Genomic DNA, 57,671 nt, shown 5'->3' with positions numbered 1-57,671 from the left:
CCACCCCCAGCTCATGGAGTAAATCCAATCACCAGTGATGGCCCCCCTTCTCCCGAAGTTACGGGGGCATTTTGCCGAGTTCCTTAACCATAGTTCACCCGAACGCCTCGGTATTCTCTACCTGACCACCTGAGTCGGTTTAGGGTACGGGCCGCCATGAAACTCGCTAGAGGCTTTTCTCGACAGCATAGGATCATCCACTTCGCCACAATCGGCTCGGCATCAGGTCTCAGACTTAATGTGTGACGGATTTGCCTATCACACGCCCTACACCCTTACCCCGGGACAACCACCGCCCGGGCTGGACTACCTTCCTGCGTCACCCCATCGCTTACCTAGTACAAGTCTGGTTCGTCGGCTCCACCACTACCCTCAACTCCGAAGAGATCGGGCCGGCTTCACGGACTTAGCATCGCCTGATTCAGTATTGGGCGTTTCAAAGCGGGTACCGGAATATCAACCGGTTGTCCATCGACTACGCCTGTCGGCCTCGCCTTAGGTCCCGACTTACCCTGGGCAGATCAGCTTGACCCAGGAACCCTTAGTCAATCGGCGCACACGTTTCTCACGTGTGTATCGCTACTCATGCCTGCATTCTCACTCGTGAACCGTCCACAACTCGCTTCCGCGGCTGCTTCACCCGGCACACGACGCTCCCCTACCCATCCCAGCAGGCGTTGGCCCTCAATGCTGGAATGACACGACTTCGGCGGTACGCTTGAGCCCCGCTACATTGTCGGCGCGGAATCACTTGACCAGTGAGCTATTACGCACTCTTTCAAGGGTGGCTGCTTCTAAGCCAACCTCCTGGTTGTCTCTGCGACTCCACATCCTTTCCCACTTAGCGTACGCTTAGGGGCCTTAGTCGATGCTCTGGGCTGTTTCCCTCTCGACCATGGAGCTTATCCCCCACAGTCTCACTGCCGTGCTCTCACTTACCGGCATTCGGAGTTTGGCTAAGGTCAGTAACCCGGTAGGGCCCATCGCCTATCCAGTGCTCTACCTCCGGCAAGAAACACACGACGCTGCACCTAAATGCATTTCGGGGAGAACCAGCTATCACGGAGTTTGATTGGCCTTTCACCCCTAACCACAGGTCATCCCCCAGGTTTTCAACCCTGGTGGGTTCGGTCCTCCACGAAGTCTTACCTCCGCTTCAACCTGCCCATGGCTAGATCACTCCGCTTCGGGTCTTGAGCGTGCTACTAAAACGCCCTATTCGGACTCGCTTTCGCTACGGCTTCCCCACACGGGTTAACCTCGCAACACACCGCAAACTCGCAGGCTCATTCTTCAAAAGGCACGCAGTCACGACTGTTGCTCCGAAGAACAACAGCGACGCTCCCACGGCTTGTAGGCACACGGTTTCAGGTACTATTTCACTCCGCTCCCGCGGTACTTTTCACCATTCCCTCACGGTACTATCCGCTATCGGTCACCAGGGAATATTTAGGCTTAGCGGGTGGTCCCGCCAGATTCACACGGGATTTCTCGGGCCCCGTGCTACTTGGGTGTCTCTCAAACGAGCCGTCAATGTTTCAGCTACGGGGGTCTTACCCTCTACGCCGGACCTTTCGCATGTCCTTCGCCTACATCAACGGTTTCTGACTCGTCTCACGGCCGGCAGACCGCAAAAGAGAGATCCCACAACCCCGCATGCGCAACCCCTGCCGGGTATCACACGCATACGGTTTGGCCTCATCCGGTTTCGCTCGCCACTACTCCCGGAATCACGGTTGTTTTCTCTTCCTGAGGGTACTGAGATGTTTCACTTCCCCTCGTTCCCTCCACACTGCCTATGTGTTCAGCAGCGGGTGACAGCCCATGACGACTGCCGGGTTTCCCCATTCGGACACCCCCGGATCAAAGCTCGGTTGACAGCTCCCCGGGGCCTATCGTGGCCTCCCACGTCCTTCATCGGTTCCTGGTGCCAAGGCATCCACCGTGCGCCCTTAAAAACTTGGCCACAGATGCTCGCGTCCACTGTGCAGTTCTCAAACAACGACCAGCCACCCGTCACACACCGCCGAAACGATGCTTTACCGGGGCCGGCAACTGAAGGCGACCAAACGGCCGTACCCTCAGATACCCAACAACGTGCCCGACACGACCCCTCACGATTCACGTTCCACGCCGAAGCAGTACTAGTGATCCCGAAGAACCGTGCCGAATAGTCAACGTTCCACCCATGAGCTAACCACCGTCGAACATTTGCCGACGTAGTGGCTCTGGATTCCTTGCGGAATCTAGATGCTCCTTAGAAAGGAGGTGATCCAGCCGCACCTTCCGGTACGGCTACCTTGTTACGACTTCGTCCCAATCGCCAGTCCCACCTTCGACAGCTCCCTCCCACAAGGGGTTGGGCCACCGGCTTCGGGTGTTACCGACTTTCGTGACGTGACGGGCGGTGTGTACAAGGCCCGGGAACGTATTCACCGCAGCAATGCTGATCTGCGATTACTAGCAACTCCGACTTCATGGGGTCGAGTTGCAGACCCCAATCCGAACTGAGACCGGCTTTTTGAGATTCGCTCCGCCTCGCGGCATCGCAGCTCATTGTACCGGCCATTGTAGCACGTGTGCAGCCCAAGACATAAGGGGCATGATGACTTGACGTCGTCCCCACCTTCCTCCGAGTTGACCCCGGCAGTCTCCTGTGAGTCCCCATCACCCCGAAGGGCATGCTGGCAACACAGAACAAGGGTTGCGCTCGTTGCGGGACTTAACCCAACATCTCACGACACGAGCTGACGACAGCCATGCACCACCTGTATACCGACCACAAGGGGGGCACCATCTCTGATGCTTTCCGGTATATGTCAAGCCTTGGTAAGGTTCTTCGCGTTGCGTCGAATTAAGCCACATGCTCCGCTGCTTGTGCGGGCCCCCGTCAATTCCTTTGAGTTTTAGCCTTGCGGCCGTACTCCCCAGGCGGGGAACTTAATGCGTTAGCTGCGGCACCGACGACGTGGAATGTCGCCAACACCTAGTTCCCAACGTTTACGGCGTGGACTACCAGGGTATCTAATCCTGTTCGCTCCCCACGCTTTCGCTCCTCAGCGTCAGTAATGGCCCAGAGATCCGCCTTCGCCACCGGTGTTCCTCCTGATATCTGCGCATTTCACCGCTACACCAGGAATTCCGATCTCCCCTACCACACTCTAGCCTGCCCGTATCGACTGCAGACCCGGGGTTAAGCCCCGGGCTTTCACAACCGACGCAACAAGCCGCCTACGAGCTCTTTACGCCCAATAATTCCGGACAACGCTTGCGCCCTACGTATTACCGCGGCTGCTGGCACGTAGTTAGCCGGCGCTTCTTCTGCAGGTACCGTCACTCTCGCTTCTTCCCTGCTGAAAGAGGTTTACAACCCGAAGGCCGTCATCCCTCACGCGGCGTCGCTGCATCAGGCTTTCGCCCATTGTGCAATATTCCCCACTGCTGCCTCCCGTAGGAGTCTGGGCCGTGTCTCAGTCCCAGTGTGGCCGGTCGCCCTCTCAGGCCGGCTACCCGTCGTCGCCTTGGTAGGCCATCACCCCACCAACAAGCTGATAGGCCGCGGGCTCATCCTTCACCGCCGGAGCTTTCAACCCCGTCCCATGCGGGACAGAGTGTTATCCGGTATTAGACCCCGTTTCCAGGGCTTGTCCCAGAGTGAAGGGCAGATTGCCCACGTGTTACTCACCCGTTCGCCACTAATCCACCCCGAAGGGCTTCATCGTTCGACTTGCATGTGTTAAGCACGCCGCCAGCGTTCGTCCTGAGCCAGGATCAAACTCTCCGTGAATGTTTTCCCGTAATCGGGACGACACACACGAGAGCGGGACAACCGGTCGGAATAGGACCGGTCGTCCACAGCGTCCTCGCTGTGTAAAATTGCCCACCGGAACCACAAGGTCCGGCAGGACTTTCAAAGGAACCACCAACCTGCCGAAACAGGCCGGGGTATCAACATATCTGGCGTTGACTTTTGGCACGCTGTTGAGTTCTCAAGGAACGGACGCTTCCTTCGTACTCACCCTCACGGGCTTTCCTCCGGGCTTTTCCCTTCGGTCTTGCGTTTCCGACTCTATCAGACTCTTTCGTGTCCGATTCCCGGTCGAAACGGGTTCCGCTTTCCAGGTTCCCGCTTTCGCGTTTCCCTTTCCGGCGCTTCCAACGTTACCAGACTCATTTTCGCTGCCGTTTCCGGTTCGAATTTGATTCCGGTGGCCTTTGGAGTGGCCTTGCCTTTCGGCGGACCGACTTTATCAGAAGTTCTGAGTCGGAATTTCCGTCCCGTACGGGGTGGCCTCGGCGCACACGTGTGCGCGGCGCTTCCCGGTCAGGCGGAGAGCCAAACGTACTGGAGCGGGGCGCCCCGATGCAAATCGAGGGCCCCGCTCCGGAGTTCGCGCCTGTCGGGGTCAGACCTCGACGACGACGGGAAGGATCATCGGGCGCCGGCGGTAGGTGTCGGAGACCCACTTGCCCACCGAACGGCGGACCAGCTGCTGGAGCTGGTGGGGCTCCACCACGCCGTCCTGCGCGGACCTGTTGAGCGCCTCCTCGATCTTCGGTACGACGGCGGTGAACGCCGCATCGTCGATACCGGAGCCGCGGGCCTGGATGTAGGGACCACCCGTGATCTTGCCCGTGGAGCTGTCGACCACGATGAAGACCGAGATGATGCCCTCGTCACCGAGGATGCGACGGTCCTTGAGCGAGGTCTCGGTGACGTCTCCGACCGAGAGGCCGTCGACGTACACATAACCGGCCTGGACCTTGCCGACGATCTTGGCCTTGCCGTCGATGAGGTCGACGACGACGCCGTCCTCGGCGATGACGATGTGGTCCTTGGGTACACCCGTGAGAGCGCCCAGCTCGGCGTTGGCCCGGAGGTGGCGCCATTCGCCGTGGACCGGCATCAGATTCTTCGGCTTGCAGATGTTGTAGAAGTACAGCAGCTCGCCGGCCGAGGCATGGCCCGAGACGTGGACCTTGGCGTTGCCCTTGTGGACGACGTTGGCGCCCCAGCGGGTCAGACCGTTGATCACGCGGTAGACCGCGTTCTCGTTGCCCGGGATCAGGGACGACGCGAGGATCACCGTGTCGCCCTGGACGATCCGGATCTGGTGGTCACGGTTGGCCATACGGGACAGCGCGGCCATCGGCTCGCCCTGGGAACCCGTGCAGACCAGCACGACCTCGTCGTCCGGCAGGTCGTCGAGCGTCTTGACGTCGACGACCAGGCCCGCGGGAACCTTCAGATAGCCCAGGTCACGGGCGATGCCCATGTTGCGGACCATGGAGCGGCCGACGAAGGCGACGCGGCGGCCGTACTCGTGTGCCGCGTCGAGGATCTGCTGGATGCGGTGCACGTGGCTGGCGAAGCTCGCCACGATGATCCGCTTCTGGGCGTTCGCGAAGACCGTGCGCAGGACGTTGGAGATGTCCCGCTCGGGCGGTACGAAGCCGGGAACCTCGGCGTTCGTGGAGTCGGAGAGGAGAAGGTCGATGCCTTCTTCGCTCAGCCGGGCGAACGCGTGCAGGTCGGTGAGACGGCCGTCCAGCGGGAGCTGGTCCATCTTGAAGTCACCGGTAGCGACGGCCATGCCCGCGGGTGTGCGGATGGCGACCGCGAGAGCATCCGGGATGGAGTGGTTGACCGCGATGAATTCGCAGTCGAAGACGCCGATGCGCTCGCGCTGGCCCTCGGCGACTTCGAGGGTGTACGGACGGATGCGGTGCTCCTGGAGCTTCGCCTCGATGAGCGCGAGGGTCAGCTTGGAACCGATCAGCGGGATGTCCGGCTTCAGCCGCAGCAGGTACGGGACACCACCGATGTGGTCCTCGTGCCCGTGCGTCAGGACGATGCCCTCGATGTCGTCGAGACGGTCCCGGATCGTGGTGAAGTCCGGCAGGATCAGGTCGATGCCCGGCTGCTCCTCCTCGGGGAAGAGCACACCGCAGTCGACGATGAGCAGGCGGCCGCCGTACTCGAAAACCGTCATGTTGCGGCCGATTTCACCGAGGCCACCGAGCGGGGTGACACGGAGGCCGCCCTTCGGGAGCTTCGGCGGGGTGCCGAGTTCGGGGTGCGGATGACTCAAAAGACTCTCCTTACCACGCGCGCCACGTACCGCTGAGGCACGTGGCGCGCATGTCATTCGTGCACTTGCTGTTGTCTGTGTTCTCGCTGTTGCGAGTGTTCTTCGCGTATTCAGTTGTGAAGTCTGTGGTTACAGCTGTACCCCACCGGCGGCGAGATCGATCTTGAGCTGAGCCGTTTCCTGTGCGGTGAGTTCCACCAGAGGAAGGCGCAGCGGGCCCGCGGGCAGACCCTGGAGGGCCAGCGCCGCCTTGGTGGTGATCACACCCTGGGTACGGAACATTCCGGTGAAGACCGGCAGGAGCTTCTGGTGGATCTCCGTGGCCTTCTGGACGTCGCCGCCGAGGTACGCCTCGATGAGGGCGCGCAGGTCGGGGGTGACGACATGGCCGACGACGGAGACGAAGCCGATGGCGCCGACCGAGAGCAGCGGCAGGTTGAGCATGTCGTCGCCGGAGTACCAGGCGAGACCGGACTGGGCGATGGCCCAGCTGGCGCGGCCCAGGTCGCCCTTGGCGTCCTTGTTGGCGACGATGCGCGGGTGCTCGGCGAGCCGGACCAGCGTCTCCGTGTCGATCGGCACACCGCTGCGGCCGGGAATGTCGTAGAGCATGACCGGTAGGCCGGTGGCGTCCGCGACGGCCGAGAAGTGGCGGAAGAGGCCCTCCTGCGGCGGCTTGTTGTAGTACGGCGTCACCGCGAGGAGGCCGTGGGCGCCGGCGCGCTCGGCAGCGCGGGCCAGCTCGATGCTGTGGCGGGTGTCGTTGGTGCCGATGCCGGCGACGACATGGGCCCGGTCCCCTACCGCTTCCAGGACAGCCCGTACGACCTGGTCTTTCTCCGCGTCGCTGGTGGTCGGGGACTCGCCGGTGGTGCCGTTGACGATCAGGCCGTCATTGCCTGAGTCCACCAGATGGGAGGCGAGCCGCTGGGCACCATCGAGGTCGAGCGCACCGTCCGCCGTGAAGGGCGTGACCATGGCGGTGAGGACCCGCCCGAAGGGGATCTGCGGAGTGGAGATCGGAGCCATGGGTAACACGCTACTCGTTGCTCAACGCGACGTGCCCCCTCGGGGGGACAAGGGAGAGGAGCCCGGCACTGCCTGCTCGGGGGTTCAAGCAGTGCCGGGTCCGTTTGATCAGCCTAGATGAACTTCACGAAACGTCGCAATACGGACACCGCTTACGGGGCTACGCGTCCATTCTTGTTGAAGGCTGCATGGGTGAGCGGCATGAGGCGCGCCCAGTGCTGCTCCATCTGTTCGCCGACCATTTCGATCTCGCGCTGCGGGAAGGACGGCACCTTCGCCAGTTCGTGCTGGGTACGCAGTCCGAGGAAGTGCATCAGCGAGCGGGCGTTGCACGTGGCGTACATCGACGAGAACAGGCCGACCGGGAGCACCGCGCGGGCGACCTCGCGGGCGACTCCGGCGGCGAGCATTTCCTGGTACGCCTCGTATGCCTGGCGGTACGAGTCCTCCATCACACGGCCCGTGAGCTCCTGCTGGGCCTGGGTGCCCTCGACGAACTCGTACTTGCCGGGGCGGCCCTGCTGGACGAGCTTGCGGGCCTCTCCGGGTACGTAGAAGACCGGCTCCAGCTCCCTGTAGCGGCCCGATTCCTCGTTGTACGACCAGCCGACGCGGTGTCGCATGAACTCGCGGAACACGAAGATCGGGGCGCTGATGAAGAACGTCATCGAGTTGTGCTCGAACGGGGATCCGTGACGGTCCCGCATCAGGAAGTTGATGAGCCCCTTGGAACGCTCCGGGTCCTTGGTGACCTCCTCCAGGGACTGCTCTCCGGCCGTGGAGACACGGGCGGCGAACAGGACGTCGGAGTCGGCTGCGGAGTGCTTCACCAGTTCGACGGTCACATCGCTGCGAAAGCTCGGCTTTGCGGGTTCGGGGGTCTCGGTCACCGGCGGGGTCCTTCCAATTGCGTCGCTCGGGCGGCGCCCACTCTACGGGCCGCCACCGACAGCGAGACGCGGAAGGCCCGTCCGGGGATTTCTTCGGTCAATTCGGCGATTCGTGGCACCGAACGGGCCCGCCATGCGTCTGACTCCATGCAGCACCCGTAACGAAGTTCTAGGAGATCTTCCTCATGTTCCGCCGGCGTGAAGCCGTCCCGTTCTCCTTCGTGGCCGAGGCCGACCGATTCCGCAGTAACGTCACGCCGCCACCGCGGGAGCGCGCCACCGTCTCCCAGCTGGCCGCACGTTCCCTGGTGGGGCTGACGGTGGTCGCCGGCCTCGTCGGATCGCTGATCCTCGGTCTTCCCGCCCTCGCCCCGGACCGGTCCCCTGCTCACAGCCAGCAGACCGAGGCCGCGCACGCCCGCTGACTCGTACGGACCCCTGGGGTGGTAGCGACGGTGACGTGCTCGGTAGCCTCACCGGGCACAGCAATCGAGCGTGCTTGTGAGTGAGGATCAGTCGTGCCCCTGCCCTTTCTGACGGCCGACCGCGCGTTTGACGCGAGCGCTGAGGACATCGCGCTGCCGTTCGACGACCACGACCGCTGGCAGCGCCCCTACCGCCCCGGGCCGTGGCGGGTCGCAGCGGCGGCCACCTTGTTGCTGCTCGCCTCGTTCGTGCTGCTCGCCGGCATGATCATCGCGTTTGCCGGGACGCTGTCCGGCGCGGGCGCGTGTCTTGCGCTCGCCCTCGTGGTGATCGTCTGCGCTCTTCGGATGTTGCGGATCGGTGCCTGGGTCAGCCGGCACGGGGTGCGGCGGGTGGGGTTCTTCGTGACGAAGACCCTGCCGTGGCACCGGGTCGCCGCAGTCCGTACGGTGCAGCAGCCGGTGAAGTGGCTCGGGTTCCCGCGCACGGTGCAGGGCCAGGCCCTGATCGTCGTACGTCAGGGCGGCGAGGCCGTACCGCCGCTGCTCACCGACAGCAACGCGGACTTTCTGGGGCGCCGCGAGGCGTTCGACCGGGCCGCCGACACGGTGGAGGCCTGGGGGGACGAGTACCGGCGCCACTGAGGGCTGTCCTGCGTCCGGCGGCCGTGCTGGGCTCGGCCGCCGGACGGGATCGAACGATGCCGTCAGTCGCCGGAAGGGCCCGATGTGACGGACGGGTTCGCAGTGACGGAGCGGCTTGATCCGCTCCTGTGCAGGGCGATGGCGCGCTGCATGGCCTTGCGGGCGCGCGGGGTGTCCCGGGCGTCCTGGTAGGCGACGGCGAGCCGGAACCAGCAGCGCCAGTCGTCAGGAGAGTCCTCGGTCTCCTCGCGGCGCCGCGCGAAGACGGCGTCGGCGGAGTCGCGGTCGATACGGCCGGACGGTGTACGGACCAGCTCGTCGACCGGCAGCCCGCCCTCGGCGTCCAGCTCGGCGGCGAGGGCGTTGGCCCTGTGGACGAACTGGGTGTTCTTCCAGAGGAACCAGATGCCGATCACCGGCAGGATCAGCACCGCGATCCCGAAGGTGACCGTGAGCAGCGTGCCGTGCTCGATGAGCAGCAGGCCTCGGCTGCCGACCAGGACGAAGTAGAAGACCAGAACGGCGGCGGTGACAAGGTAAGTGATCTTTGCGCGCATGGCGGTGGGCTCAGTCAGTTCAGGTCGAGGAAGTGTTCCAGGCCGAAGGTGAGGCCCGGCGTGGTCACTACGCGGCGAGTACCGAGCAGGATGCCCGGCATGAAGCTGCTGTGGTGCAGGGAGTCGTGGCGGATGGTGAGGGTCTCGCCCTCGCCGCCAAGCAGTACTTCCTGGTGGGCGAGGAGGCCACGGAGCCTGATCGCGTGGACCGGGACCCCGTCGACGTTCGCGCCGCGGGCACCGTCGAGCGCCGTGGCCGTGGCGTCCGGCTGCGGGGCGCAGCCGGCCTTCGTGCGGGCCTCGGCGATCAGCTGGGCGGTGCGGGTGGCGGTGCCGGAGGGGGCGTCGACCTTATTGGGGTGGTGCAGTTCGACGACCTCGACGGACTCGAAGTAGCGGGCGGCCTGCGCCGCGAACTTCATGGTGAGGACGGCGCCGATGGAGAAGTTCGGGGCGATGAGCACACCGGTCTCCGGGGAGCCGGAGAGCCAGGAGTTCAGCTGCGCGAGCCGTTCGTCGGTCCAGCCGGTGGTGCCGACGACCGCATTGATTCCGTGCCGGATGCAGAAGTCGAGGTTCCCCATCACCGACGCGGGTGTGGTGAGCTCGACCGCGACCTGGGCGCCGGTCTCCGCGAGCGTCTCCAGCTTGTCGCCACGGCCGAGTGCGGCCACCAGTTCCATGTCGTCGGCGGCCTCGACGGCTCGTACCGCCTCGGCTCCGATACGGCCCTTGGCGCCGAGAACGGCCACGCGCAGCTTGCTCATTGCTCTGCTTCCTTACGGGTGGATTAGGAAACCGCTTCGTCGAGGCGGCCGGCCTGCTTGTCCTTGAGCGGGCCGATGACGGAGAGCGACGGGCGCTGTCCGAGGACCTCGCCGGCCACGGCCCGGACGTCATCGGGGGTGACCTGCGCCATCCGGGCCAGCATGTCGTCGACCGACATCTGCTCACCCCAGCACAGCTCGCTCTTGCCGATGCGGTTCATCAGGGCGCCGGTGTCCTCCAGGCCGAGGACGGTGGAGCCGGAGAGCTGGCCGATGGCGCGGCCGATCTCCTCGTCGCTCAGTCCGTCGGACGCTACCCGGTCGAGCTCGTCGCGGCAGATCTTCAGGACGTCGTGCACCTGGCTGGGCCGGCAGCCCGCGTACACACCGAAGAGTCCGCAGTCGGCGAAGCCCGAGGTGTATGAGTAGACGCTGTAGGCCAGGCCGCGCTTCTCCCGTACCTCCTGGAAGAGGCGGGAGCTCATGCCGCCGCCGAGGGCGGTGTTGAGCACACCGAGTGCCCAGCGGCGGTCGTCGGTGCGGGCGAGGCCCGGTACGCCGAGGACGACGTGGGCCTGCTCGGTCTTGCGGTTCAGCACCTCGACCCGGCCCGAGGTACGCAGGGTGCGGGAGCCTTCGCGCGGTGCGACCGGGACGGCGTCGGTGCGGGCCAGGGCGCCCGCGCGCTCGAAGGCCTTGCGGACCTGACGTACGACCGTGGCGTGGTCGACGTTGCCGGCGGCGGCGACGACCAGGTGGGTGGGGTCGTAGTGCTTCTTGTAGAAGCGGGCGATCTGGCCGCGGTTCAGCGCGTTGATCGTGTCGACGGTGCCGAGGACCGGACGGCCGAGGGGGGTGTCGCCGAGCATCGTGTGCGCGAACAGGTCGTGCACGCAGTCGCCCGGGTCGTCCTCCGTCATCGCGATCTCTTCGAGGATGACGCCGCGCTCGGCGTCGACGTCCTCGGCGGCGATCAGCGAGCCGGTCAGCATGTCGCAGACGACGTCGATGGCCAGCGGCAGGTCGGTGTCGAGGACCCGCGCGTAGTAGCAGGTGTACTCCTTCGCCGTGAAGGCGTTCATCTCGCCGCCGACCGCGTCGATCGCGGACGAGATGTCGAGGGCGCTGCGCTTGGCCGTGCCCTTGAAGAGGAGGTGCTCGAGGTAGTGCGTCGCGCCGTTCAGGCTGGGCGTCTCGTCGCGTGATCCGACGTTGGCCCAGATCCCGAAGGTGGCGGAGCGTACGGAGGGCAGCGTCTCGGTGACGATCCTGAGGCCGCCGGGGAGGACGGTGCGGCGGACGGTGCCGATGCCGTTCGTGCCCTTGAGAAGCGTTTGGGTACGGGCGACGGCCCGCGCCTCCGAGGAGGTGCGGGCCGTCGCCACGGAACTACGGGACGTCACTTGGCGGCGTCGTCCTTCTTCTCGTCCTCTTCGCCCTCGATCACGGGGATGAGGGAGAGCTTGCCGCGGGAGTCGATCTCGGCGATCTCGACCTGGACCTTGGAGCCGACCGCGAGCACGTCCTCGACGTTCTCCACGCGCTTGCCACCGGCGAGCTTGCGGATCTGCGAGATGTGCAGCAGGCCGTCCTTGCCCGGCATGAGGGAGACGAAGGCACCGAAGGTGGTGGTCTTGACGACCGTACCCAGGTAGCGCTCGCCGACCTCCGGCATGGTCGGGTTGGCGATCGCGTTGATCGTGGCGCGGGCGGCCTCGGCCTGCGAGCCCTGCTGGGCACCGATGTAGATGGTGCCGTCGTCCTCGATCGTGATGTCGGCGCCGGTGTCCTCCTGGATCTGGTTGATCATCTTGCCCTTGGGGCCGATGACCTCACCGATCTTGTCCACCGGGATCTTGACGGTGATGATCCGCGGGGCGTTCGGGGACATCTCGTCCGGGACGTCGATGGCCTCGTTCATCACATCGAGGATGTGGAGGCGGGCGTCGCGGGCCTGCTTCAGCGCGGCGGCCAGGACCGAGGCGGGGATGCCGTCGAGCTTGGTGTCGAGCTGGAGCGCGGTGACGAACTGCTTCGTACCGGCGACCTTGAAGTCCATGTCACCGAACGCGTCCTCGGCACCGAGGATGTCGGTCAGGGCGACGTAGTGGGTCTTGCCGTCGATCTCCTGGGAGATCAGGCCCATGGCGATACCGGCGACGGCGGCCTTGAGCGGCACACCGGCGTTCAGGAGCGACATGGTGGAGGCGCAGACCGAACCCATGGACGTCGAGCCGTTGGAGCCCAGCGCCTCGGAGACCTGGCGGATCGCGTAGGGGAACTCCTCGCGCGACGGCAGCACCGGCACGATGGCGCGCTCGGCGAGCGCACCGTGGCCGATCTCGCGGCGCTTGGGCGAGCCCACGCGGCCGGTCTCACCGACGGAGTACGGCGGGAAGTTGTAGTTGTGCATGTAGCGCTTGCGGGTCACCGGGGAGAGGGTGTCCAGCTGCTGCTCCATGCGGAGCATGTTGAGGGTGGTGACGCCCAGGATCTGGGTCTCGCCACGCTCGAACAGCGCCGAGCCGTGCACGCGCGGGATGGCCTCGACCTCGGCGGCGAGCGTACGGATGTCCGTGACGCCACGGCCGTCGATGCGGACCTTGTCCTTGATGACGCGCTCGCGGACCAGCTTCTTGGTCAGCGCGCGGTAGGCACCGGAGATCTCCTTCTCGCGGCCCTCGAACTTCGGGAGCAGCTTCTCGCCGGCGATCTCCTTGATGCGGTCCAGCTCGGCCTCGCGCTCCTGCTTGCCGGCGATGGTGAGCGCCTTGGCGAGCTCGGTGCTGACGGCGGCGGTCAGCGCCTCCAGGACGTCGTCCTGGTAGTCGAGGTAGACCGGGAACTCGCCGGTGGGCTTGGCAGCCTTGGCGGCGAGGTCCGACTGCGCCTTGCAGAGGGCCTTGATGAACGGCTTCGCGGCCTCGAGACCGGCGGCGACGACCTCTTCGGTCGGAGCCTCGGCGCCGTCCTTGACGAGCTGGATGGTCTTCTCGGTGGCCTCGGCCTCGACCATCATGATCGCGACGTCGCCGTCCTCCAGGACGCGACCGGCGACCACCATGTCGAAGACGGCGTCCTCGAGCTCGGTGTGCGTCGGGAAGGCGACCCACTGGCCCTTGATCAGGGCGACGCGGGTGCCACCGATCGGACCGGAGAAGGGCAGGCCGGCCAGCTGCGTGGAGCAGGAGGCGGCGTTGATCGCGATCACGTCGTAGAGGTGATCGGGGTTGAGCGCCATGACCGTCTCGACGATCTGGATCTCGTTGCGCAGGCCCTTCTTGAAGGAGGGGCGCAGCGGCCGGTCGATCAGACGGCAGGTGAGGATGGCGTCCTCGGAGGGGCGGCCCTCGCGGCGGAAGAAGGAGCCGGGGATCTTGCCCGCGGCGTACTGCCGCTCCTCGACGTCCACCGTCAGGGGGAAGAAGTCGAGCTGGTCCTTCGGCTTCTTGGAAGCCGTGGTGGCCGACAGCACCATGGTGTCGTCGTCCAGGTACGCAACGGCGGAGCCGGCGGCCTGCTTGGCCAGGCGGCCCGTCTCGAAGCGGATGGTGCGGGTGCCGAAGGTTCCGTTGTCGATAACGGCCTCGGCGTAGTGGGTCTCGTTCTCCACTAGCGTTTTCTCCGATACATATCGTCTTCTCGCCCCCACGCCCGTGTGGCGGGGGACGGTGCGGAGAAGCCCTCCATCGGCGGGCCGGTCTTCGATCGAAGCACCCGGGTTGCTGTGTCCGGGGGCCACTACCGAGGACCGGCGGCGGGGAGTCCGCTTCTCACTCGTCTGCGGGACGTTCCGGGACCAGATTACTGAGGTTCGGCTCAGCTTGGCATTCCGGTCGACCGGGCGAGCCGGTCACGTCCCGTGCATGCTGTTGCGCGTACACCTGTACGTACAACAAAGGGAGCGGCTCCCTCAGTCGTGGGAACCGCTCCCTTCACGGCGTCTTACTTGGCGCCGCCGGCCGCACCGCGGCGGATGCCGAGGCGGTCGACCAGGGCACGGAAGCGCTGGATGTCCTTCTTGGCCAGGTACTGCAGGAGGCGGCGACGCTGGCCGACCAGGATCAGCAGACCACGACGGGAGTGGTGGTCGTGCTTGTGGGTCTTGAGGTGCTCCGTCAGGTCCGAGATCCGACGGGAGAGCATGGCCACCTGGACCTCGGGGGAACCGGTGTCACCCTCCTTGGTGGCGAACTCGGCCATGATCTGCTTCTTCGTAGCGGCGTCGAGCGGCACGCGGTACTCCTCTTTGGTGGTTCGATGCGTCCACGAGCGCCCCTGGTCTTGGTCTCAGGGGTTCTTCCGTTACTCGTGGGCGAAGGTCCGATGAGCGCAGCCCTCAGGATGATCCGGGGGCGCGTACACAAACGGCCGTCACACAGCGTACCAGGCGTTGCGGGGCGGGTTGCGCAGTGGGTGCTGCCCCTCTGCGGGTACGGCTCAGCCGGTCAGGGACCTGGCCCTGGTGAAGACGTCCAGCACTGCCAGGCAGAGCGGGACCAGGGAAAGGAGGACGGCACTCTCCGCGAGGTCGAGGAGGCGGCCCCAGAACGGGGAGAGGCCCTTGCGGGGGATGATCAGGGCGATCGCCGTCAGCAGCGCGGCGCCCGCGGCCACGGCCGCGGAGAGCCAGACCGTACGGATGTCCAGGGGGCCGCTGTCACCGTACCGGGCCAGCTCGCCCACCAGGTCCGTCGGCGGGTGCAGGGAGAGACCGAGGACCAGCAGGGCGATCGCGCCGATGCCCGACACCAGGACGCAGGCGACCTGCGAGGTGTAGCGGAAGAGACGGGCGCGCAGCAGCATCGCGAGGCCGGCGGCGAGGGCGAGGAGCCGGCCCCAGACGTTGCCGGAGAAACCGAGGACGGCTGCGGAGCCGACGACGACGGCGGCGCAGCCCGCGACCAGGCCGAGCAGCATCTCGTGACCGCGGCGGGCCTGGGCGGCGATGCGGTCGGCGTCGACGGGGGCGCCTTCGGCCTCGGGGGCGGTGTCCGGGTCCGCGAAGCCGTCGTCGTAGCCGCCGGGGGCGGTGCGCGGTGATGCGTAACCGATGGGCAGCCGGGCGAAGCGGGCGGAGAGGCCCGGCAGGAACGCGACGAGGCCGAGGGCGGCCGGGGCGCAGACCGCGGCGGTCCCGGTGGCGGAGGCCTCGGTGAGGATCGCGGCGAAGGTGGCGAGGGTGCCGACGGTGGCGACGAAGGTCGCCGCGACGAACGGGGCGTCGCCGCTGGGGGTCAGGGCGGCCAGGACGACGGACGCGACCAGGACGGCCACGCAGCCGAGCAGGAACTGCAGCCGACCGGGGCCGTGACCGGCGTCGGGGCCGATGACGCCGGATCCTGCGATGAGTACGAGGGGCAGTGCGCCGAGACCGAGGGCGACGGCGGTGGCCCGGTCCGCGTAGACCCGGGCGCGTACTCCCGCGAACGCCGTGAGCAGCAGCCCGGCGGAGCCCGCGATGATGCCGGGCAGGCTGTGCATGTCGTGCCGGACGGGGTCGGCGAACCAGAGGACGAAGCCCATCAGTACGAGGAGCAGCACCCCGCCCAGCAGTCCGGCGCCACGCAGCAGTTCGTCGCTCCACAGGTGGCGGTCGCGCGTGACGGCCGAGGCGACGGCGTCCGACACGTCGTCGAAGACGGCGGGCGGCAACGACTGGGCGAACGGGCGCAGGGAGAGCAGTTCACCGTCGAGCACCCGCTGGGCGGCGAGCGTGCGGGCACCGTCGAGGACCGTGCCGTCGCGGCGTACGAGGTGGTAGCCGGTGGGGGTGCCGACCGCCTGGGTCTGGCCCGTGAGACGGAGGATCTCCGGATAGATGTCCGCGGCCGCGATGTCCTCCGGCAGGGCGACGTCGATACGGCTGTCGGGCGCCACGACGGTGACGCGGCAGAAGCCCGTCGCTGCAGGCGTACTCACGTGTCTGGTCCCCCTGATTCGCGGTTGCGCACGGTGCGCGCGTCACCCTACCGGGAGGAACAACGGTCATCTGCAAGTAGGATCACCGTCGCGCGGAGTGACGTCCGCGCACAAAGGCAGCCACGGGGGGGCTCCGGTAGGGGTGCGACCGGCCTTCCGCCCGTCCGCACCGAGGGATTGATGTTCCGGTGAGCCAGATCGTCGTGAAACGACCTCCGCGTTCCCTGCCGCCCCAAGTGCCCGCGGACGAGCTGACGTTGGAGGCTCCTCCCGAACTGCCGCGCGGTCAGCAGGAGGGCATGCTGATGCAGATCCTCCCCGTGCTCGGCATGGGGTCGTCGGTGGTCTTCTTCTTCTCTCCGCAGGCCCCTCCGTTCATGCGCATCATGGGCGTTCTGATGCTGGTCTCGACCGTCGGCATGGTGGTCGCACAGCTGGTCCGCCACCGCCGCGGTACGCAGGGGCAAATGGCGGATGTGCGGCGGGACTACCTCAAATACCTGTCGCAGACGCGGCGCACCGTGCGCCGCACGGCGCGCGCCCAGCGGGACGTGCAGCTGTATCTGCAGCCCGCTCCCGAGCAGTTGTGGTCGCTGGTCGCCGAAGGCAGCCGGCTCTGGGAACGGCGGGTCGGGGACGAGGACTTCGGGCAGGTCCGGATCGGGCTCGGGGTGCAGCAGCTGTCGACTCCGCTGGTCGCTCCGGACACCGCTCCGGTGGATGAGCTGGAGCCGATGTGCGCGGGGGCGATGCAGCGGTTCCTCTCGGTGCACGGGTCGTTGGACGGGCTGCCGATGGCCGTGTCGATGCGGGCGTTCTACCACGTGACGGTCTCCGGCCGTCCGGAGTCGGCGCAGTCGGCTGCGCGGGCGCTGGTCGCGCAGCTGGTCACGCTGCACTCGCCCGACGATCTGGTGGTCGCCGTGGTGGCCGCGCCGGGTGCGGTGGCGCGCTGGGAGTGGACGAAGTGGCTTCCGCATGCGCAGGTGCCGGGGCAGGTCGACGGGGCTGGTACGAAGCGGCTGTTCGGCGACGACCTCGGTGAACTGGAGCAGCTGCTGACGAGCCGGCTGGAGGGGCGGCCGCGGTTCGGGCGGGAGAGCCGGCCGTTGCTGGACCAGCCGCACATCGTGGTGGTCCTGGACGGCGGGATGGTGCCACCGGACTCGCTGTTCGCGGCGGCCGAGGGGCTGCAGGGGGTGACGATCGTCGAGGTCGTGCCCGGTGAGCTGGACGAGCCGCGCGGCGGTCTGTCCGTGGTGGTGCGGCCGGGGGTGCTGCGGCTGGAGTCGGGGGCCGGGCTGGCGTACGAGGGCGTGCCGGACGGAATGTCGCTGCCCGCGGCCGAGGCGCTGGCCCGGCAGCTCGCGCCGCTGCGCATGGGCGGGGGCGACGACGACGAACCGCTGCTCGCCAACCTGGACTTCACGGATCTGCTGAACCTCGGCGATGCCGGTGCGGTCGATGTGGCGCGCACCTGGCGGCCGCGGTCGGTCTCCGAGCGGCTGCGGGTGCCGATCGGGGTCGGCGAGGACGGTCAGCCGGTGATGCTGGACCTGAAGGAGGCCGCGCAGGAGGGCATGGGCCCGCACGGGCTGTGCGTCGGTGCGACGGGTTCCGGCAAGTCGGAGCTGCTGCGGACGCTGGTGCTGGGTCTCGCGGTCACGCATTCGTCGGAGACGCTCAACTTCGTCCTGGCCGACTTCAAGGGCGGTGCGACGTTCGCCGGGATGTCGCACATGCCGCATGTGGCGGCGGTCATCACCAACCTGGCGGACGATCTGACGCTGGTGGACCGCATGGGCGACGCGATCCGCGGTGAGCTGCAGCGCCGCCAGGAACTGCTGCGGTCGGCCGGCAACTACGCCAACATCCATGACTACGAGAAGGCGCGGGCCGCGGGAGCGGCCCTGGAGCCGCTGGCCTCGCTGGTCCTGGTCATCGACGAGTTCTCCGAACTGCTGACCGCGAAGCCCGACTTCATCGACATGTTCATCCAGATCGGCCGCATCGGACGGTCGCTGGGGGTGCATCTGCTGCTCGCGTCGCAGCGCCTGGAGGAGGGCAAGCTGCGCGGCCTCGACACCTACCTCTCGTACCGGATCGGTCTCCGGACCTTCTCGGCCGCCGAGTCGCGTACGGCTCTGGGGGTGCCCGACGCGTATCACCTGCCGTCGGTGCCGGGTTCCGGCTATCTCAAGTTCGGTACGGACGAGATGACCCGGTTCAAGGCGGCGTACGTCTCGGGGACCTACCGCACGGGCGGTCCCGATCTGTCGGTGGGGGCGCTGCCTGTCGAGCGGCGGCCCGCGGTGTTCAGCGCGCTGCCGGTGCCGGTGGTGTACGCGGCGCCGGACCCGGCGCACGTGGTCGCCGCGCGGGCGAGCGCGGAGGACGACGCACTCGCCGACACGGTGCTCGATGTGATCGTGCGGCGTCTCGAGGGGCAGGGGGTACCCGCCCATCAGGTGTGGCTGCCGCCGCTGGACCGGGCTCCGGCACTGGACCAGTTGCTGCCGGGGCTCGCGCCGACCGCGGACCGCGGGTTCACCGCGACGGAGTACACACGTCCGGGCGGGCTGACCGTTCCGCTCGGCCTCATCGACAAGCCGTTCGAGCAGCGGCGTGAGGTGCTGTACCGGGACTTCTCCGGCGCGGCGGGCCACATGATGGTGGTCGGTGGTCCGCAGTCCGGGAAGTCGACGCTGATGCGGACGCTCATCTCGTCGTTCGCGCTCACCCACACGCCGCACGAAGTGCAGTTCTACGGGCTCGACTTCGGTGGTGGCGGGCTGGTCGCGCTGGCGGATCTTCCGCATGTCGGCGGGATCGCGTCGCGGCTGGACCCGGAGCGGGTGCGGCGTACGGTCGCCGAGGTGGCGGGTGTGCTGAACCGCCGCGAGGAGTTCTTCCGCGCCCACTCCATCGACTCCGTCGCCACCTACCGGCGCAGGCGCGCCCTGGGTGAACTGCCCGGCGAGCCGTGGGGCGACGTGTTCCTGGTCGTGGACGGCTGGGGCGGCTTCCGTGCCGAGTACGAGATGCTGGAGCAAGTCGTCACGGACATCGCCTCGCGCGGTCTGGGGTACGGCGTCCACGTGGTGATCACGGCCGCCCGGTACATGGAGGTGCGGGCCGCGCTCAAGGACCAGATCCTCGGGCGGCTCGAACTGCGGCTCGGTGACGTCATGGACTCGGAGTTCGACCGCAAGGTCGCGGTGAACGTGCCGCAGGGGGTGCCGGGCCGTGGTCAGGTGCCGGAGAAGCTGCACTTCATGGGGGCGCTGCCGCGTATCGACTCGTCCGCCGGCGCCGTCGGCCTCTCCGACGGTACGGCGGCCTTCGTCGAGGCGGTGAGGTCCCACTGGACGGGGCCTTCGGCCCCGGCCGTACGGCTGCTGCCGCGGAAACTGCCTGCCGAGCAGTTGCCGAAGGGATTCGAGTTCCCGCAGCGCGGCATCGCGATCGGCATCGACGAGACGGATCTGGAGCCCGTGTTCGTCGACTTCGAAACGGATCCGTTCTTCCTGGTCTTCGGCGAGAGCGAATCCGGGAAGACGAACCTGCTGCGCCTGATCGCCAACCAGATCGCGGAGCGCTACTCCCCCGACGAGGCGAAGCTCGTCGTCGGCGACTACCGACGGGCTCTGCTGGGTGCGCTGCCGGAGAGTCATCTGCTGGAGTACGCGCCGATGGCGAGCTCGATGCAGATGCACATGGAGGCACTGGCCGGCGTGTTCTCGCGCCGGCAGCCGCCGACCGACGTCACACCGCAGCAGCTGCGCGACCGCAGCTGGTGGACCGGGCCGCAGATCTTCATCATCGTCGACGACTACGACCTGGTGGCGACGAACGCGGGCAACCCGCTCGCCCCGCTCGCGGAGTACCTGCCGTTCGCCCGGGACACGGGGGTGCGTTTCATCATCGCGCGCAACTCGGCCGGGGCCTCGCGGGCGATGTACGAGCCGTTCATGCAGCGCATCAAGGAACTGGGCGCGCAGGGCGTGGTGCTGTCCGGCGACCCGTCCGAGGGCGATCTGATCGGGTCGGTGCGGGGCCATGCGATGCCTCCCGGGCGCGGGTACTTCGCCTCGCGGCGGCGGGGGAACCCGCTGCTGCAGATCGGGCGGCTGCCGGAGCATCGCTGAGGGCCGGGTGTCAACTCCCGCCCTGGGGACGAGGACGCGGGGATACCCTGCACGCGGGTGACGCACACGTTCCGCCGCAGGAGAGGTAGGCATCTGATGGGCACGCAGCAGGAGAAGGACGAGCTGTACGCACTCGACATCTCGGGGGTCGAGTGGCTGAGTGCGCCCGGTACGGAGGAGGCCGAGGAGCGGGTCGAGATCGCGCATCTGCAGGGCGGGGCCGTGGCGATGCGGTCCTCGCTGGATCCGGAGACGGTGCTGCGGTACACCGAGGCGGAGTGGCGGGCGTTCGTACTCGGTGCGCGGGACGGCGAGTTCGACCTCACCTGAGGGCTGCGCGGACGGCGGAAGGGGCACGCTCGGGCGAGCGTGCCCCTTCCGTGCGTGCGGTGCCGCTGCCTTGCGGCGGGCGGCCTGCGGTCCTGCGTTCAGTAGGACTCGGTGAACAGACGCGAGGCCTTGATGTCCGTGGCGCGGTAGTCGTCCTTGCCGGACTCGATGATCTTCGCGACGTGCTCCAGGCGGTCCCTCATGTGCTCGGCCTTGCCCTTGTACTTGTGCTGGAGGCTCATGTATTCGCCATGGGCCTCGCCGTCCCAGGTGTCGGTGACGACCTTCAGCGCGCTGTCCATCTCCTGGAGGTCCTTGATGATGTTCTGCGAGACCACGCGGATCCGGTTCGCGATCTCCTGGACGCTCTCGTACCTGACCTTGGTGTTCGGGTCGTTCCCGGCCATCTGTCTGCTCCTCGGTGCTCGGCTCGGATACGGAAGGGGTGCTGCGGCGGGGCTCAGATGCCGTTCAGCCCGGAGGTGTTGGCGGACGACGCCGGCTCCTTCACGGCATTGAAGGCCGCACGGACCTCGTCGTCGTTGGCGTTGCTGAGGTTCTTGGTCTGGCCCACCGCGTTGAGGAGCACATGGAGGAGCCGGCGGATCTGGTCGTGGTCCTCGTTGATCATGATCTGTGCGGATGTGAATCCCGAGGCACCGACGCCCGTCCATCCCTCCGACACCGTCTGAAGGATGTTGGCCAGCTCCCTGGCCTGCTTGGACACCTGCTCCGCGGTCTCGACGATCTTGTTCTTCGCCTGGACGATCGGATCGTCGGCGAGCCCGAAACCGCCTGCGGGGTTGGTCATCCGGAGGTCCTATCTCTCAGTTCCCGGTCCTGTCCGCCTATCGCGGCCAGGCTTGTTGCCTGCCCCCTGTACTCCGGTCGCGGAGTCGGGGACGTGCGGGGACGGGGACGGGCGCGGCGGTGTTCCCACGCTCCGGAATCGCATGCAGCCACTTCTCGTTCCCCCGTCGCACACGTGAAGTCCGGTCCCAGCCTAGTCACTTCGGCATCCCGCCCCAACGGCGCTTTCTGGACGGTGACCGGCTTCACCGGTCTGTGCCCTCATCGCAAACCCCTTCGGTGCCGCAGGTCGCGGGCGACGGTCGCCGTACCCGCCACCACGGCGATCAGTACGGCCGCCAGGGCCAGCGCGTAGGTTGCGTACCGCTCGCTGCGCTGCTGCGCGGTCTCGGACATCGACAGATGCGCGGGCTCGGGGGCCTGGGCCCTGGGCGGGGCGGGGTCGGGGTGCGGAGCGTCCTGCGGGGTGTCGTCGCCGGAGAGCGCGCGGACCGGGTCGACGACACCCCAGCCGACGAAGTCGTCGTGGCCGGTGACGGACCGTTCGGCGGTCTGCTCGATCCGGGCGACGATCTGCGGCGCGGTCCACTCCGGGTACTTGGCCCGCATCAGGGCGGCGACCCCGGATACGTACGGCGCGGAGAAGCTGGTGCCGTTGTCGGCGCACTGGCCGTTGCCCGGGACGGTGGAGACGATGTCGACGCCCGGTGCGGCGACACCGACGAACGTACCGGCCTGGGAGAACGGGGCGCGTTCGTTGTTGCGGTCCGACGAGCCGACGGCGAGGACGCCGTCGAAGGCGGCCGGATAGGTCTTCTTCAGCCTGCCGTCCGTGCCGTCGTTGCCCGCGGAGGCGACGACGACGATGTCCTTGTCGAGTGCCCTGGCCACCGCCCTGCCCAGCGTGGACGCCGGGGTCAGCGCCTTCGTCGTGTCCTGCGAGATGTTGATGACGCGGGCGCCCGCCGCGATCGCGTGGTCGATCGCGGCGGCCATCGTGGTGTCCTTGCCGCTGTTCTTCTCGTCGTTCTGGCGGATCGGGATGATCGTGGCCTCGGGAGCCAGGCCGACGAATCCGGTGCCCGTGCGGGGGCGGGCGGCGATGATGCCCGCGACCTTGGTGCCGTGGCCGACCTCGTCGACGGTGCCGTCGCTCCTGCCGCCCTCGAGGTAGTCGGCGCCCGCGGAGGCATCGACGGCCTGCCTGAGCTGCGGGTTGGTGTTGTCGACGCCGGTGTCGATGACCGCGACGCGGACGCCCTTGCCCCTGGTGTCCTGCCACAGTTCGTCGAGCAGGACCCGCTGCAGCGACCAGGGACGGCCCTCGAACTGCTTCCTCATCGGGAAGGTGCATTCGCCGCTGCCGTCCAGCCCGGGGCCGCCGCGATCGGCGGGGCCCTGATCGGCGTGCGCGGCCTGGGGCGCCGCGAGTGCGGTCAGCGCCGCCGTGGCCGCCGCCGCCAGCAGAGCCGTCGTGCGGTACAACATCTTTTTCTCTCCCCCGAGTTCTACGAGCTCTGCGTGGGCGTGCCGGTCACGAGCCCTGGGGCTGGCGGGCGCCGTTGGTGTCGAGCCGGGGTCCCTTGGACAGGAACTCGGACCATTCGATGGGTACGAGAGCGGGCGTCACCTTCGCGTATCCGAGCCTGATCTGCGCCTGGCTGGGCTCGGGCCGGCCGTCCGTCCCGTTCTGCCCGCCGCCGGCGCCGATGTCGGAGTGCTGGGCGTCACTGTCGCCGTTCGCCTGAACCGCGTACCGCAGTCCGGTGTCCGTCACCAGGAAGAGTGAGCCGTCGGGGCGGGTCTGCCGGCCCCGGACCTGGGTGTAGAGGAGGCCGCTGCCCGGGGTGACGTACGTACTGGTGCCGCCCGCGCCGACGGAGGCGGGGTACGCGGTACCCGCCCAGGTGCTCAGCGTCGTACGACCTGTGCCGTCGACCTTGCGGAGCACGCTGCAGACGGTGTCGCGGTCGCCGGCCGCGCCGGTGGCGGTGTTCACCTGGCCCGTCCTGCGTACGGGCCAGTGCGCGGCCTGCCCCGTGAAGGGCGCGGGGTCGGGGACGAAGTCCTGGAGGCCGACGGCGCGCGCCTCGCTGTCCAGGTTGAGCACGGCGGTCTGCGGGGAGTTGATCAGCAGCCAGGCGGTGAACTCGGAGACCGGCTGCACCCTGCCGTCGAGGACCACGTAGTGCGTGGTGCCCTCGCCGTTCCTGGTCCGCAGGACCATGCCGACCCTGTTCTCCTCGGTGGACAGCTGCCCCGGGATGTGCGCGGCCGCGCCGACGGTGCCGGGGATCTGCGGGAAGAGGATCGGGTCACCTTCGTGCAGGGTGGCCAGCCAGTCGTCGGTGACGGACTGCGGCTGCCGGCTGCCGACGAGGGCGCTGGTGAGGTGGCCGTTGTCGGCAGCGGTCTCGTCGATGCGGTATCGGGTGCCGCTCGCGTCGACGAGGTAGCGGGCGCCGGTCTGGCCCTTCACGTAGAGGACCTGACCGCCGGTGAGCCGTCTGCCGCCGTCGGTCAGCCTGTTGTCGCGTTCGGCGAAGAGGAAGGCCGCCTTCTGCACGGTGTTGCCCTTGCCGCCGGGCTGTTCGCAGACCGCCCACCGCTTGGCCGTGCCGGCGTCGTCCGCCTCGGGCAGCCGGTCGGGGGCGTACGGGATGCCGAGGACCGGTCCGCGCGGCGGCTTGCCCGCGTCGAGGATCTCGTCGGGGACCTGGATGACGCCGTACTGCTGCGGAGTGAGGAGCAGCCTGGCGGAGGCGAGGTTCAGCACGGGATGCAGCAGGGTCTTCTTCTTCCTGCCCGTGCCGGTGGGCAGCACCACATAACGGGTGGTGGACTGCTTGCCGACGATCACCTTGGTGAACGGCTTGTCCCAGTCCTTGGGTGCGGTGGGCCTGAACATGCCGTAGGCACCGAAACCCGCGAGGAGCAGCGCCCCGGCCACCATGCTCGGGAGGACAGCGCGCAGCGGACGCGGGGCGCCCTCGTCGGTGCCGGTGGGCGAGGGCTGGAGGAATGCCGCCACCGTGCGTTTCTTCGCAAAGGTGTACGCGTTGAGTTCATCCCGCCGTGATGCCATGAGTCTGTCTGTCTCCCGTGTCTCCCCGCGCGGCAAAGGAGTTCGCGTACCCGCCCCCCGTGCCGGACCCCGGATGCCGGACCTCGCTGCCGGACCGGCCCCCTACTATGCCTGCCGACCACGGGTGGCTGCGTGGCGGGTACGCTGATCCGGCCGCCGAAGTCCCTGGCGGGACAGGGGTGATCGGGTCGCAACGGGGGGCCTTATGAACGGGGGAATGCCGGAATGATGTCTTCCGCGACGCGGACACGTCCGGCCGGGAACGCACCGCCTGCCCCGGCTCCCCCACCCAGCGGACAGGCCCCGTCCGCCGCCGCCTCCCGCGGCCCGGCCGGCGGCTCCTCCGGTCTCGGGGGGCAGGCCGCCGCGCGGCCGAACGGACGCCCGGGGACCATCGGTTCGTTCCGATTGCAACAACTCGTACTGATCGAGATCGCGGCGGCACTGCTGCTCGTGGCCTGGGTGACCGACCCGCTGCTGCTGGTGCCGGCCGGCGCGGTCGCGGCGTTGCTGGTGCTGCTCGCCGTCCTGCGCAGGCACCGCCGTTCGCTGCCGGAGTGGCTGGGCACCGTCGTGGCGCTGCGTGCGCGCACCCGGAGGGCCGCGTCGATGGTGCTGCCCGCAGGCACGGAGCCGGGGATCGCGCCCGCCGTCGAGTGCGATCCGGCGCTGCGCACGTACTCGTTCAGCGACCGCGACCGGCGGCCGGTCGGGATGATCGGCGACGGCACGTTCCTCACGGCCGTACTGCAGATCGAGTCGGACGCCACGGCGCTGCGGCAGGACCGGTCCGCGCAGCCGCTGCCCCTGACGCTGGTACGGGATGTGCTCGACGTCGACGGCATCCGCCTCGAGTCGGCACAGATCGTGCAGCACACCCAGCCCGCGCCCGCCCCGCACCTGCCCCCGCAGTCCGTCGCCGCCCGCAACTACGCGCCGCTGCAGGCCCGGACGGGATCGCCCGCCGTCCGGATCACCTGGATCGCGCTCAAGCTGGACCCGGAGCTCTGCCCGGAGGCCGTGCAGGCGCGCGGGGGCGGGCTCGCGGGGGCGCAGAAGTGTCTCGTACGCACGGCGGACCAGCTGGCCAGCAGGCTCACCGGGGCCGGGTTCCGTGCGACGGTGCTGACCGAGCAGGAGCTGACGTCGGCGGTCGCGACCTCGGCCTGCGTCAGCCCGTCGGCCATGGAGCAGGCGGGCCGGGCCCTCACGCCGGTGCGGCGGACCGGGGAGACCGCACGGACCTGGCGCTGCGACGACCGGCGGCACACCACCTACTGGGTGGCGCGCTGGCCGCAGTTCGGCGCGGCGGGGAGCGGGGGCGGGGCTTCGATGCCGCAGCTGGTCGCGCTGCTCACCTCGCTCCCGGCGCTCGCGACGACCTTCAGCCTGACGCTGGGGCACGCCGACCGGCAGGAGGTCTCGATCGCCGGCCATGTCCGGATAACGGGACGCAGCGACGAGGAACTGCTCGCAGCGCGCCATGAGTTGGAGCGCACCGCGCGTGGTGTGCGGACCTCGCTGGTGCGGCTCGACCGCGAGCAGCTGCCCGGTGTGCTCGCCACGCTGCCGCTGGGAGGTACCCGCTGATGTCCCTGCCCACCAGCGCCCGCGCCCGGCTGGGCTTCGGGCTGATCGGACCGCGTCGCGGCCGGCGCACGGTCTCCCTCGAGCAGCTCGCGTCGATGGCCCTGCCGGTCGGCGACGACGGCACGGTGATCGGTGTGGACGTCGAGGGACGGACCGCCGTGCTCGGTCTCAACCGGCCCACGCCGTACGACGTCACGCTCATCGGCGGGCTGTGGACGGCTCAGGTGCTGGCCCTGCGAGCGGCCGCGACCGGCGCCCGGATCGTCGTGGAGACCGGCCGCGCCCACGCCTGGACGGCGCTTGCGCAGGCGGCGGGAGGCGGCCAGCCGTGCATGTCGCTGCACGACGTGGGGAGGGTGCCACCGCAGGGTGCGTCGGCCGGAAGTCCGGTCGTCGTGGTGCGGGACTGCGGGATGCGGCCGCCGCGCGGGCGTGTGGTGTCGGGGCCGTGGCAGTCCGTGGTGACGTTGCTGCCGTATCTGAGTCCGGCGGCGCCCGGGTTGCTGAAGAAGGCATCCCTGGTGGGGATCCAGCGGGTATCTCCTGACGAAGCCGCGCAGATCGGGCGCATCATGCATCTGCCGGCGTCCGAGACGCAGTCGCTGTCGGCCCTGTCGGACGGAGTCACGCTCTGGTGCACGGAACGGGACCGGCGGCTCGTGATGACACAGGCGACCGACGCGGAGAGCGGACTGCTGGGCGCCGCGCGCCGGATGGACTGACCGCCCGCATGCGCGCGGTGGACCGGCCGCGAGCGAAGCGTGGGGATTGTTCAGATATGCGTAGGCAGATGTGCATGTTTGACCGCTTTACCCTTCACTCTCTGCCGCACTCGGTTCACTTGGGGGCGGTGCGTGATGTACGGGACAGCTCTTGCGATGCCCTGCGGCCTGCCGGAGGGGGGCCGATGGCGATTAGGGTGGGAGTGGGCGCGGCAGACGAACCTGCGGGCAGGCAGTGCGCGTCCCAAGGGGGAGAGCCGGGCGGTTCGGAATACGGGAACGGTCGCCCCCACCCAACACGGCACAAGGGTGCTCGACCACACCAGGAGGCAAAGTGAACGGCGATCGGGACGAAATCCGAGGGGGCTGGAGCAGGCCCGTCGACGAGTCGTCCGACGCGGAGCCCGCCGAGATGACGGGTGAGTTCACCATCGACTACACCCCGCCTGCCTGGTACACCCAGAACGCGTCGGGGGACTCGTCGGGCGGAGCCGGAACGCACCTGGCGCCGCCTCCGCCGCCCGGCGGTGCGCCCGTGCCCGGACTGCCGGCCGGGGGCGGCTTCGAGCCGACCTGGACGCCGGCCCCGCCGGTGGCGCCGGTGGCCCCTGTCGCCTCCGCCGCCGGCCCGTCTCCCTCCCCCGCACAGGGGGAGGGCGCGGCGGGCGGTGCGCCGGAGCCGTTCGGGGGTGGCGATCTGGAGAGCGGCGCCACCATGCGGTTCTCGCCGGCCGCGCTGAAGCGGGAGATCGCGGAGCGGGAGGCCGCGGCCGCGGAGGCTGCGGACGCGGTCGCGGCCGCTGCTGCCGGCGCGGCCGGCGGCAGCGAAGATTCCGGTTCCGGGCAGAGCGGTGCCACGGGCTCGGACGAGGCGGCAGGATCCGACCCCGTACAGCCCTCCGACGTGACGGCCGACGACAGCGGCACGGATTCCGTCGCCGATTCGCCCACGGACTCCGTTGGGGACGAGGCTCCGGCCGACACGGACGAGCCCGCCGCCGCGCCCTCGGACGCCGTGTCGGATGCGGTGCCTCAGGACGCCCCGCCGCCGGCCGTGCCGGCCCCCTGGACCCCGGCGCCGCCCGCGCCGGGTGGACTGCCGCCGCTGCCGCCCGCCTTCCAGCCCGCCGCGCCGCAACCCCAAGCGCCCCAGCCCCAAGCGCCCCAGCCGGCGCCGCAGTGGCCGGCGACGGGTCCGGCGCACGCACCGGCTCCGGCGAACCAGACGCCCGGCGGTTACGGATTCCCGAACGCCCAGCAGCCACCTCAGGCGCCCCAGTTCCCGCAGTCGCCTCAGCTGCCCGCGCAACAGAGCGCCCCTGCGCCGCAGAGCGGTTACGGATTCCCGCAGCAGCCGCCGGCACCCGCCCAGGGCGCGCCGCTGCCTCCGCACGTCCCGCAGCAGCCCGCTCCCCCCGCCCCTTCGGCGCAGGCCCAGGGCGGCTACGGGTTCCCGCAGCCGCCCCAGCCGCCGCAGGCAGCACAGTGGCCCGCACAGCAGGGCGGCCCGCAGGCAGCCCTGCCGCCGGTCCCGGGCGCGCCCCACCTGCCCGCGCCGGTCGGCCCGCAGCCCGCCGCCCACCAGCAACAGCCCCAGCAGCCGCAGCCGGGAGCGCCCGTCGACCCGCGCACCGGCGCGGCCTGGCCCACACCGGTCACCCATGACCAGCGCGAGCGTTCCGTACCGGGCGCGCCGCTGGGCTACACGGCGGCGGTGGAGCTGTCCTCCGACCGTCTGGTCCGGGGCAAGCAGAAGGCCAAGAGCAGCCGCACGCCGTCCGCCGCGGCCCGTTTCAAGCTCGGTGGCAAGAAGGAGGAGGTCGAGCGGCAGCGCAAGCTCGACCTGATCCGTACGCCCGTGCTGTCCTGCTACCGGATCGCGGTCATCAGCCTCAAGGGCGGTGTCGGCAAGACCACGACGACCACCGCCCTCGGCGCGACCCTGGCCACCGAGCGCCAGGACAAGATCCTCGCCATCGACGCCAACCCGGACGCCGGTACGCTCGGCCGCCGCGTGCGCCGCGAGACCGGGGCCACCATCCGTGACCTGGTCCAGGCAATCCCGTACCTCAACTCGTACATGGACATCCGCCGTTTCACCTCGCAGGCGCCCTCCGGCCTGGAGATCATCGCCAACGACGTGGATCCGGCGGTCTCGACGACGTTCAACGACGAGGACTACCGGCGTGCGATCGACGTTCTCGGCAAGCAGTACCCGATCATCCTCACCGACTCGGGCACCGGTCTGCTGTACAGCGCGATGCGCGGAGTGCTGGACCTCGCCGACCAGTTGATCATCATCTCGACGCCGTCGGTCGACGGCGCCTCCAGCGCTTCCACCACACTGGACTGGCTGTCGGCGCACGGGTATGCGGAGCTGGTGCAGCGCTCCCTCACCGTCATCTCCGGGGTCCGCGAGACCGGCAAGATGATCAAGGTCGATGACATCGTGCAGCACTTCGAGACGCGCTGCCGGGGCGTGATCGTCGTACCGTTCGACGAGCATCTGTCGGCCGGTGCCGAGGTCGACCTCGACATGATGCGCCCGAAGACGCGTGAGGCGTACTTCAACCTCTCCGCGATGGTCGCCGAGGACTTCGCGCGCGCCCAGCAGCAGCAGGGGCTGTGGACGTCCGACGGCAACAACCCGCCGCCGCAGTTCGCCCCGCCGATGCCCGGTCAGCAGATGCCCGGTCAGCAGATGCCGGGTCAGCAGATGCCGGGTCAGCAGCCGTACGTGCCCCAGCAGCCCGGCCAGCCGTACCCGCCCCAGCAGCCGTACGGCGGACAGCAGCCGTATCCGCCGCACCCCGGCCCCGGCGTTCAGCCGAACGGATGGCAGCAGTCCCTGCCCTCCCAGGCCCAGTCCGCCGCGAGCCCGGCGGGCCCGCCCCCGCCGCAGCACGGCAGTCCGCCGGTTCAGCCCGGCCGCCAGGACCACCCCGAACTGCAGGGCCCCGTCCCACCCGCGGGCTGGCAACAGCACCCTCCGCAGCCGCCGTCAGCGCCTCAGCAGTAAGGCACCAGAGGCTTGGACCAATGAGGGCTCGCACCGTCCCCACGGTGCGGGCCCTCGGCGCATTCCCGCAGACCACACACCGTTTGGGGCACCGTTGACGCGGCTCGGCACCGCTGGTAGACCTTCGCTTCACCAGTTGGCGAACCCCAGATCAACCGCCTTCTCCGTGCGAGTCATGACGCGAGGTCCCTCCACATGGTCACAAGAGTCCCACCATCCTCCGCTCTGCCACGCCCACGTATGCGTACCCTCCTGGCCTCCGGTGCCGCGGCCCTTGCCCTGGCAGCCGGATCGATCGTCCCGGGGCTGCCCCCCGGCGCCGCCCCGCAGCAGGCGCAGGCCGCCGACAGCGGCACGACTACGCTGACCGTCGCGGTCGCACAGAGCGTCGACTCCCTCAGCCCGTTCCTCGCTCAGCGACTGCTCAGCACCAGCGTCCACCGGCTCATGTACGACTACCTCACCAATTACGACGCCAAGGACAACCACACGGTCCCCGGTCTCGCCACCAAGTGGGAGGCGTCCGCTGACAAGTTGACGTGGACGTACACCATCCGGGGCGACTCCAAGTGGTCGGACGGACAGCAGGCCACCGCCGAGGACGCGGCATGGACCTTCAACAAGATGATGACCGACGAGGGCGCCGCCACGGCCAACGGCAGCTTCGTCGCGAACTTCAAGAAGGTGACGGCTCCCAGCCCGGACAAGCTGGTCATAGAGCTGAAGCAGCCTCAGGCCACCATGGCCGCGCTCGATGTGCCGATCGTCCCGAAGCACGTCTGGGAGAAGGTCGGTGACTTCTCCAAGTTCAACAACGACACGAAGTTCCCGATCGTGGGCAACGGGCCGTTCATCCTGACCGACTACAAGGTCGACCAGTACGTGAAGCTCAAGGCCAACAAGAACTTCTGGCGGGGCGCGCCGAAGTTCGACGAGCTGGTCTTCAAGACGTACAAGGACCAGGACGCCGCGGTCGCCGCCCTGCGCAAGGGTGAGGTCTCGTTCGTCGCGGGCTCCCCCGCACTGACGCCCGCTCAGGCCGACTCCCTCAAGGGCGACACGAACATCAAGGTCAACGAGGGCCCGGGCCGCCGCTTCTTCGCACTGGCCACCAATCCGGGCGCGCAGACCAAGGACGGCAAGAAGTTCGGCGACGGCAGCAAGGCCCTGCTCGACCAGAAGGTCCGCCAGGCGCTCTTCCTGTCGATCGACCGCGCGACCATCATCGACAAGGTCTTCCAGGGCCACGCCGTCGAGGGTCAGGGCTACATTCCGCCGCGGTTCTCGGACTACTTCTGGCAGCCGTCGGACAGTCAGAAGCTGGCGTACGACCCCGACCGGGCGGCCAAGCTCCTCGACCAGGCGGGGTACACGCTCAAGGGCGGCAAGCGCGTCGGCGAGGACGGCAAGCCGCTCGACCTGCGCATCCTGTGCCACGCCACGGACCCGAACGACAAGGCGATCGGCAAGTACCTCAAGGAGTGGTGGGGCAAGCTCGGCATCGGCCTCGAGGTCGACTGCCGCGACGACGTCTCCGTGCCCTGGTACGCCGGTGAGTACGACCTCGCCTTCGACGGCTGGTCGGTGAACCCGGACCCGGACTTCGTCCTCGGCATCCACACGTGCGCCGCGCTGCCCGCCAAGGCCAAGGACAGCGCGGCCACGGACAACTTCATCTGCGACAAGACGTACGACACGCTGTACAAGAAGCAGCTCGCCGAGTACGACCCCGCCAAACGGGCGGACATCGTCAAGCAGATGGAGTCGTGGATGTACGACTCCGGGTACATGAACATCCTCGCGTACCCGAACGCGGTCGAGGCGTACCGCACCGACCAGATCCAGTCGATCACCACGATGCCCGAGGCCGCCGGCAACATCTACGGCCAGGACGGGTACTGGAGCTGGTGGTCGGCCGTTCCGGTGGCCGACGGCAAGAACGGTTCGGCGAGCGACGGCGGCGGCAGCAGCTCCACCGGTGTCGTCATCGGCATCGCCGTGGCGGTCGTGGTGGTCGCCGGTGGCGGGTTCTTCCTGGCGAGGCGCCGCCGCAGCACGGCGGAGGAGCGCGAATAATCACGCGAACGGGATGGGAGGGACCGGCAACGGTGCGTGGCACGCCCTCGCGCCCCTTGCCGGCCCCTCCAGGTGCAGTACGAGCAACGAGAGTTCCTCATGACAGCTGACATCGCGCAGACCGCGGATGCGGACACCGACGGGCCTGCTCCGGCCGCGTCGGCGGCCGCCGACGGCCCACGGGCACGCAACACCAAGGTCTATCTCCAATACGTGGCGGCCAAGATCGCGGGAGCGGCCGTCTCCCTGTTCGCCGTTCTGGTCACCAGCTTCTTCCTCTTCCGTCTCATCCCCAGCGACCCCGTGAAGCAGATGACCGGCGGCCGCCCCGTCTCCGCCGAGCAGCTCGAGTCGCTCCGTCACCAGTTCGGTCTCGACCAGCCGCTCTGGCAGCAGTTCACCGGTTACGTGGGGGACGCGCTGACCGGGGACTTCGGTACCTCGTACCAGTTCCACGCCCCCGTCATCGACAAGATCACCGCAGCTCTGCCGGCCACGCTGCTGCTCACCGGCACGGCGTACGTCCTGTACACGGCGCTCGGCATCTGGCTGGGTACCCGTACCGCCTGGCGCAACGGCTCCCGCAGCGACCGCTTCAACACGGCGTTCGCGCTGACGCTCTACTCGGTGCCGTCGTTCTGGCTGGGTCTGCTCCTCATCATCGTCCTCTCGGTGGGCATCGGCCCGATCCCCGGCATGTTCCCGACGGGCGGTCTGGAGTCGGGCGGCGAGACGGGTCTCGCATACGTCCTCGACGTCGCGCATCACCTGGTCCTGCCGGTGATCACGCTCGTCGCGGTCGGATACGCACAGACGCTCCTCGTGATGCGGTCCTCGCTCCTCGACGAGATGGGCAGCGACTACCTGACGACGGCCAGGGCCAAGGGCCTGCGCGACGACGTCGTACGCCGCAAGCACGCAGTCCCGAACGCGATGCTCCCGACGTTCACGCTGATGTTCGTGAACCTGGGACATGTCGTGGCGGGGCAGATCCTGGTCGAGACGGTGTTCTCCTGGCCGGGGCTCGGCGGCCTCTTCTACCAGGCACTGAGCGTGCCCGATCTCCCCCTCGTCCAGGGGCTGTTCTTCGTCTTCGCCACCGCGGTGATCCTGGCGAACACCCTCGCCGATGTGCTCTATCCGCTGCTCGATCCCCGGGTGGGCCGATGACGACCGAACAACTGTCCGTACAGAACGACGCGGCCAAGAGCCCGCGCGCACTCGCCCGGGCCCGCAAGCGCCAGTCCCTGGCCCGCTTCTGGCGGGAGTACCGCACGCACCGGGGCGGCCTGTGGGGGCTGGCCGGACTCATCGCGATCGCGCTGATCGCGGTGTTCGCGCCCGCGCTGGTCGGCGACGACTCACAGAGCGTCACCGACGCACCGGGGGGCGCGCTCGAATCGCCCAGCGGTGAGTTCCCGCTCGGCACGGACCAGTTCGGACGCAGCGTCCTCGCCCTTCTGGTGTGGGGGGCGCGCGTCTCCCTCACCGTGGGGCTGCTCGCCGCGTTCCTGTGCGTGGCGATCGGCACGGTCGTCGGAATCGTCGCGGGCCACTTCCCCGGCTGGTACTCGACGGTGCTGATGCGTGTCACCGACTGGTTCCTCGTGATGCCGACCCTGGTCCTCGCGATCGCGCTCGCCACGGTGATGGACCGCTCCATCTGGACGGTCGTCCTCGCCATCGGTGTCACGACCTGGCCGACCACGGCGCGGCTCGTCCGCGCCCAGACACTCGCCGTGGAGTCCCGCCCGTACATCGAGCGCGCCCGCGCCCTGGGCGGCAGCCACGGGCACATCATGACCCGCCACGTCCTGCCGAACGTGATGCCGCTGGTGCTCGCGCAGACCACGCTCGCGATCTCCGCCGCGATCCTCACCGAGGCCACGCTCGCCTTCCTCGGCCTCGGCGACCCGACCATCACGTCCTGGGGCGGCATGCTCCAGGACGCGCGTGAGGCGGGCGCCGTGAGCGCGGGCGACTGGTGGTATCTGGCGCCGCCCGGAATCGCCATCGCCGTGGTCGCGCTGTCCTTCACGCTCTGCGGCCGGGCGATCGAGTCCGTCCTCAATCCCAAGCTGGGGGTGGCCCGTTGAGTACACCGAGCATCCGGAAGGCACCTCTTCTCGAGGTACGCGACCTCTCGGTGACGTACGCCGGCGGAGCCCGGGCGGTCCGCGGCGTGAACCTCACGGCCGAAGCCGGCCAGAAGGTCGGCATCGCCGGGGAGTCCGGGTGCGGCAAGTCGACGCTCGCACTCGCGCTGCTGCGGCTGCTGCCCGCCAGGACGAAGGTCACCGGCGAGATCCTGCTGAACGGCGAGGACGTCCTCACCATGAAGTGGGGGCAGGTCAGGGCCGTGCGCTGGGCGGGCGCCTCGATCGTGTTCCAGGGTGCGATGCACTCGCTCAACGCCGTGCACCGCATCGGGGACCAGATCACCGAACCGATCCTGCTGCACAAGAAGGCGACGCCGGCCGGCGCCAGGAAGAGGGCCGGTGAACTCCTTGAGCAGGTGGGGCTGCCGGCCGCGCGCGCCAACGCGTATCCGCATGAGCTCTCCGGCGGTCAGCGGCAGCGCGTGATGATCGCGATGGCGCTGGCCTGCGACCCGGGCCTGATCATCGCGGACGAGCCGACGACGGCCCTCGATGTGATGATCCAGGCGCAGATCCTGCGGCTGATCGGACAGCTGGTGTCCCTCCAGGACCTGGGCCTCATCATGATCAGTCACGACCTGGCGGTGCTGTCGGACACCTGTGACCGGCTCGCCGTGATGTACGCGGGGCGGGTCGTGGAGGAGGGCCCGGCCTCCGAGGTCTTCGAGAGCGCGCACCACCCGTACAGCAAGGCCCTGTCGGGCGCCTTCCCGCGGATCGGCGACCGGTCCTCCCGGTTCGCTCCCCGCGGGCTGCCCGGTGACCCGCCGGACCCGTCGGCGCTGCCGGCCGGCTGCACGTTCCATCCGCGCTGTCCGGTGGCGCTGGACTCCTGCACCACGCAGGACCAGGAGCTGCGGGACGCCGGGACGGCGCGGCGGGCGGCCTGTGTGCTGGTGGAGCCGGGGGCGGTCGGCGCCCCGCTCCTGCCGGGCGCCGAGGAAGCGAGGAGCACATCATGACCGCCACCACTCCCCTGCTCAGCGCCGAGGGGCTGAAGGTCACCTTCCCCGGCCGGCGCGGCGCCGCGACGGCGCGCGCCGTGGACGGCGTCGATCTGGACATCCGGCCCGGTGAGATCGTCGCGCTGGTCGGCGAGTCCGGGTGCGGCAAGACGACACTGGCCCGCTCCCTGCTGGGGCTCGTCCCTCCGACGGCCGGGGCGGTCACGTTCGACGGCAAGCCGCTCGACTACGCGGGCCGTGCGCTCAAGGCGTACCGCAAGCGGGTGCAGCTGGTGCTCCAGGACCCCAGCGGTTCGCTCAACCCGCGGCACACGGTGTACGACGCGGTGGCGGAGGGCCTGCGGATCCACGGGTACGCGGGGGACGAACGGGCCGCCGTGGAGCAGGCCCTGTCGCGGGCGGGGCTGCGGCCCCCCGAGCGGTTCTTCCTGCGCTACCCGCACGAGCTGTCGGGCGGTCAGCGCCAGCGCATCGTGATCGCGGGCGCCCTCGTCCTGGAGCCGGAACTCATCGTGGCCGACGAGCCGGTGGCCTCGCTGGACGCGTCGGTGCGCGGCGAGATCCTGGCCCTGATGCTGCGTCTGCGGGACGAGCTGGGTCTGTCCGCGCTGGTGGTCACGCACGACCTCGGTCTGGCGTGGAACATCGCCGACCGGGTCGCCGTCATGTATCTCGGCCGGATCGTCGAGACGGGCGAGGTCGAGCAGGTCCTCACGGCTCCGCAGCATCCGTACACCCAGGCCCTGCTGTCGGTGCTGCCGGAGGCCGGGGGCGATCCGGTGATCCTGACGGGCGAACCGCCGGACCCGTCCAAGGTGCCGTCCGGCTGCCGGTTCCATGCGCGCTGCCAGATCCTCGCCTCGGGCGAGGCGGAGCGGGCGGGGGTGGCGGACGCGTGCCGCACGAAGGACCTGCCCGTGCTCGCCGGGGGCGGGGAGGCGCAGGTGGCGTGCCACTGGGCGAACGCGGTGGTGGGCGCGCAGTCCTGAGGCGTCGGCCGAGGCCGGCCGGGGGTGTGTCCGGCCTCGGCCTGTGCATGGTGCCTCAGCGCTCAGACACCGAGTGCTGGGTGGCCGTCCGGCCCTCCCGGACGGCCACCGCGGCCGCCCCGGGATCCGGCGGTGTCCGTTCCGCCGTCTCCAGGGAGCGCTCCAGCTTGCCGAGCAGCCGGCCCAGCTGACGCCGCTCGGCCTCGGTCAGCTCGGCCAGCATCCGCTCCTCATTGGCGAAGTGCGCGACCGCGACCACGTCGGCGATCTCGATCCCCCGGTCGGTGAGCCGCGCGTGGACGACTCTGCGGTCGCCGGGATCGCGCTCCCGGGTCACCAGACCTGCCTTCTCCAGCCGGTCCAGACGCAGCGTGATACCGCCCGTGGTGACCAGGGATATATCGGCGAGTTCACCGGCAGTGCACCGGTAGGGCGGCCCTGACCTGCGCAGAGCTGCGAGGACGTCGAAGGACGCCATGTTCAGGTCGAAGCAGTCGAAGAGGTCGGACAGCAGTCCCTGGTAGCGCAGGAAACTGCGGTGGAGCCGCCCGAGCACCTCCATCGGGGAGGCGTCGAGAGAGGGCAGCTCCCGCTTCCACTGCTCAAGAATGAGGTCGACCGCGTCGGGGCTGCCGGAAGCTCTACGAGTCATGTGCGGTGGGAGCACGGCGGCGGCGCCGGGATCCCGCGCCTCCTTCCGGGAGTCGAGCATGCGGTGCGACGGTGGCTGCCCACGATACAACCGGCGCCCGTCACCGGACCCTTGTGGCGGCTGTCCCCAGGTGCTAGAAATCTCAGCATTAGCTATTTCAGTTGTTAGATAACTCTCCGTGGCACCACTGGTGGTCCATCGTTGCGTCACTCCAGGAGGCACGGTCCGCATGCTCCTGCTCCCCACCGGGTCGATGACGCCCACCTGGAGCACCCTCCCCGACTTCACCCCGGAACGCCCCCAGTGGCGGCCGAGACCTTGATTTCGGGGGCACGACCCCGGGAGCGCCCGCAACCGCGCCGACCTGCGCCGACCCATGGCTCATCAGCCACGGGCCGGTGAGCCATGCCCGGACTCACTCGCCACCCGAAATGCCTGGTCGGACAGGGTTCACTTCGTTATGAAATCTAAGTGCTTAGTTATTGACCCCTAAGACACTTCTTCCTAAGGTCACCGCAACTCCTCTGTTCGCGGAAGGATCCCCATGTCAATCGTGGCCACCGGCCCCACCGTGAGCTCCATCTCGGCCAGGCTCGAACGCCTGCCGAGCTCCCGCTGGCACATCAAGGTCCGTACGCTGATCGGCACCGTCACGTTCTTCGAGGCGTTCGACCAGCTGCTGACCGCCTCCGCACTGCCCGTCCTGTCCGAACAGTGGAAGCTGAGCACCGGCCAGGGCACGATGATCATCACCGCTGGTTCGGTCGGCATGCTGCTCGGTGCCCTCGTCGCCGGCTGGCTCGGCGACCGCATCGGCCGCGTCCGTACCGTCGCACTCGGCGTTGCCGTGACCGCACTGGCCAGCCTCGCCGTCGCCGTCTCGCCCGGCTTCGCCCTGTTCACCGCCTTCCGGTTCATCCAGGGACTCGGCATCGGCGGCGTCGTACCCGTCGCCGCCACGTACATCAACGAGATAGCGCGCGCCGACCACCGCGGCCGGTTCGTGCTGCTGTACGAGCTCATCTTCCCGGCCGGTCTCGCCACGGCGACCCTCGTCGCCAGCTGGGTGGTACCCAGCTTCGGCTGGCGCGTGATGTTCCTGATCGGCGCCCTGCCGGTGCTGCTGGTGGTCGTCCTGCGCCGCCAGGTCCCCGAGTCGCCCCGCTGGCTGCTCTCCCGCGGCCGGGTGGAGGAGGCCGAACAGGTCATCGCCCGGATCGAGCAGGACGTCGAGAAGTCCATCGGCGCCCCGCTGCCGGAGGCCGGTCCCGCGACAGCCGTCGAGACGGCCCGCGGCGGCCTGCGCGACCTGTTCACCGGCCGCTATCTGCGGCGCACGGTCGTCGTCTCGGGGCTGTGGTTCGTCGCGTACTACGTCAACCACGGCATCGCGACCTGGCTGCCCTCGCTCTACACCAAGACGTTCGGCCTCGATCTGCGCACCGCGCTGAACTACTCGCTGCTGAGCAATGTGACCGGGCTGATCGGCTGTCTTCTCGTCGCCCTGGTCATCGACCGGGTGGGACGCCGGGTCTCGCTCACCGTCGGGCTCGGCGGCGCGGCGGTCGCCCTGCTCTCCCTGGCCGTCTCCGGTGCCACCTCGGGCGGGCAGGTCGCGGTCTGGGCATCGGTCGCGACACTCTTCGTCTTCGCGACCAACGTCAGCCTGTACCTCTACACACCGGAGCTGTACCCGACCCGCAGCCGTGCGCGTGGGGCGGCGTTCGGCGGGGTGTGGAACAGGCTGGGTGTCATCCTCGGGCCGATCGTGGTCGGCGCGATCATCGGTTCCGGCGGCAGCCTGGCGACGGTCTTCACCCAGCTGGGCTGTATCGCGGTGGTGGGAGCGGTGATCGCACTGTTCGCGGTGGAGACCAAGGGGAAGACGCTGGAGGAACTCAACTCCTGAGTCGCTCCCGCCCAAGGCTCCGGCCGGGACCGCAGTACGCGGTCCCGGCCGGAGCCTTGGGCGGGAGAAGGATCAGCCGCGTTCGTACGCCGCCACCAGCTCGCTCGCCCGCTTCACATCGGCGGCCATCGCCACCAGCAGGTCGTCGATCGAGTCGAACTTCTGCATCCCGCGGACGTACGCGAGGAAGTCGACGGAGACATGGAGTCCGTACAGATCAAGACCCACGCGGTCGATGGCGTACGCCTCCACCGTCCGCTCCGTGCCGTCGAACTGCGGGTTCGTACCGACCGAGATCGCGGCGGGCATCGCCTCGCCGCTCGCGTTCAGCCAGCCCGCGTACACGCCGTCGGCGGGGATCGCGGTGTGCGGCAGCGTCTCCACGTTCGCCGTCGGGAAGCCCAGATCGCGGCCGCGCTGTGCGCCGCGGACCACGATGCCCTCGACACGGTGCGGACGGCCGAGGATCTCGGCGGCCCCCGCCACATCGCCCTCGGCGACGAGCCGGCGGGTCAGGGTGGACGAGAACGGCTCGCCGCCGCCCGCCTCTCCGGTCACATACAGGTCGATGACCTCGACGCCGTAGTCGTAGGTCGCGCCGAACTCCCTGAGCAGCTCCACGTTCCCCGCGGCCCGGTGGCCGAACCGGAAGTTGGGGCCCTCGATGACGACCTGCGCATGCAACTTGTCGACCAGCACCTTCACGATGAAGTCGGTCGGCGCCAGCTTCGAGAACTCGGTCGTGAACGGCAGGATCAGCAGCGCGTCCACACCCAGCTCGGCCATCAGCTCGGCACGCCGGTGGTGCGGGGCCAGCAGCGGCGGATGGCTGCCGGGCCGCACGACCTCGCTGGGGTGGGGGTCGAACGTCACGACGACCGACGGCACACCCAGCTCACGCGCGCGCTCCACGGCCCTGCCGATGATCAGCTGGTGCCCGCGGTGCACCCCGTCGTAGGAGCCGATGGTGACGACGCTGCGTCCCCAGTCCTGGGGGATGTCCTCCAAGCCACGCCAGCGCTGCACTGTGACCGCTCCTCGCCCGAACCTGTGTACGTGGGTTTATCTCTTACGCAGGTCTAAGACTGCCATGCTCCCGAGCCGCGGCCTGCATCGGCATCGTCATCACGGTGCACAGGGCCTCCACGGTCCGCCGCGCACCGGGGCCCACGACGGCCGCCCACTCCTGCGCGGCGTCGGCCAGCCACCCGGTGACCAGTTCCGCGAATCCGGGCACGTCACGGGCCAGTTCGACGAGCCTGCGGTCGAAGCGGGCAGCGCCTTCGGGGGTGCGGACCAGCAGCATCGCGGTGCGGTGGACCAGGGCCCGGGTGCGGACGGGCGCACGCCGGGCGGATCCGGTCGCTGCCGCGCACAGCAGTGCCTCGAGCACGATCGGGTCACGGTGGGCGCCCTGCTCGAACTCCAGCAGCACCTCGAGGAGCTCGGCACGCACGGCCCCGGACGCCGGGGTGCCGGGCGCGGCGAGTACCCCGGCGAGCGCGCCACGCACAGCCGCGGGGGCCGGAGGGTCCCGCAGCAGGCCGGTCACCAGAGGCAGCAGCAGGGCGCGGGCGGCGGGCCCGTGCTCCAGCCTGCGGTCGATGTACGCGGCGGTCTGCGGGCCGCCCTCCGGATGGCTGTCGACGTACGCCCGCACCAGACCCGCCGCGTGCAGGGCCAGCGCCGGGGCGTCGATCCCGGCGAGCGAGCGCAGCACCTCGCCCGCACCGTCCCCGGGCCGGGTGAGCGCCTCGCGGAAAGCAGCGATCACCGGCTCGCGGTGGGTCGGCAGCGCGACGGCGAGCTCGGCCGCGGACAGGTGCGGATCGCCCTCCGCGAAGACCCGCAGGGCCTGGGGAAGACAGCGGTCCCGGGTGTGCTGATCCCGTACGAGAAGGATCAGCGCGGCTCCGTGCAGGTCGACGTCGGCGGGGCGCGCCAGCAGAGCGAGCGCGGAGCGGCGCAGCAGTTCGCGGTCGGCATCGGCGGTGACGTGCGGTGCGGTGACGAGCCCGTACGAGGCTGCCGCGACGCGCCGGGCACGCCGGTCGTCGTCGCGGGCCCAGCGTTCGACGGCCCGGCACAGCGCGGCCGGCTCGTCCTCGGCCAGCGCGGCGAGCAGCTCGTCGGCACGCGGGTGGACGGTCGCGACGAGGGCGTCCGCCAGAGCGTCGACGGCGAGGCCGCGGCGGGAATGGAGGAGCGCCTGAGCCGCGGCGGCGACCGTCGGCCGCATCTCCTCACCGTCCTCGGCGGGCAGCGGGCGCTCGTCCGTGAACCAGAGGCAGAGCAGGGGCTGTACGGTCCGGGGCCGCTCGGCGAGCCGCCGGGCGACCGCATCGAGGAACCGCTCCTCGCCGCTGCCGCCGTCCCCGCCGCGGCACGCGACGACGCGCCCCGGCCGGGGGTCGCGACCGGCGTCCCCGCCGTCTCCCCGCGGCGGACCGTCCACGGGCACCAGCCGTCGCAGCAGATCGATCCGGTCCGCTTCCGGCAGCCGCAGCCGCCGCCAGAACCACGGCCCGAACTCGGCATACGCCCCGAGCGGTCCCCCGGCGTCCGACCGCCGGACGATGCGCCCGGCCAGGAGCCGCAGCACCCCGAGGTGCGACCCGGCATCGGGGACGCGGAGCAGCGTCTGCAGCAGGAGGTGAGCGGCCCACCACGAGGCATCGCCCGATGGAGCGGTGTCCTCGGCGGCACCGGGCCGAGCGACGCGTTCGGCCCCGTCGGGCAGAGCAGCACGCCCAGCGGCGGCACCTGCCCGGACAGCCCGCCCGACCGCACCGGGTGCGGCAGAGCCCTCGTACGGAACGGCCTGAGCTGCGCCCTCGTGCGGCACGGCCGAAGCCGTCGTCGGCACGGCGCTCTGCCGACGGCCGGTGCCTGGGCCGTCCGTCCTCGTCGGCAGACGGTCCATCGCATCGATCAGATCGGCCAGCCGGTGGGACAGCGCGGCAGCGCCGTGCCTGCGGCCCAGGAGCAGGAGGGCCTGGATCACCGGGCCGATCCGATGGCGCGGTACGGGGAGGGTGTGGGGACCACGAGCAGGCAGGGGCGCCGGTGCCGGAACCGCCTCGGCTCCGCGCCCGCGTCCCAGCACCGGTGCCGCAGGCCATGCGGATCCGGCTCCCCGCCCCTGGCCCCGCGCACCCGTGCTCCATGCCCCTCGGTGCCCCTGCCGCGGGCCGCGGGGAGCCGGAACGCGCCCCTCCGGGGCCCCGGCCGCACCGCCCGGTCCCGCCTCGTGCCACCGGTGCACCAGCGACCGCAGCGCCACGTCCAGATCCAGATGGGCGCCCTGCACCCAGTCCCCCAGCTCCTCGTGGGCGAAGCGGTAGCCCGCACCCGCCGGGACCAGCAGGCCCTCGGTGAGAACCGCCGACGCCCAGCCCGTACGCCAGGGAAAGATCTCCTCGAACGCCGCCCGGTCCAGCTCCCCCTGTCCCGGCCCCAGACAGCGCCGCGCCGCCTCGTGGACCTGCCCCGCCACCTGGGCGGCCAGCCGCCGCACCGCCGTGCCCCTGAGCGCCGGACGGGACGCCGCAGCGATCCGGACCGCGATCCGCAGGCACATCAGGTCCAGATGGGCGCCGAAGACGTGGTCCGTGTCGGGCCGCCCGGGAACGTCTCCGGGGAGTGCCGCGCGTACCTCGGCGAGCAGCCGCAGGGTGAGCGGATGCCGGTCGTGGCCGGGGGCCAGGGCGTCGGCCGGGATGGCGTACCGCTCCCGGGCCTGTTCGGCCTGGCTCGCGGTGAGGTCGTCGAGCCGGACGGCGGACGGCAGCCGCCGGGCGGGTCCCGCGGGGCGGTGCAGCGCTCCGGGCGGGCAGAGCACACCGGCCGTCTCCCAGTGCTCGGGCCGGCAGGCGACCACCATCCGGGCCCCGTTGCCGCGCAGCCAGTCCACCGTTCCCGCCGTCCACCGTTCCAGCCGGTGGGCGAGCACGGGCGGCATCTCCTCGGGACCGTCCAGCAGGACGAGCAGGGGGCTGCCGGAGTCGGCGGCGAGCCGGGCGACCCGTTCGGGGGTGGCCGTGGCCATGTCGCCGCCCGCCCCGGCCGCGGTGACGATCCGCCCGGCCCGGCCCAGCGTGCGGGCGACGGCGTCGGCGACCGAGGCGTCGTCGGCCAGCAGATCGGCTCCGCGGAGCCAGAGGGTGAGGGCGGGTTCGCTACCGCGCGCCCGGCGGGCCGCGAGCGCGGCAAGTTCGGTGGTGCGGCCGGTGCCGGGTTCGCCGACGAGGCCGAGGACCACTGCGGCACGCCGCCCGGCGCCCGTGAACGCCGTGATCTCCTGGGTGATGTCCGGGCGTTCGACCGGATCGGGCCGGGCGCCCGGGCCGCCCGCGGACCCGATGGACATCGCGGCGAGCTGCAGGGCGCCTGCGAGATTGAGGTCGCGCCCGTACCCGGGGACCGTCGTCGCGTTGCGCCGCAGCAACGCGCCCAGCGGCCCGTCTGCGCCGGCGAGCGGCACCGCGAATCCGGCGGCGGCGTGCTCACCGCGCAGAGCCGTGCCGAGCACGGCGATGACCGCGCCGGTCTCCGGATCGAGCACGGGTCCGCCGACCGCCGCACCCCGCAGCCGCAGCGCATCGCTGCCGTCCGTGCCGAGCGCCAGTTCCATCGCCGCGCCGACCCGGTGCGAGCGGCCGCCTGCGGTGTACGTCACCGGGGCCACGCCCAGTACCCGCGCCTCGCGCCAGCCGTGGGCGCAGAGGCGTACGTAGGTACCGGCTTCGATCCCGTCCCGCAGGACGATCGGCAACGGTTCCACGCCGAGCGCGTCGGGCCCCCGGTGTGCACCAGCGCGAGACCCAGCTCGGGGAGCGCGGTGACGGCGTCGCTCGCGACACGGCAGCGGCGATCCCCTGTCCCGTACAGGACAAGATGATCAGGACCGTCGACCGCTTCGTGGCTCGTGACGACCGTGCCGCGGTCGTCGGCGACGAACCCCGTCCCCCGCGGCCGGCCGGCCGGATCGCAGATACGCACCAGCGTCGGCCGGTCCCCGCTTCCCATGGTCCGACGGTAGGTCGCCAATGATCAACGCGACCTGCGTTCGGGCCAAGAGCGCCCCCAGTGCACCCCCGATTCACTCCGTGCGCCTGCTCTTTGGGGTGAATCAGCAGGTTCTGGTGGACAGACACCGGAGGGGGCTCGTGGAGCGGGCGGGGGGTTGCCCGCTCCACGAGGGAGGTCCGGCGGCGGTGCCGGCGCGGCCGGCCGTCAGACCATCAGCCGAAGACGGCGAGGCTCTTGGCCTTGCCCCTCTGCTCCTCGACCAGCACCAGGAAGGTCCCGTCGGGCCCGAAGACCGCGACCGGCCCCGCCGGATACGAGGGCATGTCCAGCCGCACGCCGTTCAGCAGCAGCTTGGCCCGCTTCTCGTCCACGTCCCAGCGCGGGAACGCCGCGGCGGCGGCCTCCGCGATCGGCATCACGGTCAGCGTCTCCTGATGCTGATCGAGGGTCCGCGCCGCATCGAGGCCGTAGGGACCGACACGGGTGCGCCGCAGAGCGGTCAGATGCCCGCCGACTCCCAGCCCGGCGCCGAGGTCGCGGGCGAGCGCGCGGATGTACGTACCGGAGGAGCAGACGACGGAGACGACCAGGTCGACGACCGGGGTCCCGTCCTCCGCGACCGCCTCGCGGACGTCGTAGACCTTGAAGGACGAGACCGTCACCGGGCGGGCCGGGATCTCGAACTCCTCGCCGCCGCGCACGCGCGCGTACGACCGCTTGCCGTCGATCTTGATGGCACTGACCTTGGACGGCACCTGCATGATCGCCCCGGTCAGCGCCGCGACACCGGCGTCGATGCCCTCACGCGTGACGCCCGACGCATCGGTGGACGCGGTGATCTCGCCCTCCGCGTCATCCGTGACGGTGTCCTGGCCGAGCCGGATCGTGCCGAGGTACTCCTTCTCGGTCAGTGCGAGATGGCCGAGGAGCTTGGTGGCCTTCTCGACACCGAGAACGAGAACGCCGGTCGCCATCGGGTCCAGCGTGCCGGCGTGGCCGACGCGGCGGGTGCGGGCGATGCCACGCATCTTGGCGACGACGTCGTGCGAAGTGAAGCCGGACGGCTTGTCGACGATGACAAGGCCGTCCGGCGTCCTGTTCTGCTGTGTCATGCGGAGGCTGAGCCCTCGTTCTCGTCGGAGTCGTCGGACTCGTCGGTGTCGTCCTCCGGCTTGCGGTACGGGTCGGCGTCGCCTGCGTACGTCGCACCGGTGGACACCTCGCGCACCGCCGCGTCCTTGGCCCGCGCCTTGTCGAGGAGGTCCTCGATGGTGCGGGCGTTGTCCGGCAGGGCGTCCGGGACGAAGGCCAGGGTCGGCGTGAACCGGACCCCGGTCTGCCGGCCGACCTCGGAACGGAGCACGCCCTTGGCGCTCTCCAGCGCGGCGGCGGAGGCCGCCCGCTCCTCGTCGTCGCCGTAGACCGTGTAGAAGACCGTGGCCTCCCGCAGGTCTCCGGTGACCCGGGCGTCCGTGATGGTCACGAATCCGAGCCGCGGATCCTTGATACGCCGGTCCAGGGTCTCCGCGACCACGACCTGGATGCGATCGGCCAGCTTGCGGGCCCGCGCGTTGTCGGTCACCGGTCCGTCACTCTTCCTTCTGGGTTGCTTACGGTCCGACGCCGGCCGCGTCCGGTGCTTGCGCGTCCGGCGCTGCCGCGTCGGGCAGTTCTGACGTTGTTCAGTCTTCGTCGGTGTGCAGCCGCCGTCGAACCGACAGCAGCTCCACCTCGGGCCGGGCGGCGACGAGCCGCTCGCACCGGTCCAGTACGTCCGTGAGGTGTCCGGTGTCCCCGGAGACCACGGCAAGGCCGATCTCTGCCCTGCGGTGGAGATCCTGTCCGCCCGTCTCCGCCGCACTCACCGCGTATTTGCGCTGCAGTTCGGCGACGATCGGCCGGACGATGGAGCGTTTCTCCTTCAACGACCGTACGTCGCCGAGGAGCAGATCGAAGGACAGTGTCCCCACATACATGGATGTCCGGATGTCCCGCCGGTTCGGGTTCGCGCCCTGCCAGCATTTGGCAGGGACACAAGAACCGTACACGGAACGGCCGGGGCCGATCGACGGAAATACGACCCGTCGACCGGCCCCGACTGTTGAGGTACGGGTCAGCCTCGCGGCTTCTCGCGCATCTCGTACGTCGCGATGACGTCGTCGATCTTGATGTCGTTGAAGTTTCCGAGGTTGATACCGCCCTCGAAGCCTTCGCGGATCTCGGTGACGTCGTCCTTGAAGCGGCGCAGACCGGAGATGTTGAGGTTCTCCGCGATGACCTTGCCATCGCGCAGCAGGCGCGCCTTGGTGTTGCGCTTGACCTCGCCGGACCGGACCAGCACACCGGCGATGTTGCCCAGCTTGGACGAACGGAAGATCTCGCGGATCTCCGCCGTACCGAGCTCGACCTCTTCGTACTCCGGCTTGAGCATGCCCTTGAGGGCCGCTTCGATCTCTTCGATCGCCTGGTAGATGACCGAGTAGTAGCGAACGTCCACACCTTCGCGCTCGGCCATCTGCTGCGCACGCCCTGCGGCGCGCACGTTGAAGCCGATCACGATGGCGTCGGAGCCGGTCGCCAGGTCGATGTCCGACTCGGTGACCGCACCCACACCGCGGTGCAGGACCCGGATGTCGACCTCTTCACCGACGTCGAGCTGGAGCAGCGAGGACTCGAGAGCCTCCACCGAACCGGACGCGTCGCCCTTGATGATGAGGTTGAGTTCCTGGACCAGACCGGCCTTGAGCGCCTCGTCCAGGTTCTCCAGGGAGAACCTGACGCCCTTGCGGGCGAAGTTGGCGTTGCGCTCACGGGCGGCACGCTTCTCGGCGATCTGACGGGCCGTACGGTCCTCGTCGACCACCAGGAAGTTGTCGCCGGCGCCCGGGACGTTGGTGAGACCGAGGACGAGGACGGGGGTCGACGGACCCGCTTCCTCGACGTTCTCGCCCTTGTCGTCGAGCATCGCGCGGACTCGGCCGTACGCGTCGCCGACCACCATCGTGTCGCCGACCCGCAGGGTGCCTCGCTGGACCAGGACGGTCGCAACGGCACCACGGCCGCGGTCGAGGTGGGACTCGATCGCAATACCCTGCGCGTCCTGCTCCGGGTTGGCCCGCAGGTCGAGCGAGGCGTCGGCGGTGAGGACGACGGCCTCCAGAAGAGCCTCGATGTTGAGGCCCTGCTTGGCGGAGATGTCGACGAACATCGTGTCGCCGCCGTACTCCTCGGCCACCAGACCGAACTCGGTGAGCTGACCGCGCACCTTGGTCGGGTCGGCACCCTCGACGTCGATCTTGTTGACCGCGACCACGATCGGCACGTCGGCCGCCTTGGCGTGGTTCAGCGCCTCGATCGTCTGGGGCATCACACCGTCGTTCGCCGCCACCACGAGGATCGCGATGTCGGTGGACTTCGCACCACGGGCACGCATGGCGGTGAACGCCTCGTGACCCGGGGTGTCGATGAAGGTGATCCTGCGGTCCTCACCGTTGACCTCGGAGGAGACCTGGTACGCACCGATGTGCTGCGTGATGCCGCCGGCCTCGCCCGCAACGACGTTCGTCTTGCGGATCGCGTCCAGCAGTCGGGTCTTACCGTGGTCGACGTGACCCATGACGGTCACGACCGGCGGACGCGAGACCAGAGCCTCTTCGCCGCCCTCGTCCTCGCCGAACTCGATGTCGAAGGACTCGAGCAGCTCGCGGTCCTCCTCCTCCGGGCTGACGATCTCCAGGACGTAGTTCATCTCGTCGGCGAGCAGCTTCAGAGTGTCGTCGGAGACGGACTGCGTGGCGGTGACCATCTCGCCGAGGTTCATCATCACGGCGACGAGCGACGCCGGGTTGGCGTTGATCTTCTCCGCGAAGTCGGTGAGGGAGGCACCGCGCGACAGACGGACGGACTGCCCGTTGCCGCGAGGCAGCATGACGCCGCCCACCGACGGGGCCTGCATGGCCTCGTACTCCTGGCGCCTCTGCCGCTTCGACTTGCGGCCACGACGCGCGGGACCGCCGGGACGGCCGAACGCACCCTGCGTGCCACCACGGCCGCCGGGGCCGCCGGGGCGTCCACCGAAGCCGGGACGACCGCCGAAGCCGCCGCCGCCACCACCGGGACGACCTGCGCCGCCACCGCCACCGCCGCCACCGGGACGACCGGCGAAACCGCCGCCGCCGCCACCGGGACCGGCCGGACGGCCTGCGAAGCCGCCGCCACCGGGACGACCGGCACCACCGGGACGGCCTGCGCCGCCACCGGGACCACGGCCACCGCCGGGGCCACCACCGGGACGCGGGCCGGCAGCGGGACGCTGCGGCATCATGCCCGGGTTCGGACGGTTACCACCGGGCGCCCCGCCCGGACGAGGAGCCTGCGGACGGGGCATGCCGCCCGGGGTCGGACGGGCACCGCCCTGGCCCTGCGGGCGCGGGGCGCCACCGGGGCCGCCCTGCGGACGCGGGGCGCCCGGACGCTCCTGGCCGCCGCCGGGACGCGGGGCGCCGCCGGGACGGGGTGCCTGCGGACGGGCCATGCCCGTCGAGCCACCGGAGGTGAAGGGGTTGTTGCCCGGACGGGGACCCGCCGGACGTGCGCCGCCGGGGCGCGGGGCGCCCTGGCCTGCGGGACGGGCCGGACGGTCGCCGCCACGGCCACCGTCGCGCTCGCCACCACGGCCGCCGTCACGCTGACCGCCGGCCGGAGCCGGACGGGCGGGACGCGGGCCGGGGGTGCCACCCGCGGGACGCGGGGCCTGCTGCGGCGCGGCCGGCTGGGCCGGCGCCGGAGCGGAGAACTCTGCCGCGGGCACCGGGGTGACCGGAGCGGGCTTCGGCGCAGGCTTCGGACCCGGACGCGGGCCCGCAGACGGCGCGGAAGGCGCGGCAGCGGAAGGAGTGCTGCCGGGGGCCTCGGCTGCGGCCGGCTTGGGGGCCGGGGCGCCGGGCTTCGGGGCAGCGGGACGTGCCGCAGCGGCCGGGGACGGCGCTGCGGGCTTTGCGGGCGCGGCCTTGCGGGGCGCGCCAGGCTTCGCAGCGGACTTGCCGGCGTTGCCGCCGGGCCCCTGCAGTGCGTCAGTCAACTTGCGTACAACCGGCGCCTCGATCGTCGAGGACGCCGAACGGACGAATTCACCGAGTTCTTGGAGCTTGGCCATGACGACCTTGCTCTCGACGCCGAACTCCTTGGCGAGTTCGTATACCCGGACCTTAGCCACTTCGCTCCTTTTAGGTCCGGGTTACCGCCGGACCGTCGCTACTTCATGGGCGTACTCATCGCGTACTCATCGAGTGCTCATCGCAATCTCGACCTACTTCCAACTCGCGAGGTACCTGACCGCACGGGGTCCCGTGCCGTTCTCGATTTCTTACGGTGTCACCCGCTCGACGTACCGCTGCAGAGCCGCGGAATCGAACGGCCCCTTGGCCTTGAAGGCCCGGGGGAATGCCCGGCGGCGAACCGCCAGGTCCAGACAGACAGTGACGGGGTGCATATATGCACCCCGGCCGGGCAGCGTACCGCGCGGGTCAGGGACACATTCGTCCCCGTCCGCCACGATGCGCAGCAGCGCGCTCTTGGCCGCTCGCTCCCGGCATCCCACACAGGTTCGCTCAGGGCAAGCGCGGGCGTGCGTCCGGCCAGACACGGTTAAGTCTACCTCCCCGCACCGACCTCACCCCTTTGGGGCAAAAATCGAACGGATGTTGTCGTGATCTCGGCGCGGAATCGCCTTGATCTGCTCCCCGGGACCGGTGTCGCTCCCGGGCTCCGGACCGCTTCGGTCCCTTCCCGTCCGGATCGGTCCACCATCCGGACGGGTGTACTCCACCGACCCGGCGTCCACCGGCCGGCGCCGGTCCGCTCCCGGACCGGCTCGGCCGGTGCCGTACCGGATCAGCCCCGCTCGGACCGGTCGCGGGCGCGCTCGGCCCGCTCCCGGTCGGCGATGTCCCGCTCGGCCTCGGTCTCGGTGTCCGGGCGGATGTCGATGCGCCAGCCGGTGAGGCGGGCGGCGAGGCGGGCGTTCTGCCCCTCCTTGCCGATGGCCAGGGAGAGCTGGTAGTCCGGGACGGTGACCCGGGCGGACCGTGCACCGAGGTCCACGACCTCGACCTTGCTCACCCGAGCGGGCGACAGGGCGTTGGCGACCATCTCGGCCGGGTCGTCCGACCAGTCCACGATGTCGATCTTCTCGCCGTGCAGCTCGGCCATGACATTGCGCACACGGCCGCCCATCGGGCCGATGCAGGCGCCCTTGGCGTTCAGGCCCGAACGCGTCGAACGGACCGCGATCTTGGTGCGGTGGCCGGCCTCACGGGCGATCGCGCAGATCTCGACGGAACCGTCGGCGATCTCCGGGACCTCCAGCGCGAAGAGCTTCTTGACCAGGTTGGGGTGGGTCCGGGACAGCGTCACGGACGGACCGCGGACACCCTTGGCGACCCGTACGACATATGTACGAAGCCGCAGGCCATGGGTGTACTCCTCGCCCGGCACCTGCTCCTGCACCGGCAGGATCGCTTCCAGCTTGCCGATGTCGACCAGGACGTTCTTCGGGTCCTTGCCCTGTTGGACGACACCCGTGACGACGTCGCCCTCATGGCCCGCGTACTCGCCGAACGTCCTGTCGTCCTCCGCGTCGCGCAGCCGCTGCAGGATGACCTGCTTGGCGGTGGTCGCGGCGATCCGGCCGAAGCCGGACGGGGTGTCGTCGAACTCCTTCGGCTGCTGGCCCTCTTCGAGGTCGGCCGGGTCCTCCTTCGCCCACACCGTCACATGGCCGCGCTCGTCGAGCTCCACGCGCGCACGCCGGTAGCTTCCGTCGGTGCGGTGGTAGGCGATGAGGAGGGCCGACTCGATCGCCTCGACGAGCACGTCGAAGGGGATCTCCTTGTCCTGTGCCAAGCCCCTCAAGAGCTTCACATCGATGTCCACGGCTACGCCTCCTCTTCCTTCTTGTCCTTGCGGTTGAATTCGATCTCCACGCGCGCCTTGGCGATCTCGTCGAAGGCGACCCGGCGGGCTGTGGGCTTGCGGCCCTTCACACCCGGCACCTCGAGGTCGAGCCCGTCGTCGTCGACCGCCATGATGCGGGCCACCAGCTCGCCGTTCCCGTGCAGTTGCAGCCTGACGAGGCGGCCGGTGGCGCGAACGTAGTTGCGGTGCTCCGTCAGGGGACGGTCGGCACCGGGGGAGCTGACTTCGAGGACGTACTCGTCCTCGCCCATCGCGTCGGTCTCGTCGAGCTTCTCGGAGATCGCGCGGCTCAGCTCGGCGCAGGCGTCCAGCTCGACGCCCTCGTCGGAATCCACGACGATGCGCAGCACACGGCGGCGGCCGGCCCGGGACACCTCGATCTCCTCGAGATCCAGCTCCTTGGCGCTGACGAGCGGTTCGAGCAGCCCGCGCAGCCTCTCGCTCTGGGTGGTGCTCATCCGGGTGACTCCTCGGCCGCGTGTGCTGTTGTGTGGTTCGTCGCGTGTCAGGTCAAAGGGTATCCGGTCCCGAGGGGTGTTGCCGTCCGCCGACCCCGCGCCCACGGGTACGCTCGCCTGCGGTGATCACTTCAGGACAGATTCGGTCAGGACAGATCGAGACCCGAAGGAGAACAGGTGCGGCGCACGGGGACGACGCGCAGGGGTGCGCTCACCGCGACCGGGGCGATCGCCCTGGGCGCGGCGCTGAACGGCTGCGGGAACGGCGACGGCTCCGACGTTCCGGCCCGGGCCCCGGTCGCCGAGGCCCGGGCCGCGGCGGCGCAGGTGGAGGACGCCCTGCGGACGACGGCCGCCCGGACGAGCCGGAGTCTGCTCGACCGGTACGAGCAGACCATCCAGGCGCACCCGTCGGCCGGGACCGGACTCGCACCGCTGCGGGACGCCGTACGGGCCCACACGACAGCGTTGTCGCAGGGCGGCGCAGAGGCTCCCGCCTCCACCCTCCCGGCCGCCGCGGACGTGAGGGCCGCCGTGCGGGAACTGGCCGCGGCCGAACGCCGCACCGCCGACGCCCACACGGCGATGCTTCTGACGGCACCCCCGGAACTGGCCCGGCTGCTGGCCTCGATCGCCGCGGCCGGTGCCGCCCACACCTATCTGCTGACCGAGCTGGCCAAGGAGATCTCGTCATGAGTGCGCAGACGCTGCAGGCGGCGCAGGCCTCGCTGGCCGCCGAACATGCGGCGGTGTACGGGTACGGGGTGCTCGGCGGCCGGATCGACGAGAACCGCCGGGCGGTGGCCACGGCCTCCTTCGACGCGCACCGTGCCCGGCGCGACGCGCTGGTGCGGACCGTGCGCGGCCTGGGCGGTGAGCCGGTCGCGGCGGATTCCGCGTACGCTCTGCCGTTCGCGGTACCGGACGCGGCGGCGGCGGTGAGGCTCGCCGCGCTGCTGGAGGACCGGATCGCGGGCGTCTACTCCGATCTCGTGCGGGCTTCCGGGGGGCCACTCAGGCGAGAGGCCGCCAACGCGCTGCGGGAGGCCGCGGTGCGTGCGGTCCGCTGGCGGGGCAGCGGCGTAGCCTTTCCCGGGCTTGCCGAGCGGTCCGCCGACGGGACCACCGGGACGGACCGGCCGACGGGGACCGACGCGACGGCAGGGACCCCTGCGAAGGCCGGGGCAGGTCCGACGCACTGAAGAAGGCTCTGAAAGGGAACACGGCACGTATGGGTTTCGAACCGCCGCAGCGTCTGGTGCGAGCGCTCGGCGAGGTGTACGGGGAACCGGCCGCCGCCGACTGGCTGGCGCGGCTTCCCGCGATGACCGACGAGGCGCTGTCCGCCAACGGGCCGGAGCTGACCGTGGAGCGGGTGGCCGCCCCCGGTGGGCGCAGCAGCCTGGTGCTGCTGGTGCGGCGCTCCGACGGCACCCCGGCGGCTCTGAAGATCGCCCCGTCCGGGGCCGCGCCCGAGCTGGAGCAGGCGGCGCTGACGCACTGGAACGGCTGGGGTGCGGTGCAGCCGATCGGCTCCGGCGGCGGCGCGCTGCTGCTGGAGCGGCTGCACCCCGAGGTGTCGCTGCGGTCGCTGCCGGAGGCGAAGGCACTGCTGGAGGCGGCGGGGACGGTGCGGCGGCTGTGGGTCGAGCCGCCCGCCGGGCACTCCTTCGAGACGGTCACGGAGCGGACCGGGCTCCGGACGGAACCGATGCGGGCCGCCGCGAAGGCCGACCCGGTGCTGGAGCCGCTGGTCTCCGCGGCACTGGCGGCGCGCGAGGAACTCGTCGCCGGCACCGCCGAAGTCCTGCTGCTGCACGGCAACTTCCGCCAGAGCAAGGTACTGGCGGGCGAGCGGGCGCCCTGGCTGACCGTCGGACCGGAGCCGCTGGTCGGTGAGCGCGCCTACGACCTGGCGCGCCTGGTCCGTGACCGGGTGGAGGATCTGATCGCGTCCCCGGGCGGCGCTGTGACGGCCCGTCGCCGGGTCAACAAGCTCGCGGACTCGCTGGATGTGGACCGGGAACGGCTCCACGGCTGGACGCTGTTCCGCGCGGTGGAGTCGGGCACCCGCGCGCTGGCGGCCGGCCGTCGCCAGGAGGGCGAACTGACCTTGGAGTTCGCCGGCTGGCTGTAGCCGTCACGGTGAAGGGCGGTGCGGCACGGGGCCGAACGCCTCGAGCCGCCCCTCATGAAACGGGCGAAGGCCCCCGCGCTGCAGAACAGTGCGGGGGCCCTCGGCGGTCCGAGCGGGCGTCAGCCCTGCACGGTGAGGCGGGCGATGGCCTCGTCGACCGTGAGCTCCTCGCGCTCGCCCGTACGGCGGTCCTTGAGCTCCAGGACGCCCTCGGCCGAGCGACGGCCGGCGACCAGGATCTTCGGCACGCCGATCAGCTCGGCGTCGGTGAACTTCACACCCGGCGAGACACCGGCACGGTCGTCGACCAGGACCCGGACGCCCGCGGCGCCGAGCTTCTCGGCGACGGCGAGGGCCAGCTCGGTCTGGAGCGCCTTGCCCGCGGCGACGAGGTGGACGTCGGCCGGGGCGATCTCGCGGGGCCAGCACAGGCCCTGCTCGTCGGCGGTCTGCTCGGCGAGCGCGGCGACGGCGCGGGAGACGCCGATGCCGTACGAACCCATGGTGACGCGGACGGGCTTGCCGTTCTGGCCGAGCACATCGAGCTGGAAGGCGTCGGCGAACTTGCGGCCCAGCTGGAAGATGTGGCCGATCTCGATGGCGCGGTCCAGCTTGAGGCCGGTGCCGCACTTGGGACACGGGTCGCCGGCCTCGACGACGACGACGTCGAGGTAGTCGTCGACCTCGAAGTCGCGGCCGCAGACGACGTTCCTGGCGTGGGTGTCGGGCTTGTTGGCTCCGGTGACCCAGGCGGTGCCGGGGGCGATGCGCGGGTCGGCGATGTAACGGACCTTCTCCAGGCCCTGCGGGCCCACGTAGCCGCGTACCAGGTCGGGACGGCCCTCGAAGTCCTCGGCGGTGACCAGTTCGACCACGGCGGGGGCGAGGTGCTCGCCGAGCTTGCCGAGGTCGACCTCGCGGTCGCCGGGGACGCCCACGGCGACGATCTCGCCGTCGACCTTGACCAGGAGGTTCTTCAGCGTCGCGGAGGCCGGGACCCCGAGGTGGGCGGCGAGCGTCTCGATGGTCGGGGTGTCGGGGGTGTCCAGCTCCTCGACCGGGCCGTGCGCCGAGCCGTCCGCGGGGGTGGCCTTGAAGGTCACGGCCTCCGTGTTGGCCGCGTAGTCGCAGGCGGGGCAGTCGACGAAGGTGTCCTCACCGGCCGGGGCGGGCGCCAGGAACTCCTCGGACGCCGAGCCGCCCATCGCGCCGGAGACCGCGGAGACGATGCGGTGGTCGAGGCCGAGCCGCTCGAAGATGCGGATGTAGGCGGCGCGGTGCAGCTGGTAGGCCTCGATGAGGCCTTCGTCGGTGGTGTCGAAGGAGTACGAGTCCTTCATCTGGAACTCGCGGCCGCGCAGCACACCGGCGCGGGGGCGGGCCTCGTCGCGGTACTTGGTCTGGATCTGGTAGAGGATCACGGGCAGGTCCTTGTAGGACGTGATCTGATCCTTGACGACCTGGGTGAAGATCTCTTCGTGGGTGGGGCCGAGGAGATACTCGGCGCCCTTGCGGTCCTTGAGCTTGAAGAGCAGGTCGCCGTACTCGTCGTAACGGCCGCTCGCGTCGTACGACTCCTTGGGGAGCAGCGCCGGCAGCAGGACTTCCTGACCGCCGATGGCGTCCATCTCCTCGCGCACGACGCGGGTGATGTTCTCCAGGACCTTCTTGCCCAGGGGCAGCCAGGTCCAGATCCCGGCCGCGGTGCGGCGTACGTACCCGGCCCGGACGAGCAGCTTGTGGTTGAGCGTCTCGGCGTCCGCCGGGTCGTCGCGCAGTGTCTTGATCATCAATCGGGACATGCGCTGGACCTGGACCATGATGAACTCCTGCTCGGAAGGGTGATGTGCAGGAGGTTAGCCGGGTGATACGGGCGGGCGGAAATCGATTGGCCCTCCCCGGGCCCGGCGGCGCAGCGGAAGAGACGCTCCCATCACCGCGTACGGCATGGGAGCGCTGGGAAACAGCACCTGCCGGGCCAGGTCCCGGTAGCCGAGCGTGCGATACAGACCACGCGCCGGGCTCTCCGTGTCGATGGCGGAGAGGATGGAACGGGGCTGGTCGACGGCGTCCGTGAGGGCGGTGATCAGCCCACGGCCGATGCCCTGGTTCTGGAACTTCGGGTGGACGTGCAGTTCGGTGATCACGAAGGAGTCGTCGAGCCAGTGCTCGCAGCCGTTGGCCCGCAGATAGGGCTCGACGACCGTGGACCACCATTGTCCGCGCTCGTTCGGCATGCCGTAGACGAACCCGACGAGACGGCCGTCCGGCGTCGTGGCGCCGAGGGCGCGGGCATGCGGGTGCTCGAGATGCCTGAGGACGATGTGGCGGCGTACGTTCACCTCGTTCTGCCCGAGGCCGAAGGCGACGGCCTGCACGGCGAGCGCCTCGTCCACGCGCGCGGCGAGATCGATCGGCCCGACCAGGACACTGGGAGTGTGGGCACCGCCCCCGGAAACTGCTGCCATGCGCCGAACCCTACTGTCCGTGCCGGGCTGCGGGATACGTGCCCGGGGCTGCCGGGGGTGCCTTCGGACGGGCGGGAACCGCAGGCTGGGGCGGGCGCGGAACGGCTCCCGTGCGCACGATCCGGACGGTCCCCTTCGGCGCGGTCGGAACAGCACGCTCAGAACAGCACGCTCATGAACGCGCCGACCTCACGGAAGCCGACCCGCGTGTAGGCCTTGCGGGCCGGGGTGTTGTAGTCGTTCACATACAGGCTGACGACCGGCGCAACATCGGCGAGCGCATGGCGCAGGACCGCCGCCATGCCGGTCTCGGACAGCCCGCGACCCCGGTATTCGGGGGCGACCCAGACACCCTGGATCTGGCAGGCCTGCGAGGTGGCCGCGCCGATCTCCGCCTTGAAGACGACCTTGCCGTCCTCGACCCGGGCGAAGGAGCGGCCGGCGCCGACGAGCTCGGCGACGCGTGCCTGGTAGAGGAGTCCGCCGTCACCGGCCAGCGGGGAGATGCCCACCTCCTCGGTGAACATCGCGACGCAGGCCGGCATCAGGAGCTCTATCTCGTCCTTGCGGATGCGGCGTACGAGCGGGTCGGGCGTCACCTCGGCGGAGGGGCTCTCGGTGACCATGAGCGGCTGGTTGGCCCTGACCTCGCGGGCGGGACCCCAGCCGGATTCGAGGAGCCGCCACAGCTGCGCAGTGGGTTCGGCGGGACCGACGATGGACGAGCAGCGGCGGCCGGCCCGCCGGGCACGGTCGGCGAAGGCCCTGACGGCCTCGGGGGTGGCGCAGATGGGCACGAGATTGGCGCCGGAGTAGCAGAGCGATCGCAGTCGGCCGTCCGCGTACCAGCCCCACATCTCGCCGCCGAGGCGCCACGGGTCGAGCCCTGCGATCTGGACCCGTGAGGTCACGAAGGCGTTGGCGACGGGTTCGCTCTCCAGGATGGCGAGCGCGGCGCCGAGGTCGCTGGGTTCGAGGACCCGGGTGGTGGTCTGCGTCAACACGAGGGGGCCTCACCATGCAGTCTGCTGATTTCCGCACTGTACCCAAAGAGGCTGGCAGACGCCGCCCCATGCCCGCCTCCGGCCCCCTCGGCGCACCGTGAGGTCTCTCACGGCTGTGCCCCGCCGGGCGGCTGGTCCGCCGGGCGGGGCACGGTGCTGAGAGGGAGAGTTCGGCTCGGACCGGCGCCGGGCCGATCGCGAGGCCGGCGTCAGCTGACGGAGACCTCGGGTTCGCCGGAGGCGATGCCGTCCTTCTCCATCTGCTCGGCGATCTTCAGGGCTTCCTCGATGAGCGTCTCGACGATCTTCGACTCGGGAACCGTCTTGATGACCTCGCCCTTGACGAAGATCTGCCCCTTGCCGTTCCCCGACGCCACACCCAGATCCGCCTCACGGGCCTCACCCGGACCATTGACGACACAGCCCATCACGGCCACCCGCAACGGCACCTCCATGCCCTCAAGACCCGCGGCCACCTGATCCGCCAGCTTGTACACATCCACCTGCGCCCGACCGCACGACGGACACGACACGATCTCCAGCCGCCGCTGCTTCAGATTCAACGACTCCAGAATCTGCAGACCGACCTTGACCTCCTCGGCCGGCGGCGCCGACAACGACACCCGGATCGTGTCCCCGATCCCCTCCGACAGCAACGCACCGAACGCCACCGCCGACTTGATCGTCCCCTGGAACGCAGGCCCCGCCTCCGTCACCCCCAGATGCAACGGGTAATCACACTGCGCCGCCAGCTGACGGTACGCATTGACCATCACCACCGGATCGTTGTGCTTCACCGAGATCTTGATGTCCCGGA

Annotated in this window: 43 protein-coding genes and 2 rRNA genes (2 of these 45 running past the window's edge); 16 read left to right on the top strand and 29 right to left on the bottom strand. The window is 69.8% G+C overall.

Features of this window, described 5'->3' with window-relative positions:
- The 5 genes from LRD69_RS24610 to thyX all read right to left on the bottom strand — a co-directional run.
- A 23S ribosomal RNA gene (locus LRD69_RS24610) occupies nt 1-1,966 on the bottom strand; it reaches 1,159 nt to the left of the window's first position.
- 295 nt (nt 1,967-2,261) lie between these two features.
- Nucleotides 2,262-3,787: ribosomal RNA gene (locus LRD69_RS24605) — 16S ribosomal RNA — on the bottom strand.
- The 16S and 23S rRNA genes sit together here, the layout of an rRNA operon.
- Before the next feature lie 619 nt (nt 3,788-4,406).
- Complete coding sequence (locus LRD69_RS24600) at nt 4,407-6,092, bottom strand: ribonuclease J (protein ID WP_277328713.1); 1,686 nt, start codon at nt 6,090-6,092, stop codon at nt 4,407-4,409.
- Between the two features lie 129 nt (nt 6,093-6,221).
- The gene (dapA, locus tag LRD69_RS24595; protein WP_277328712.1) at nt 6,222-7,121 is read right to left on the bottom strand and encodes a 4-hydroxy-tetrahydrodipicolinate synthase; all 900 of its coding nucleotides are present in this window, start codon (nt 7,119-7,121) and stop codon (nt 6,222-6,224) included.
- 152 nt (nt 7,122-7,273) lie between these two features.
- On the bottom strand, nt 7,274-8,011 hold the full coding sequence (thyX, locus tag LRD69_RS24590; protein WP_277328711.1) for an FAD-dependent thymidylate synthase: 738 nt from the start codon (nt 8,009-8,011) through the stop codon (nt 7,274-7,276).
- A gap of 185 nt (nt 8,012-8,196) precedes the next feature.
- Here thyX and LRD69_RS24585 point away from each other — a divergent pair, with 185 nt between their 5' ends.
- Both LRD69_RS24585 and LRD69_RS24580 read left to right on the top strand, forming a co-directional pair.
- Entirely contained in the window at nt 8,197-8,436 is a 240-nt protein-coding gene (locus tag LRD69_RS24585; protein ID WP_277328710.1) for a hypothetical protein, read from the top strand.
- A gap of 93 nt (nt 8,437-8,529) precedes the next feature.
- On the top strand, nt 8,530-9,081 hold the full coding sequence (locus LRD69_RS24580) for a hypothetical protein (RefSeq protein ID WP_277328709.1): 552 nt from the start codon (nt 8,530-8,532) through the stop codon (nt 9,079-9,081).
- A 62-nt stretch (nt 9,082-9,143) separates the two neighbouring features.
- On the opposite strand, the gene LRD69_RS24575 is transcribed toward LRD69_RS24580, so the two are convergent.
- The 6 genes from LRD69_RS24575 to eccD form a co-directional block, all read right to left on the bottom strand.
- Nucleotides 9,144-9,638: a tetratricopeptide repeat protein gene (locus tag LRD69_RS24575; protein ID WP_277328708.1), complete on the bottom strand. Its 495-nt coding sequence runs from the start codon at nt 9,636-9,638 to the stop codon at nt 9,144-9,146.
- Between the two features lie 14 nt (nt 9,639-9,652).
- Nucleotides 9,653-10,405 carry a 4-hydroxy-tetrahydrodipicolinate reductase gene (gene dapB, locus LRD69_RS24570; protein WP_277328707.1) on the bottom strand — a complete coding sequence of 251 codons (753 nt, stop codon included), beginning with the start codon at nt 10,403-10,405 and terminating at the stop codon, nt 9,653-9,655.
- A gap of 23 nt (nt 10,406-10,428) precedes the next feature.
- Nucleotides 10,429-11,808: a pitrilysin family protein gene (locus LRD69_RS24565; RefSeq protein WP_277328706.1), complete on the bottom strand. Its 1,380-nt coding sequence runs from the start codon at nt 11,806-11,808 to the stop codon at nt 10,429-10,431.
- Nucleotides 11,805-14,018: a polyribonucleotide nucleotidyltransferase gene (locus LRD69_RS24560; protein ID WP_277328705.1), complete on the bottom strand. Its 2,214-nt coding sequence runs from the start codon at nt 14,016-14,018 to the stop codon at nt 11,805-11,807. The genes LRD69_RS24565 and LRD69_RS24560 overlap by 4 nt, the downstream gene beginning before the upstream one ends.
- 332 nt (nt 14,019-14,350) lie before the next feature.
- Nucleotides 14,351-14,641, bottom strand: coding sequence for a 30S ribosomal protein S15 (gene rpsO, locus LRD69_RS24555; RefSeq protein ID WP_277328704.1), 291 nt, complete (start codon nt 14,639-14,641; stop codon nt 14,351-14,353).
- Nucleotides 14,642-14,845: 204 nt separating this feature from the next.
- Entirely contained in the window at nt 14,846-16,327 is a 1,482-nt protein-coding gene (gene eccD / locus LRD69_RS24550) for a type VII secretion integral membrane protein EccD (protein ID WP_277328703.1), read from the bottom strand.
- Between the two features lie 188 nt (nt 16,328-16,515).
- On the opposite strand from eccD, the gene eccCa reads away from it, so the two are divergent.
- Complete coding sequence (eccCa, locus tag LRD69_RS24545; protein ID WP_277328702.1) at nt 16,516-20,475, top strand: type VII secretion protein EccCa; 3,960 nt, start codon at nt 16,516-16,518, stop codon at nt 20,473-20,475.
- Nucleotides 20,476-20,571: 96 nt separating this feature from the next.
- A complete protein-coding gene (locus tag LRD69_RS24540; protein WP_277328701.1) occupies nt 20,572-20,805 on the top strand; it encodes a DUF397 domain-containing protein in 234 nt (77 codons plus the stop codon).
- A 98-nt stretch (nt 20,806-20,903) separates the two neighbouring features.
- Here the strand turns inward: LRD69_RS24540 and LRD69_RS24535 are convergent, their stop codons facing one another.
- The 4 genes from LRD69_RS24535 to eccB form a co-directional block, all read right to left on the bottom strand.
- Nucleotides 20,904-21,212 carry a WXG100 family type VII secretion target gene (locus LRD69_RS24535; RefSeq protein WP_277328700.1) on the bottom strand — a complete coding sequence of 103 codons (309 nt, stop codon included), beginning with the start codon at nt 21,210-21,212 and terminating at the stop codon, nt 20,904-20,906.
- 53 nt (nt 21,213-21,265) lie between these two features.
- Nucleotides 21,266-21,616, bottom strand: a complete 351-nt coding sequence (locus tag LRD69_RS24530; protein WP_277328699.1) for a hypothetical protein — start codon at nt 21,614-21,616, stop codon at nt 21,266-21,268.
- 260 nt (nt 21,617-21,876) lie between these two features.
- Entirely contained in the window at nt 21,877-23,103 is a 1,227-nt protein-coding gene (mycP, locus tag LRD69_RS24525; protein WP_277328698.1) for a type VII secretion-associated serine protease mycosin, read from the bottom strand.
- A gap of 46 nt (nt 23,104-23,149) precedes the next feature.
- A complete protein-coding gene (gene eccB / locus LRD69_RS24520) occupies nt 23,150-24,700 on the bottom strand; it encodes a type VII secretion protein EccB (RefSeq protein WP_277328697.1) in 1,551 nt (516 codons plus the stop codon).
- Nucleotides 24,701-24,928: 228 nt separating this feature from the next.
- Between eccB and eccE the strand changes: the two genes are divergently transcribed.
- From eccE to LRD69_RS24480, 8 genes are all read left to right on the top strand, one after another.
- The gene (eccE, locus tag LRD69_RS24515) at nt 24,929-26,290 is read left to right on the top strand and encodes a type VII secretion protein EccE (RefSeq protein WP_277328696.1); all 1,362 of its coding nucleotides are present in this window, start codon (nt 24,929-24,931) and stop codon (nt 26,288-26,290) included.
- On the top strand, nt 26,290-27,012 hold the full coding sequence (locus tag LRD69_RS24510; RefSeq protein WP_277328695.1) for a hypothetical protein: 723 nt from the start codon (nt 26,290-26,292) through the stop codon (nt 27,010-27,012). The genes eccE and LRD69_RS24510 overlap by 1 nt, the downstream gene beginning before the upstream one ends.
- Nucleotides 27,013-27,346: 334 nt before the next feature.
- The gene (locus tag LRD69_RS24505) at nt 27,347-30,031 is read left to right on the top strand and encodes an SCO5717 family growth-regulating ATPase (protein ID WP_277328694.1); all 2,685 of its coding nucleotides are present in this window, start codon (nt 27,347-27,349) and stop codon (nt 30,029-30,031) included.
- 195 nt (nt 30,032-30,226) lie between these two features.
- A complete protein-coding gene (locus LRD69_RS24500; protein ID WP_277328693.1) occupies nt 30,227-32,107 on the top strand; it encodes an ABC transporter substrate-binding protein in 1,881 nt (626 codons plus the stop codon).
- Between the two features lie 99 nt (nt 32,108-32,206).
- Nucleotides 32,207-33,277 carry an ABC transporter permease gene (locus LRD69_RS24495; protein ID WP_277328692.1) on the top strand — a complete coding sequence of 357 codons (1,071 nt, stop codon included), beginning with the start codon at nt 32,207-32,209 and terminating at the stop codon, nt 33,275-33,277.
- Nucleotides 33,274-34,203, top strand: a complete 930-nt coding sequence (locus LRD69_RS24490) for an ABC transporter permease (protein ID WP_277328691.1) — start codon at nt 33,274-33,276, stop codon at nt 34,201-34,203. Before LRD69_RS24495 ends, LRD69_RS24490 begins: the two co-directional genes overlap by 4 nt.
- Nucleotides 34,200-35,228, top strand: a complete 1,029-nt coding sequence (locus tag LRD69_RS24485; protein ID WP_277328690.1) for an ABC transporter ATP-binding protein — start codon at nt 34,200-34,202, stop codon at nt 35,226-35,228. Before LRD69_RS24490 ends, LRD69_RS24485 begins: the two co-directional genes overlap by 4 nt.
- On the top strand, nt 35,225-36,220 hold the full coding sequence (locus tag LRD69_RS24480; protein ID WP_277328689.1) for an ABC transporter ATP-binding protein: 996 nt from the start codon (nt 35,225-35,227) through the stop codon (nt 36,218-36,220). The genes LRD69_RS24485 and LRD69_RS24480 overlap by 4 nt, the downstream gene beginning before the upstream one ends.
- Nucleotides 36,221-36,275: 55 nt before the next feature.
- Here LRD69_RS24480 and LRD69_RS24475 read toward each other — a convergent pair whose 3' ends face one another.
- Complete coding sequence (locus LRD69_RS24475) at nt 36,276-36,932, bottom strand: MarR family transcriptional regulator (protein WP_346771922.1); 657 nt, start codon at nt 36,930-36,932, stop codon at nt 36,276-36,278.
- Between the two features lie 484 nt (nt 36,933-37,416).
- On the opposite strand from LRD69_RS24475, the gene LRD69_RS24470 reads away from it, so the two are divergent.
- The gene (locus LRD69_RS24470) at nt 37,417-38,781 is read left to right on the top strand and encodes an MFS transporter (RefSeq protein WP_277328688.1); all 1,365 of its coding nucleotides are present in this window, start codon (nt 37,417-37,419) and stop codon (nt 38,779-38,781) included.
- Between the two features lie 72 nt (nt 38,782-38,853).
- On the opposite strand, the gene LRD69_RS24465 is transcribed toward LRD69_RS24470, so the two are convergent.
- The 9 genes from LRD69_RS24465 to rimP all read right to left on the bottom strand — a co-directional run bounded on the left by LRD69_RS24465 (nt 38,854) and on the right by rimP (nt 51,245).
- Nucleotides 38,854-39,807: a bifunctional riboflavin kinase/FAD synthetase gene (locus LRD69_RS24465; RefSeq protein ID WP_277328687.1), complete on the bottom strand. Its 954-nt coding sequence runs from the start codon at nt 39,805-39,807 to the stop codon at nt 38,854-38,856.
- 43 nt (nt 39,808-39,850) lie between these two features.
- Complete coding sequence (locus tag LRD69_RS24460) at nt 39,851-43,564, bottom strand: serine protease (RefSeq protein WP_277328686.1); 3,714 nt, start codon at nt 43,562-43,564, stop codon at nt 39,851-39,853.
- Between the two features lie 460 nt (nt 43,565-44,024).
- Nucleotides 44,025-44,924: a tRNA pseudouridine(55) synthase TruB gene (gene truB / locus LRD69_RS24455; protein WP_277328685.1), complete on the bottom strand. Its 900-nt coding sequence runs from the start codon at nt 44,922-44,924 to the stop codon at nt 44,025-44,027.
- Nucleotides 44,921-45,394, bottom strand: coding sequence for a 30S ribosome-binding factor RbfA (gene rbfA, locus LRD69_RS24450; protein WP_277328684.1), 474 nt, complete (start codon nt 45,392-45,394; stop codon nt 44,921-44,923). The genes truB and rbfA overlap by 4 nt, the downstream gene beginning before the upstream one ends.
- Nucleotides 45,395-45,494: 100 nt before the next feature.
- On the bottom strand, nt 45,495-45,788 hold the full coding sequence (locus LRD69_RS24445; RefSeq protein ID WP_277328683.1) for a DUF503 domain-containing protein: 294 nt from the start codon (nt 45,786-45,788) through the stop codon (nt 45,495-45,497).
- A gap of 137 nt (nt 45,789-45,925) precedes the next feature.
- Entirely contained in the window at nt 45,926-49,027 is a 3,102-nt protein-coding gene (gene infB, locus LRD69_RS24440; protein WP_277328682.1) for a translation initiation factor IF-2, read from the bottom strand.
- A gap of 150 nt (nt 49,028-49,177) precedes the next feature.
- On the bottom strand, nt 49,178-49,456 hold the full coding sequence (locus tag LRD69_RS24435) for a YlxR family protein (RefSeq protein ID WP_277328681.1): 279 nt from the start codon (nt 49,454-49,456) through the stop codon (nt 49,178-49,180).
- Between the two features lie 248 nt (nt 49,457-49,704).
- On the bottom strand, nt 49,705-50,745 hold the full coding sequence (gene nusA, locus LRD69_RS24430; RefSeq protein WP_277328680.1) for a transcription termination factor NusA: 1,041 nt from the start codon (nt 50,743-50,745) through the stop codon (nt 49,705-49,707).
- A gap of 2 nt (nt 50,746-50,747) precedes the next feature.
- Nucleotides 50,748-51,245 (bottom strand): ribosome maturation factor RimP, encoded by a 498-nt coding sequence (rimP, locus tag LRD69_RS24425; RefSeq protein WP_277328679.1) that lies wholly within the window; start codon nt 51,243-51,245, stop codon nt 50,748-50,750.
- A gap of 177 nt (nt 51,246-51,422) precedes the next feature.
- Between rimP and LRD69_RS24420 the strand changes: the two genes are divergently transcribed.
- The 3 genes from LRD69_RS24420 to LRD69_RS24410 are packed head-to-tail and all read left to right on the top strand — an operon-like array spanning nt 51,423 to nt 53,382.
- On the top strand, nt 51,423-51,941 hold the full coding sequence (locus tag LRD69_RS24420; protein WP_277328678.1) for a hypothetical protein: 519 nt from the start codon (nt 51,423-51,425) through the stop codon (nt 51,939-51,941).
- Nucleotides 51,938-52,447, top strand: a complete 510-nt coding sequence (locus tag LRD69_RS24415; RefSeq protein ID WP_277328677.1) for a ferritin-like domain-containing protein — start codon at nt 51,938-51,940, stop codon at nt 52,445-52,447. Before LRD69_RS24420 ends, LRD69_RS24415 begins: the two co-directional genes overlap by 4 nt.
- Before the next feature lie 29 nt (nt 52,448-52,476).
- Nucleotides 52,477-53,382, top strand: a complete 906-nt coding sequence (locus LRD69_RS24410; protein WP_277328676.1) for an aminoglycoside phosphotransferase family protein — start codon at nt 52,477-52,479, stop codon at nt 53,380-53,382.
- 119 nt (nt 53,383-53,501) lie between these two features.
- On the opposite strand, the gene LRD69_RS24405 is transcribed toward LRD69_RS24410, so the two are convergent.
- From LRD69_RS24405 to ispG, 4 genes are all read right to left on the bottom strand, one after another.
- The gene (locus LRD69_RS24405; RefSeq protein WP_277328675.1) at nt 53,502-55,202 is read right to left on the bottom strand and encodes a proline--tRNA ligase; all 1,701 of its coding nucleotides are present in this window, start codon (nt 55,200-55,202) and stop codon (nt 53,502-53,504) included.
- Between the two features lie 36 nt (nt 55,203-55,238).
- Nucleotides 55,239-55,850, bottom strand: a complete 612-nt coding sequence (locus LRD69_RS24400; RefSeq protein WP_277328674.1) for a GNAT family N-acetyltransferase — start codon at nt 55,848-55,850, stop codon at nt 55,239-55,241.
- Nucleotides 55,851-56,008: 158 nt separating this feature from the next.
- Complete coding sequence (locus LRD69_RS24395; RefSeq protein WP_277329863.1) at nt 56,009-56,851, bottom strand: GNAT family N-acetyltransferase; 843 nt, start codon at nt 56,849-56,851, stop codon at nt 56,009-56,011.
- 212 nt (nt 56,852-57,063) lie between these two features.
- On the bottom strand, nt 57,064-57,671 hold the 3' portion of the coding sequence (gene ispG / locus LRD69_RS24390) for a flavodoxin-dependent (E)-4-hydroxy-3-methylbut-2-enyl-diphosphate synthase (protein ID WP_277329862.1). It continues 547 nt past the right edge of the window; 608 of the gene's 1,155 nt are visible here — the last part of the coding sequence; the start codon falls outside the window, past its right edge — the gene reads right to left on this strand; it ends in the stop codon at nt 57,064-57,066.

Origin of the sequence: Streptomyces sp. JH14, assembly GCF_029428675.1 — a bacterium.
GTDB lineage: Bacteria > Actinomycetota > Actinomycetes > Streptomycetales > Streptomycetaceae > Streptomyces.
The sequence above is the reverse complement of the archived record's forward strand: the minus strand, read 5'-3'. Positions and strand labels throughout refer to the sequence as shown.

Excerpts from the sequence above, each read along its gene's own strand:
- LRD69_RS24585 (WP_277328710.1), top strand. The coding sequence starts at position 8,197 with ATGTTCCGCCGGCGTGAAGCCGTCCCGTTCTCCTTCGTGGCCGAGGCC.
- LRD69_RS24415 (WP_277328677.1), top strand. The coding sequence starts at position 51,938 with ATGAGTGCGCAGACGCTGCAGGCGGCGCAGGCCTCGCTGGCCGCCGAA.
- LRD69_RS24495 (WP_277328692.1), top strand. The coding sequence starts at position 32,207 with ATGACAGCTGACATCGCGCAGACCGCGGATGCGGACACCGACGGGCCT.
- LRD69_RS24445 (WP_277328683.1), bottom strand. The coding sequence starts at position 45,788 with ATGTATGTGGGGACACTGTCCTTCGATCTGCTCCTCGGCGACGTACGG.
- rimP (WP_277328679.1), bottom strand. The coding sequence starts at position 51,245 with ATGAGCACCACCCAGAGCGAGAGGCTGCGCGGGCTGCTCGAACCGCTC.
- LRD69_RS24410 (WP_277328676.1), top strand. The coding sequence starts at position 52,477 with ATGGGTTTCGAACCGCCGCAGCGTCTGGTGCGAGCGCTCGGCGAGGTG.
- LRD69_RS24510 (WP_277328695.1), top strand. The coding sequence starts at position 26,290 with ATGTCCCTGCCCACCAGCGCCCGCGCCCGGCTGGGCTTCGGGCTGATC.
- LRD69_RS24400 (WP_277328674.1), bottom strand. The coding sequence starts at position 55,850 with ATGGCAGCAGTTTCCGGGGGCGGTGCCCACACTCCCAGTGTCCTGGTC.
- mycP (WP_277328698.1), bottom strand. The coding sequence starts at position 23,103 with ATGTTGTACCGCACGACGGCTCTGCTGGCGGCGGCGGCCACGGCGGCG.
- LRD69_RS24490 (WP_277328691.1), top strand. The coding sequence starts at position 33,274 with ATGACGACCGAACAACTGTCCGTACAGAACGACGCGGCCAAGAGCCCG.
- LRD69_RS24480 (WP_277328689.1), top strand. The coding sequence starts at position 35,225 with ATGACCGCCACCACTCCCCTGCTCAGCGCCGAGGGGCTGAAGGTCACC.
- eccE (WP_277328696.1), top strand. The coding sequence starts at position 24,929 with ATGTCTTCCGCGACGCGGACACGTCCGGCCGGGAACGCACCGCCTGCC.
- LRD69_RS24470 (WP_277328688.1), top strand. The coding sequence starts at position 37,417 with ATGTCAATCGTGGCCACCGGCCCCACCGTGAGCTCCATCTCGGCCAGG.
- LRD69_RS24575 (WP_277328708.1), bottom strand. The coding sequence starts at position 9,638 with ATGCGCGCAAAGATCACTTACCTTGTCACCGCCGCCGTTCTGGTCTTC.
- LRD69_RS24475 (WP_346771922.1), bottom strand. The coding sequence starts at position 36,932 with ATGCTCGACTCCCGGAAGGAGGCGCGGGATCCCGGCGCCGCCGCCGTG.
- LRD69_RS24530 (WP_277328699.1), bottom strand. The coding sequence starts at position 21,616 with ATGACCAACCCCGCAGGCGGTTTCGGGCTCGCCGACGATCCGATCGTC.
- dapB (WP_277328707.1), bottom strand. The coding sequence starts at position 10,405 with ATGAGCAAGCTGCGCGTGGCCGTTCTCGGCGCCAAGGGCCGTATCGGA.
- LRD69_RS24405 (WP_277328675.1), bottom strand. The coding sequence starts at position 55,202 with ATGGTCCAGGTCCAGCGCATGTCCCGATTGATGATCAAGACACTGCGC.
- dapA (WP_277328712.1), bottom strand. The coding sequence starts at position 7,121 with ATGGCTCCGATCTCCACTCCGCAGATCCCCTTCGGGCGGGTCCTCACC.
- LRD69_RS24540 (WP_277328701.1), top strand. The coding sequence starts at position 20,572 with ATGGGCACGCAGCAGGAGAAGGACGAGCTGTACGCACTCGACATCTCG.
- truB (WP_277328685.1), bottom strand. The coding sequence starts at position 44,924 with ATGACACAGCAGAACAGGACGCCGGACGGCCTTGTCATCGTCGACAAG.
- LRD69_RS24535 (WP_277328700.1), bottom strand. The coding sequence starts at position 21,212 with ATGGCCGGGAACGACCCGAACACCAAGGTCAGGTACGAGAGCGTCCAG.
- LRD69_RS24500 (WP_277328693.1), top strand. The coding sequence starts at position 30,227 with ATGGTCACAAGAGTCCCACCATCCTCCGCTCTGCCACGCCCACGTATG.
- eccB (WP_277328697.1), bottom strand. The coding sequence starts at position 24,700 with ATGGCATCACGGCGGGATGAACTCAACGCGTACACCTTTGCGAAGAAA.